This window comes from Alkalibacterium iburiense, assembly GCF_039521845.1.
Lineage (GTDB): Bacteria > Bacillota > Bacilli > Lactobacillales > Carnobacteriaceae_A > Alkalibacterium > Alkalibacterium iburiense.
Genome location: NZ_BAAACW010000020.1, coordinates 1 through 57,671, shown reverse-complemented (window position 1 = coordinate 57,671; position 57,671 = coordinate 1). Strand labels below are relative to the sequence as shown.

The window sequence follows — 57,671 nt, the reverse complement described above, 5'->3', positions numbered from 1 at the left end:
ATTCCATCAGTCAGCTCACCCAGTTTAGCTAATGCCTTCACCTGGCTTAAAGCTCGGCTGGCGGCTAAAGCATGCGCTCTGTAATTAATTTTATTTTCAAAATTAGAAATTAAACGCTGCGTAATTTTCAGTAACTCACTGGTATCGTCAAACTGAGTATGAGCCATGATTTCCTTCATTAAATCCATTAAGTCATCAAATGAAGACTCGAGAGCTTTCCCGCGTAAGACAAAGTAAGGCTTAATTTGCTTGTCTTTATCTTCGTATAGAGCAAGACTTCCGTAAATTCCACCTGTGTGTGAGTCTATTTGAGTCTGTAATTTAGCTGCATCATACTTATCTGTTGCCAACTCACCTAATAAGCTGCTTAAGTAGCTGAGTAAAGGATAATCTTCTGCAGGAATATCTTTAATATCAAAATACAGATTGACGTAATCAATACCGGCTGTAAACTGATCCGTATGATAGAAGTGAGTCTGTTCCCCTAAATTTAACGTCTCAATAGGGTATTCTTCTGCTTCTGTATTCAAATCTTCTCGTTTAAGAGTAGGAATTTTCGCCAAGTCTTCCGGCTTATCAGGTGTTTCCTGACGCTTGATTAATTCTTTTGTTTTAGAGACCATCTGATTTAACTCTTCTTCTGAAAGTGTGGCTTTGTACTCTTGTAATTTTTCATGCGTTTCTGCTTCTAATCGATCGCTTTTTCCTGGCTCAGCCGTTAGGGTTACAGCCACGCGTTTCGCATTCGATAAAAATTTTTCCTTAATCAGATTCTCAAAGTAGCCTTCTTTAGCTTTCTGTGCTAATTCTTCTAAATACCCTGAGAACTTCAAGTTCACAAACGGGTCTCTATCGTATAGCCACGTGCTGAGAGAAGTAATAGCATACAAGACGCCTCTTGGGTTATCTTCTGAGATAGCTGCTTCTTTTGTTTCAAAAGTAATTTTATTTAAAGCCGCATCAATCAGTTCCTGGTCTATTCCGTCAGCGACTAGCTTTTCTAATGTGTCCTGAACCACTTGTTTGAAGGCATCCATCTTATCAGCGCTTGAATACTTTGCCATTATCGTAAAGGCAGTCGGGAAGCCTATCTCATCGGCATCACCATCAATGTCGCCTCCTATTTCTGCATCCAGAAGGGCTTTTTTCAAAGGAGACTGGTTGTTTCCGAATAAAATTTCTTCGAGTACTTTCAGTCCAAAGCTGTCGAGTGCGTTATCGGGTTCATTGACATGCCAGCTTAGTGCTAAATAATCTTTTCCTTCCGGATTATCACCGTCTGTAATCGAATACGTACCGGTGAAGTCTGTTTCAGCAGGTTCTGTTATTTCAAAATCCAAACGCGTTTCTTTCTCGTTTCTGCCCATTCCACCGAAGTATTCTTCTAAGGCGTTAAAGGCTTCGTCCAAATCTAAGTCTCCATATAAAATAGTCAGAGAGTGACTAGGGTGATAGTAGTTTTGGTGGAAATCGATAAATTCTTCTTGTGTTAAACTTGGAATGGCTTTGGGATCGCCACCTGATTCATGAGCGTAGACACTATTTGGGTACAGTTGTCTGGTTAACTGGTTATAGACTTGACGTTCAGGAGAAGCTGTCGCTCCTTTCATTTCATTGTAGACGACGCCTTTGTAAATCAGGTCATCTTCTACATTTTCTAAATGGTAATGCCAGCCTTCTTGTTCTAGAATTTGAGGGTCATTGTATAATAAAGGCTGGAAAACAGCATCTAAGTAAACGCCCATCAAATGCATGAAATCTTTCTGGTTAGTGGATGCTACGGGATAAATGGTTTTATCTGAAAAAGTCATCGCATTGACGAATGTGTTCAATGACCCTTTAATTAATTCTACAAACGGTTCTTTTGAAGGGTATTTCTTTGACCCGTTTAAAACAGAGTGCTCTAGGATATGAGCAATCCCGTTATCGTTATAAGGCGGTGTTTTAAAGCCGATAGTAAAGGCTTTATTCGAGTCATCATTTTTCAGGTGCAGCACGCGTGCCCCTGTTTCTTCGTGCTCATAAATGGTTCCAACAGATTGAATATCTGGTAATTCCTGTGTTTCTAATGTCTTAAACACCATATAGTATTCCCATCCTTTGCTTCTATTTATAATTTAATGCTATTTTAAACTAATACTCATGATAACATGAAAACGACTTCTTGAGTGATAAAAATGTAAAAATATTCCTATTTATACAACCAGGACTAAGAACAAGACATAACAGCCTAGTGTGAGGAGAACGCTAAGCATGGTCCCAATCACAAAGTATTCAGAAAAATAAGGATCTTCTGCAATGAGTTTATATCGGGCGAATGCCTTGATGGATAAAATAGCGACGACAGATACCAAGCTTCCAAAGAAAAAGGAGATTATTATAAGGAGCCGTTCTAGATTCCCAATCATAGCCCCGGCGCCCTTGAAGCCCGCCTCTTGAGTAGTATCCTGAGTTTGCTCTCCTGTGCCCTGAATAGTGGCTTTGTGTCTCACTTTAGGGTCATACTTGGAACTGAGTGTTCGAATGACCTGATTAGCGGGCCGCATCAGTAAGGTTAACACAAGTGCTCCCCTCACCCATATAAAGTAAGCGGATTGAGCCGCAAAGACATGAGGAGGCAAAGAGTACGGTCTGTACACTTCTAAGGCATGTATGATTAAATCAAAGACAATAATGGTCAGTGAAGCCAGTATCAATAAAGATGCGCCTTCTTGTAAAACCCTTCTCCAGCGGTAGTCTCTAAAGTTTCTGGATATTTTATATAAAAGAACTAATACAAAGAGCACAAATAGGAGGATAGGCGCTATAGTGTCGAACCCACGCGTCAGGTTTTGCAATAGGAGGAGCCATAACAAGGTCAGCGCATGGTCGATTAAGAATAGAACACTTTGTTTATTCGATATGTACAGGCTAAACAACGGATGCTGCTCATTGAGACGGATAGTATCTAAGAAACGATGGATTGATGGTTTGAGAGTGCCTTCATATACGCCATGCCATACGATTAATCCTAGAGAATAGATTAGCCATTCCAAGTAATGATTTGAATCAATGACGACCTGTATGACGAAATAAGTAAAGATAACCCCCCACGTATAATGCGATTTTTGAGACCGAAAATAAAAAGAACCGATGACATGAGCCAGTAATGCTTCAATTATCATGTGCCATTCTCCATTCTTCAATGTGCTTCGCTAGCCATTGTCTAGATGATGTATATTGTTTAATGTTGGTTGAGATAATGCGTTTACTGATGGTTTGATCCGAAAAGTGCTGATTTAAATCTGTATTCAAGACATCCTTGACTTCCTGGTTTGTCCAGTCACTATAGTGAAACGCCTTTAAAATAGAATAAGCGGTTTCTTTTTGAGTGGTTGTCCACTCGTTTCGAATGACATTCTGTATCCTTATGATACTATTGTAAAAGTGTTCGTCTTCTGTTCCCGTTAGTATTTTTTCATTTAACCGACCATAATCATTGTGTCTGCGAACCGATTCGACGGCTTCCCTTGCGTGCCAGAAGGCTGGACCATCCATCCCGATGCTGTAGCCATTTTCTTGTACTGGTGTCGCTAATTTGCCTATTCCAATCCCCCATCTTAAATGTATTTCTTCCCCTATGTCTCTTTTGGTCATCAGCTGCAATTGAAGAGTAATGAGATCTACAAAAAGGAAGGCTTTTTCCACGGATGTAACCATGCCTTGAAATTCATCTCCTAATGTAATCGTGAAATCTGTTTCTATATCGTCTTTATACTTAGCGTTAATAGAATCTAGAATAGATTGCAAGAGGACTTGAGTTTGCCCCCTTTCTTTCATTTTTCTCGATGCGATCATATCTGCAATAAGTGTGATTTTTAACTGGTCGGACATACTCTCACCCCTTTTTCGTTGTAAAACCAGTATAAACCATATTCGGTTGAAAAGCAAACATCAACTAAATATGGTTTATAAAAGTTAAGAGTCTTTAAATCGCACGTTATTTTCTTTTAATTTTTTAATTGTAACGGGTCCGATTCCTCGGATGCTTTTCACTTGAGCTTCTGTTTTCTTTAAAAAATCATCGTAAGTTTGTAAATGATTTTGAATGAGTAAACGGATTTGCCCTACTCCTATGTTTCTGAGAGGGTTAGATTCGTCTTGACTGTGCATACTAAAGAGATTCATCCTCACTTTTTCCGTTAAAAAAGGCGGGGCTATTTCTTCTTCTACGCGCATAAGCTTCAAAAAGATACTCTGACTATTGGTCTGTTCATTTGACTGGGTATCCGATTGGTCGTAGGCCTTTATTAATGTCTCATACAGATAAAGATTATCATACAGCAAGGGTAAAAGGTCATATAGCGACAACAGCAGACTGTCATATGAGAAAGGGGCAAACCGCTCGCTTAAGACATCATTAGACTCAAGAATATCTGGATAAGGCCACTCATTTTCTTCTTCAAATAAATAAGACACATCCGGATTCACTTCCATTAATTGCTTGAAAAGTTTTAAACCGACTTCTAACCGTCCAGTTAAAATAGCCAATATGATAATTGGAAGAAGGATCTGGTCGTCTGATTCCGCCTCATCCACTTTCAAATAAAATTTCCATGCATTTTTCCAGTCGTATTTACGAGCGTAAATAGCCAGCAGCTTATAGCGCGCTCTGGCTGTATCTGTTTTATCCATGCGAAGAAGTTCTTCGTAATGCTTCTGGGCTTTATCCAGTAGACCACATTCAAATAAAATATCTGAAAAATGCTTCTTAATATTCAAGTAAGCATCCACTTCAATATCTTCTCTTTTAGAGCTTGTTTTCCAGGTCTCGTTATAAGCTTTTCTTTCTAACTTTTCATACTTATCTATGAGGTCAGTCAAGTCAATCGATTCACTCGTCATTAACTGATAAGCGTGGATGTGCCAGTTATTTGGCCATAATTCCAGTGCTTGATCTATTAATAGATTTCTCTTTGATTGAGAAGTGGCATTCATAGCTTCCTGGAATGTTTCCAGGGATTGTAAGAAGGGGTCTGACTGTTCAAAATTAAGGGCTCCAGGATGATGCTCACTCATATTAAATTCTCTCATGAAGTAATGAAAGGCGTCTTCCGGAGATGGAAACATATCCCCGTGCTCTTGTATAAACTGCTGTAGAGCGTTCCTGACTATATCTCGATCATGGGTCATGGGTGTTATACTCCTTTACCGATTCTTATTTCTTGCAATTTCTTTCAGTATAACCTTTTTTCTCTGGTATCATCAATACTTTTTGAGAGAAAGTTCTCAAGGCGTTTGAGTAGTCTCACCTAATCGGTCTTGCTATACTTTAAACAGATCGTACTAAAATTTATGAGGAGAGATAAATGATGACAGATTCACATTTAAATGATCCACGTAAGAAGTATTATACGGAGAAGTTTCCCGATCAAGAACAGAACACTCCGGCTCTTCAGAAAGATATGAACCCCGTACCGGATTGCGGTGAAGAGTCTTATAAAGGATATAACCGTTTAGAAGGACGCAATGCCTTAATCACAGGTGGCGATTCCGGAATTGGACGAGCAGCGGCTATTGCTTACGCACGAGAAGGTGCGAATGTGGCGATTCAATTCTTACCTGGAGAAGAAGCAGATGCTGAAGAAGTGAAAGATATCATTGAAAAAGAAGGAAGAAAAGCCCTTCTCCTTCCCTATGATCTGCGTGATGAATACGCAGCAACGGAAATTGTTGAAAAAACAGTTGAAGCATTCGGCGCATTGGATGCTTTGATTTTAAATGCGGCTCAGCAAATTGCTCAACCATCACTAGAAGATCTAACGATGAAACAGGTTGAAGATACATTTAAGATTAATATAATCAGTATGTATGAAACGGTTAAAGCGGCAGAGAAGTATTTGAAACCAGGAAGCACCATTACGACTACGACTTCCGTTCAGTCCTTCTCCCCTAGTACGAGTCTACTGGATTACGCCGCTACAAACGGTGCTGTTAGTAACTTTACAGTCGCCTTATCTGAATACTTTGGAGAGAAAGGCGTTCGTGTGAATGCGGTAGCACCTGGTCCTATTTGGACTCCATTGCAGCTGGACAACGGTAAGTTAGACGGAGATATTCCAGAATTTGGACAAAACAGTACGCTGAAACGAGCTGGACAACCGGTTGAATTGGCTCCAGTCTATGTCTTCTTAGCCTCTGATGAAGCCAGCTATGTCACAGGTGAAATTTACGGGGTAACCGGTGGAAAACCGATTAGTTTGTAGGAGATTAAATGGAGTTAGTTACCATTTAAAGAAAAAATATTGGCTAAAGTAGTAACTAAACTGAGTTGGTTACCAGTTAAAGAAAGAATTTCTGCCTTAAGTAGTACCAAACTTTAATTTAATTTAAAAAATGAAGCTTTCGGGCAAAATGATAAAGCTCTCTGTCTCTGTGTTTACACAACAACACAAAGGCAGAGAGCTTATTTTATTTATAAGGAACGGTCTCCAAATGAATCGTTTGGGATCCATGGGTAAGCTTAGCTACTGGGCAGCGTTTTTCAGCTGACTCTATCATTTTTTTCGCTTCGTCCAACTCCATGTTCTCAATTGAAGCAGAAAGGGAGACATCGAAAAAGAAGCCGACGCCGCTGTCTTCTCTTTTCAATTGAATCTTGGCACTGACATGACTTTTGTTCGTTAAGCCACGTCCTTTTAGTAAAGACTGAATTGTCGCATTTAAGCACGTCGTCATGGCCAATCCAAAAAGTTGTTCAGGATTGGTACCTGGTAAGTCGTTCATTGGGCTAGAAGTCACAACACTCAGCTCTTTTTCGCCTTCAACGTACGCGACACCGTCTACCCCATCACTGTTATGAATCACAGTTTCATACAAATAATCAGACATATACGCCCTCTTTTCTTAAGATTTTGCTTGAGAAACGTCTATTCCTTCAATTTTAGCTAATTCTGGTAGTAAAGTTCCTAAAATACGACCACCATATACGAAAACATCCATCATAGGACCCACGTCTTCACCAGTAATCCCTAGATGACGCATGATGATCTCACCATCTCCAGAAATAACAAAGCGGTAGTAACCTGAACGCATAGCATTTAAGTCATTTAACTGTGTTGTAATTTCAGGCATTTTGTTGCGGTCAGTCACGTAACCAATTTTGTTGTAAGTGATTTGATAGTTTACTCGTGGTGATTCAGCGTCGTGAATGATTACACCACATGCGACTGCTTTTTCGTTATTCACTCTTAAAGCGGTTTGGAAAACGAGTTGTTTTTGTTCCACTTCAGATCCGTCTTTTTTACGAAGAGGGGCTTTGACCTCTCTTTCTTTAAATTGAATCTTTCTATCTTGTGCTAAATATCTAAAATTGTCTGTAATTTTGCTCATTAAAAATCCTCCAATAATATAAAGTATAGTCTTTTCTCTCACACAAGGTTCATTATAACATAAAACGCTTACTGATTTAAGTATCCGACTAATATTGACAATAAATTGTTACCGGGCTTCATTTATTAAATAATTCACTATACCCTCTATTCAAATGAAGCGCATTCATATATACTACTCTTGTACATATAGAACAAATAGCAAAGAGGAGGAAAACAATGACTAAACTAGCCATCATCAATCTATCTTTCATTCTTTTGTTGCTGTCAGGCTGTACTGCCACAAACACTCAAGAAGGCAGTTCCAACGAAGAGATTGCAGCCTTAACAAGAGAAATAGCCACCCTGAACCAGGAGTTAGCCAAATTTGAAACACTCTCGAAAGAATCTGAGGCATTCTCATATTTAAACGACTTGACTGACCAAGAGCTTCATCAATACCAATTGTTTTTAAAAGAAAGAGATATCGATTATTTAAAAGATTTCTCACCAGAAAAAGTGGTTCTCCTCTACTTTGAATCGATTGTTACAGATGATATGGAAACCATTTATGCTATAACTTATGACGGCGGAAGATTGTCCGGTTATTCTGACTTTACAGAACAGTTTTATACGAGTGATTTAAGTCATAATGAAAAAGAATCAGTTTTAGACTTTCGCTACTATGATACCCTCACCCTATTAGAAGAAAATGAAACAGGTGATCAAGCTGTCGTGGAAATCAGTGTATCCATTGGATCTTTTCAATCCGTTAGATGGGTAGAACTGCAAAAAGAAAACAATCAATGGAAGCTGGTCCTTCAGCATTTATTGTAAAAAGAAAAAAGCTTGTATTCTCTAAAAAGAGAGCACAAGCTTTTAAAGTGTTCAAATTAATTGTAACGTACGCGTTCAGGAATACGAGCTGCTTTTCCTTGTAAGTTGCGTAGGTAGTACAATTTAGCACGACGTACACGACCTTGACGAGTTACTTCAAGTTTTGCAACACGTGGTGAATGTACTGGGAACGTACGCTCAACGCCAACACCGTTAGAAATTTTACGAACAGTGTACATTTCGCTAATTCCTTTTCCACGACGTTTAATTACGACGCCTTCAAATAACTGAATACGTTCACGTTCACCCTCAACGATACGAGCGTGTACACGAACCGTATCTCCAGGACGAAAATCTGGAAGATCAGTACGTAACTGTTCTTTTGTGATTTCTTCGATTAATGGATTCATTTCTTCTTCTCCTCTCGCACAACATTCATAGGTGCTTGTCCCAGCGGAATATTGCTAATACGAGTAGTTTCCCACTCGACTATTAACTTTATCATATTCGAAAAAGCATGTAAAGGACTTTTGCTTTATTTCTTATTTTTTTCTTGTAATTCGTAATCAACTAACTTCAATTGTTTGTCTTCTATACGCCATACCTGGTCAGCCACATGTTCAACAAAATAGTGGTCGTGTGAGGTAAATAGAATAGTTCCTTTATAGCTCTTCATCAACCGCTCTAATGCTTCAATCGTCTGCACATCTATAAAGTTCGTCGGCTCATCCAAAACCAGAACATTACTTGGATCAGTAAAAAGTTTGGCAATAACCAGTCGTGTGGCTTCTCCTCCACTTAAGTCTTTTGCCTGTTTCTTCATCACTTCGTTTTGCTTAAAACCTAAGTTATTTAACACACTTCTGATAACGGGTTCTTCAAAAAGAGAATCCTGTTTTAAATACTCTAATACGGTTTTATTTACGTTTAACTGATAATCCAATTGCTTATATACAGAAAAGACGATTTTATTGGAAAGGGTTATCCCTTCTGACTCATTCACTATAGCCTTTAACAAGGTGGACTTTCCAGAACCATTAGGACCCGTAATCGCTATGCGTTTTCCAAGTGGAAACTGAAAACTAGTCTCTTTGAACAGTTCTTTCCCATCAAAAGATAGAGATAGGTCTTCTGCCATAATCGGAAAGGGATTATGAATGTCCAGACTTTTTGGCTGAGGGAACTGTATGCCCCTCTCTTCTTCTACCCTATCAACGGACTCCAGTTGCTCAGCTCGTTTCTCGATAGCTTTGGCTGCTTTATGCGCTGCTTTTTGGACAGTGTCTTTTTGTTTGGATGAAGACAAGCGATCGGGCTTAATCGCTCTGTTCTTCTGTTTCAAACTGACTTGACTCAATTTATTCGCTTGTTGCTGCTTGTCTTTTGCCGCTTGTTCTAAACGGGTTTTTTCTTTTACAAATTGATTGTACGCTTTCTCTTGTTCCAGACGCTCGGCTTCTTTTTGCTCTTTATAAGCAGTATAGTTTCCACTGTAAACACATACTTTCCCAGCATCCACTTCCCATATGGTATCCACCACTTCGTCTAAAAAGTAACGGTTGTGACTGACAACAATGAGTGTCCCATAATAGTATTTCAATTGATCTATCAAAAATTGAATACCTTCCGTATCCAAATGAGTCGTCGGCTCGTCCATTAACAGACCAAAGGAATAGGTAGAGAAGTACTCCGCTAAGCGCAAGCGTGTCTGCTCCCCGCCGCTAAAGTGTTCTGCCGCATGTGCTGGAACACCGAGTCGAGATAAATACTCGGGATCCACTTGAGTGTAATCGTAAGAAAGGACGTCTTCCATTTGTTTGTAATACTTAAAGTCAATCAGTCGATTCACTTGACCCGTATCGGCTTGCTCCACTCCAGCAATAATATTGAGCAGCGTGCTTTTTCCTTCGCCGTTCGCCCCTACAACACCAATCTTTTCATTTTCATAGACTTTTAAATCCTCTATAGTTAAGACTTCTTTACTCAAATAATTTTTTTCAACCTGTTTTAATTCTAATACTAAATTTTGCATATCATTCACTCCTGCATTTTTTTATTCCCATTGCACTCTAGTTATTTTTGGCAATAAAAAATGCAGGTCAAAGTCTCATCGGCTTCAATCTGCAGTCATTCATCTATTTAAGGCGTCGCAAAACAAACCTCTCTTAATAAAGGGAGGTGCCGTTAACATGACGGTGCCCAATGAAGATAAATAAGCATGACAAATAAGCCCATTCAAAAACGAGAATTGAACTGCTTTTTATTGCCATTCTTACCGTAATCTCATTGATCCAACCACCACTACACGACCTTTCATCTGTTTTCATCTCTAAATTTATCATACATCACATATCAATTCAATACAAAGAAGCCCTCACTCTTTATAAAAGAATGAGGGATGCCTTATTTGTTTTCTTCAGCTTTGAATTCTTCAAGCCACTGTTCTTCTTTTTTGGAAAAAGACCGGCCTTCAAGCATGTCCGGTCTACGCAAGAACGTCCGCTTTAAAGACTCCTTGTGGCGCCATTCGTCTATTAAGGCGTGGTTGCCGTTTGTTAAAACATCTGGCACACGCATGCCTTTATATTCAGCAGGCCGAGTATAATGCGGGTGTTCCAAGAGCCCGCTTGAATGGGAATCAGTGACAGCAGAGTCCGCATTCCCTAGTACACCCGGAAGCAGACGAACGGTCGCATCAATCATCACCATAGAAGCCAGTTCTCCGCCCGTTAAGACGTAATCGCCTAGAGAGACCTCATCCGTCACTAAGCTTCTAATGCGCTCGTCATAGCCTTCATAGTGCCCGCATAGAAAGACTAAGTGCTCTTCTTCAGAGAACTCTTCTGCCATTTTCTGATTAAATGGTTTTCCAGCCGGATCCATAAGAATGACTCGTTTTTTAGAATCTGGATGGCGCTCTTCAATTGATTCAACCGCTTCAAATAAAGGCTCCGGTTTAAGCAGCATCCCTGCTCCACCCCCGTAGGGTGTATCATCCACTTGCTGATGCTTTCCTTTTCCAAAAGCTCTTAAGTTGACTCGATTAATCTCGACAGCTTCCTTGTCGATTGCTCGCTTGACCATGGAGTGTCCCAGCGGTCCATCAAACATTTCAGGAAACAGTGTGACAACATCTATTTTCATTCATCTAATCCTTCCATAATGTGAATGGTTACGACTTTGTTTTCAAGGTCAACATCCAATACGACTGATTCAATATAAGGAATGAGCAAGTCTTTTTTGTTTTGACGTTGAATCACCCAGACATCGTTGGCTCCAGGAGATAAAATTTCTTTGACTTTCCCCACTTCTTCACCGGTATCATCAATGACTCGAGAGCCAATGACTTCGTGAATGTAAAAGGTGTTGTCAGGGAGTTCCAGTAAGTAGTCTTCGCTTATACGGAGCATGCCTCCTACAAACTTCTCGACTTGATTAATATTGTAGTAATTTTCAAAAGTGAGTAAGTCAAAGTTCTTGTGCACTCTGTGAGAGCGCACTGTTAATTCTTCTTTGCTTCCGTCGGTACCGAACCATGTTAAAGGCGCTCCTTCATAGTAGCGGTCTTCTGGTGTATTGGTAATGGAAATGACGCGTACTTCACCTTTTATGCCGTGAGTATTCACCACTTTCCCAACATCAAAATATTCCATTTCAGACTTCCTTCCTCGATTTTTTCATAAAAAAATAGGATGCACTCAAAGAGACATCCCACTTTTAACTAATCAACAATTGTCAGACGCACACGTTTTGGACCGTCAAATTGGATACTATAGACGATCGCACGGATAGCTTTAGCAATACGTCCTTTTTTTCCAATGACACGTCCCACATCATCGGGATGAACAGATAACAGATATTCGTGAAACTCATCAGTATCCTTCAAATCTAATGACACATCATCGGGATGACTGACTAAAGGTTCAACAATAGTCTTAATTAACTCTCTCATTTCTTGATCAGTCATAATACCATCCTTCTTTACATTGCTCATTATTAAAAATGAAGAAAAGAAACGGCACAGCACTGTATGCGATTCTTTTCTTCATTCAAAACTTACACTTATTTGCTATATTTTTCGTTGTGGTATTTTTCCATTAAACCTTTAGATGATAACAATTTTTTAACTGTATCAGATGGTTTAGCGCCATCTCTTAACCATTTCATTACTAACTCTTCGTCGATGTTGACTTGAGCTGGTTCAGATACAGGGTTGTATGTTCCAACTTGTTCAATGATACGTCCATCACGTGGAGAACGTGAATCAGCAACAACTAAACGGTAAAAAGGATTTCTTTTAGAACCCATACGTTTCATGCGAATTTTTACTGCCATTTACTTGCACCTCCTGAATTATTTTTATGTGGAATTTCTTAATTGATAAAGAAATATTCTTGAGTTTTAGTCTCTTTCAAACTCACGATATGTATCATACCATGCTATTAAAAGTTTGTAAAGTGTTTTTTCTTTACAGGCGAAAATAAATTCGGTTTTTATGGTAAACTAGACAAAACGAGGAGGCTGCATCATGTCTATAGAAGACCAGGATTTTATCATGCGACAAATTAAGCTTTTAGCTAAAGGAATCGGTGCATTAATGGATATCAATTCCTTAAAAGAACTCTTATTCATGGAATTTTCAGTTGAAGACGAATTATCTGACCACGAAGTCGAAAGTTTAATTTATATGGCAAGAGTGGAAGACTTGATTGATCGAGACGTTTTAACCAATGAAGAATTAGAAACATATTTAGGAGTGTCTTCAAATCGCATCAATCAGTTTACGACTAACTCAGACATCCCTACTGAAATCGAACTGGAGAAATTGAAACAGTTAGTTGACGAAAAAATGTATTGGGATTAACGGCGGCACTCCGCCCGCTTCCGGTAAAAGATAAGCGTCAATAGTAAATAAAATTTGTAGCATAGCTATAAATAGAAAAAAATACGTTGGATAAAAGCGCTTGTCTTTTCGGGCGGCTAGAATGAGTGAGATCAGTGAACCAACAGATAAAAGTAATACCAGTAAAAATCCTAGCCACATATTATATTCGGATACGACATGCATCCCACTTGAAATAAAGTAAATAAAATAAGCACTCAGCAAAAAGAGTCCTAATTTGAAATAGAATGGAACTTTACGTTTCAAGTAACTCCCTCCTTTTATTTAGTTACTAAAGAACTACCAGCAAGTCTTAGATCATTAGCGTCAAAGAAAAAAAAGCACCTAAATACGCTGCAAAAATAAGAATATACGCTAGTAGTTCATTGGTGAAGCTCCATGGAAAACTGATTAGAGAAATCAATAAAACCGATAGAAGTAATAAGATAATCGCATATTTGACCCAAGGTCTCATTTTAAGAATAAGGTGCTCTCCACCACTTACTTCAATTTCATTACTCTTAATACCGAGTTGAGTGACTCGTATAGTTGCTTTGTCACGATTTAACTCTACCTCACGTGTGTGATTTTCTAAAATGCTTTCGACTTTTTCATCATCTACCTTTATTGTCATACTCAATCCTACACCTATGAATCCAGTCTGTCGATTGAGTGTGATCATCGTTTCTCCTCCTTCATGAAACTGTTTAATTGAAGTTTATCAGAGTTAGGTAAACGACACAATAGACTAATGACTTAAATAAAATCACTATATTAACTCGATTAATGACAGTTACTCTCTAATTTTATTGATTAAGTGTCATTCAAACGTCGATTAATGACAGTTACTCCTTCAATTTTTTGACTAAGTCTCACTCAAACGTCAAGTAATGATACTTACTCTAGAATTATGACCTTCAAGTGTCATTATTCATACTATTTTACTCAAAAAAATAGACGAAGCATTTAACTTCGCCTACTTTCCGACTTATTATTTTTTGCGTCTGATTTTCTTCTTTTTCTTTCTCTTATTGCGTTTAGCCATGCCGCTCATAGCCATCTTGCCTAACTTCCCTTTGACTCCGCCGCCAAGCATTTGTTCCATACCGCCCATATTTCCTTTGGACATTTTACTCATCATGTCTCTAGACTGTTTGAACTGTTTAATTAAACGGTTGACTTCGGCAATATCTCTCGCTGACCCTTTTGCAATACGGCGTCTGCGTTTTTGAGATAAAATTTCTGGATTTTCACGTTCTTCTGGAGTCATGGATAAGACGATAGCTTTCATATGAGCAATGTCTTTCGGATCCATTTCAAAGTCCGCAATACCAGGTACTTGGTTCATCCCAGGAATCATTTTAATTAAATCTTCCATCGGTCCCATGTTTTGCATTTGATCCATCTGTTCAATGAAGTCATTGAAGTCGTATCTGTTTTCGCGCATCTTTTCTGCCATCTCGGCTGCACGGTCTTCATCGACTTCCTGCTGGGCACGTTCGATTAAAGTAAGAATATCTCCCATACCCAAAATACGGTTAGCCATACGGTCAGGATAGAATGGCTCTATCGCATCCAGTTTTTCACCGGTACCGGTAAATTTAATCGGCTTATTCGTAACCGAACGAATAGAGAGTGCGGCACCCCCACGTGTGTCTCCATCTAATTTAGTTAAGATGACACTGCTGATTTCCAGTCTTTCGTTAAAGGAATCGGCTACGTTAACCGCGTCTTGACCTGTCATCGCATCCACGACTAAGAAAATCTCGTGCGGATTAACTGCCGCTTTAACATCTTCCAACTCATTCATTAAGTCTTCATCGATGTGCAAACGACCGGCTGTATCAATGATAACAACGTCTCTGTTATCATCAATGGCTTGTTGAATTCCTTTTTCAGCAATCTCAACCGGGCTCACTTGGTCTCCCATACTGAATACAGGAATATCCAACTGTTCTCCGAGGTTTTGAAGCTGATCAATCGCAGCCGGACGGTAAATATCCGCCGCTACCATCAAAGGTTTTTTCTTCTCTTGCTTACGTAAGTAATTGGCTAACTTACCGGCAGTGGTAGTTTTACCTGCCCCTTGAAGCCCTGTCATCATATAGACTGTCGGACCTTGACCCGGTTCAGCAAAGACAATTTTTTCCTGCTCGCCACCCATTAATTCCGTTAATTCATCATTAACGATTTTAACGACTTGCTGGCCACCGTTCAAGCTGCCAAGCACTTCTTCTCCCAGTGCTTTTTCGCGAACCGTTTTAACAAAATTACGCACCACTTTATAGTTTACGTCTGCTTCTAATAATGCCAGACGAACCTCACGCATCACTTCTTGTACGTCAGATTCGGACACCTTCCCTTTTTTGCGCAGACCCGAAAAGGCATCTTGTAATCGACCTGTTAATCCTTCAAAGGCCATACCCTACTCATTCCTCTCTTAATGAATCCAGATTGACCGCTTCAATCAACTCGAGTAAACGGCTATCCTCTTTATAGTGTTTTGAAGCATATTGGCTCAAGGCCTTCACAGCTTCTTGTTTTTTCTTAAAATCTTCTACGAGATGTAACTTTTCTTCATAATCAAGTAAAATCACTTCAGATCGCTTGATATTATCATAAACCGCTTGACGGCTCACTGAAAAAGCGTCCGCAATTTCACCGAGAGAATAGTCATCTCCATAATATAATTGCATATACTCTTGCTGCTTATCCGTTAAGAGTGGACGATAAAAAGAAAATAAGCTGTTCATACGTAATGTTTTTTCAAGAACCATTCACTTCATCCACCTTTATTATACTGTTTGTTCAATTAACTCTTTAAATAAACCATAAGCAAATTTCTCTGTATCAAACGGATGCAAGTCATCCATCGTTTCACCTAAACCAACGAATTTAACCGGAATACCCAGTTCTTTTCCGATGGCCAGGACAATCCCACCTTTAGCGGTACCGTCCATTTTCGTTAACACAATGCCTGTTACGTCCGTTGTTTCTTTAAAAATCTTGGCCTGACTCAACGCATTCTGTCCTGTAGTCGCATCTAAAACCAATAGCGTTTCATGCGGCGCATCCGGAATCTCTCGCGTAATCACACGTCTCATCTTCTGCAACTCGTTCATCAAGTTTTTCTTATTCTGTAAACGACCGGCTGTATCAATAAGCAAAACATCCGCGTGAGACTCTTGAGCCGTTTTAATACTGTCATAAACGACTGCAGCAGGGTCTCCGCCTTGCTTAGTTGAAATCACTTCTGCGCCGACTCGCTCTCCCCATACATGAAGCTGTTCAATAGCTCCGGCACGGAATGTGTCTCCGGCAGCCATAACGACTTTCTTACCTTGGTCAATATACTGATGGGCCATTTTAGCAATAGTCGTTGTCTTTCCAACCCCATTTACGCCAACGAACAAAACGACCGTTAAGCCATCTGGGTTTTCATTGAAATAATGGTGATCCGGATTCGTCTCCCCGTACATATCGACCATCGTTTCAACGATGACGCGTTCGGCATCAGCCATACTGCGGACATTTTCAACTTTTGATTCGTACCTCAGTTTATCCGCAATTTCCATAGTCGCTTCAAAACCGACGTCTGACTCAATAAGCAAGTCTTCTAATTCTTCAAAGAACTCTTCGTCTTCATAACGAAAGTTAGCTAATAACTCATTTAAACGTCTGGTAAAAGACACACGTGATTTTTTCAGACCTTTTTCATATTGCTCGGTCTCTTTTTTCGTGTCTTCAGGTTCCAGTGACGTGTTTTTAGCCGTTGATGTTTCATCTACCTGAGATTCAGGTTCATTAACTCCGCCTGTAAAAGCGGATTTTATTTTATCAAACAATCCCATATCGGCTTCACTCTTTCTCTATTATTTAATGTAGTAGAACAGTCCTACCTTCTCACTAGTTTAACACATATTGTTCTATAGCATAAGCAACGCCATGTTCATCATTAGTTTTCGTGATCACTTGAGCGGCATCTTTCACTAGTTGAGTGGCATTTCCCATCGCCACACCCATGCCCGCTTCTTGGACCATGGCTAAATCATTTTCCTGATCGCCAATGGCCATCATGTCAGAAACAGGAATACCTAAGACTTCACTTAATAAATGAAGGCCTTTCCCTTTATCCACTGATTTAGGCAGTACTTCAAGCAAATTACGACGCGATTTAAAAATCGTGTAGCGCTCATGATAAATGTCAGGGATAAGAGGAATTTTCTGGTCTAATTCTTCAGCGTGCCAGCTCATGACGATTTTGTTAATCGGGAATTCTTCAGGTAAGTCATCCAAGTCAATCGGTTTGGCAGGTAAAGCCTTCATAACACTTGGGTACAAAGACTTCTTCCCAGATGGGTAACGCGGTTCATAGACCGTATCCAAATCGATGAAGTTACACGGGAGTTCTAATTTTTCACTCAAAGCATAGACATCCAGAACATCCTCTTTCGGTAAGGCAATCTGCCTTAAGGTTTCACCCGAGTGAGTCCACTGAACCAATCCGCCGTTATAGGTCAAACCGATATCACCTTCTTCCAGCAAGTTACACTCCTCTAAAATGTGGAGCATCCCTTTTAAAGGGCGTCCGGTAACTAAGACCACTTTGACGCCCTGATCTTTTGCTTTTTGAATCGCTTCTTTATTTTCAGTGGATACTTGATTGTGACTGTTGAGTAATGTGCCATCTAAATCAATGGCGACCAGCTTAATTGACATAATTTCCTCCATCTGAGTTCTCTTCTAGTTGTTCTTCAATCTCTTTTAAATGAACAGAGACTAATTTCGATACCCCTTTTTCTTTCATCGTGACACCGTATAAGGAATCCGCTTCTTCCATGGTTCCTTTTCGGTGGGTGATGACAATAAACTGAGTATCTGTGGCAAATTCATGCAGGTACCGTCCGAAGCGCGTGACGTTGGCTTCATCTAGTGCCGCTTCTGCTTCGTCTAAAATACAAAACGGAATCGGACGGACTTCTATAATGGCAAACAGTAAAGATAAAGCCGTTAATGCCCGTTCTCCTCCTGAAAGCAGACTCAGTGACTGCAATCTCTTTCCAGGGGGCTGAGCAATGATTTCTATACCTGAATGCAGCAAGTCATTCGGATCGGTTAAGCGCAGTTCCGCTTTTCCTCCACCAAACATACGTGGAAAGACAATCGCAAATTGCTCTTTGACTTGACTGAAGGTTTCAAAGAAGCGTTTCTTCACTTCCTGATCCATCTGATCCATTGTATCGTAGAGTTGCTCTTTCGCTTCAAGCAAATCATGTTGCTGAGTGGATAAGAACTCATAGCGTTCAGACACGCGTTCGTACTCTTCAATAGAAGAAAGGTTCACAGGTCCTAATTCTTCTATGCCTTTTTTCAATAGTTTGACGCGTTTTTGTGTCTCTTCTCTATTGATTTCAGCGGGTTGATTGAGTTTCGCTTCCTCATAACTGATGGCATACTCTTCTGATAGATACTCCAGTAAGTGGTCAATCGACACATCATGACGAGAATACTGAATATCCAAGGCGTTCTTCTCATCCAGTAGATAAGTCCGTTTGCCAGCAGCTGTTTCATTTTTCTCTTCCAGCTGGGCCACGGTTTCTTCTAGCTGACCTTGCTCGTCTCTCAGTTCTCTTTCTTCTTCTTTTAAAGACGCTAACGTGTCTTTAAGTGTGTGAAGAGTCGCTTCCAATTCTTCTTTCGACTCTAAAGCTTCCCCTTTTTCAAATTCTTCCCGGTCCGTCTGTAGCGCACGAATCGTTTCTTGTGTCTGGTGAATCTGATTTTCCAAACTCTCTTTTCTTGTCCGGATGGAAGCAAGAGCTTCTCTTTCATCGTTCCACTTATCGAGAATCGCTTGTCTCTCAGATTCTATGCGTTCTTTTTGTGTTTCTCTGTCTTCTTTTTCGCTAGACAAATGGGTCATTTCTGTATGAATACGTTCAACGGTGTCTTCGGCTTCTTTCAGGTTCAATCGGATTGTTTTTAACTGGTCAATTAAAGCACTGACGTCGGCAGTCGACTCATCTTGTTCATAAAGCAAGCCTTTTTTCTCACGCTCTAAACGCGTTGCCGTTTCTTTTAGCTGACTGACCTCATTTTCAAGCTGCTTCTCTTCTAAGCGTTTGTCTTCACCCAACTGTCTTTTCTTTTCTAAGTCTTTTGTCAATCGAGAAACCGACTCACGGTCTTCTTCTATATCCTTTTCGCGCAACTGAATCGTTTTTTCCAATTCATCAATTTCAATGCGTAAGGCTTTTTCTTCTTTTTTCTGAGAGAAGAGATGAGCATTGGAAGAGCGTTTGCCTCCACCACCTGTCATCGATCCTCCAGCATTCATGACGTCTCCATCTAAACTGACGACACGGACATTAAATTGAACTGATCGGGCGATTGTGTTTGCGGACTGTAAATCTTTAGCCACAATGGTATTCCCTAGAAGGTTTTCAATAACCGGAGCCACTTTCTCGTCAAATTGAATCAGTTCGCTGGCTACTCCGATATAGCCGTCCACTGTCTGGGCACTGCTTTTATATGTGGCAGACAAATAGCGTTTTTTAATCGTTGTTAAAGGTAAGAAAGTCGCACGTCCGGCTTTTTTCTGTTTCAAGTGCTGGATGGCTTCTCTACCTGCTTTTTCATCCTCAACGATAACAAACTGACTGGCTGAACCTAACACAATATCTATTGCTTCGGTATAGTCAGTAGGCACATCAATCTGATCAGCGACTGTCCCGACAATCCCACTCAAATGGTGTTTCGCTTTCATCACAGCTTTCACACCCGCAAAGTAACCGGCATAGTTTTCCTGCATCTCAATCAAGCTGGCTTGTTTCGCTTGGGCACGGTGCAGCTGATTCGTTAACTGCTGAAGACGCTGCGTTTTCTGACTGAAAGACTCCTGAATCTGGTCTAAAATTTCTTTCGTTTCAGCATACGAGCGAAGCAAGTCGTCGATTTCTTTCGAGCGTTCAGCTAACTGTGCCTCTTTGTCTGTTAGTAAAGCTTGAGTAGTAGCCATTTTTTCAGTAATAGCATCCATTGATTGCTTGTGTTTGTCAGAAGACACGGTGGCTTGTTGCAATTGTCTTTCTAAATACGTTTCTTCATTACGGAAAGACGTTTTGCTTTGCATCGCCTCAATATAGTCGGAACGCAAAGCTTCCATCGCTTCTTCTTTATTCCCCATCAACCGATGTAACTGGTCTTCTAACCGTTTGTGATCCAGCTTGTAGGCTTTAATGGCTTCTAAATGCGACGCATGTTCGGCACTGGTTTCTTTTAACTCCGTTTGAAGGGATTCTAGCAAGCTCATTTCTTTTTGAATGCTGGCTTGTTTTTCAGATAAGAATGCATCTTTATGGCGCTCTTTTTCTTCAACTAAACGCAGACGGGCTTCGGTACGTTCAATGAGTTGAACCGATTCGATCGTTTTTTCCTGAAGCAAATCGCGTCTGGCTTTCAAGTCCTGCAATAAGCCCTTTTTCTCTTTGATTAACGCTGCTTGTTCTTCCATTTGTTCAGTCAAATGAGTTGCTTGCTGGGTTAAGTGCTCAATTTTATCTTTGCTTTCTTTTTGTTCAGCTACATACTCATCAATTTTCATCACAGACAAAGCAATATCTAAATCAGTGAGTTCTTCTTTCTGATTCACATATGACTCGGCTTTGTCTTTCTGTTCTTTAAGGGGTTCGACCTGGCCTTTCAATTCAAATAAAATATCCTGAACCCGGTCTAAGTTATCTTGTGTTTCAAATAACTTTCTTTCCGCTTTTTCTTTTTGTTTTTTATATTTTAAAACACCGGCGGCTTCTTCAAATATAGCACGTCTGTCCTCTGCTTTACTATTGAAAATCGCTTCGACTTGACCTTGAGAGATAATGGAGAAGGATTCTTTTCCTAATCCCGAGTCCATGAATAAATCCACAATGTCTTTTAGACGACAGCTTTCTCGATTAATGAAATAATCACTGTCTCCATTGCGGTTAATCCGACGAGTCACGCTCACTTCTTCAAAGTCAATAGGAAGAAAGTCATCCTCGTTGTCTAAAACGAGAGTGACTTCTGCAATGTTTATAGGTTTGCGAGAATCTGAACCGGCAAAAATCACATCATGCATCCGCCCTCCGCGTAAAGTTCGGGCAGACTGTTCACCCATAACCCAGCGAATGGCTTCAATGATGTTGGATTTTCCACTTCCGTTCGGTCCGACAACTGCTGTTATGCCTCCTGTAAAGTCCAGGACCGTTTTATCTGCAAAGGACTTAAAGCCCTTGATTTCTAATCGTTTTAATTGCACTCTATTGTTCTCTCCTTCATAGTATCCTTCCCATTTGTATGAATACTACGATTCATTCGCTTCTTCAAGCATATCTAGTGCTTGCTTAGCGGCTGCTTGTTCGGCTCTTTTTTTAGATCGACCCACTCCGCGTCCAAAAGAATCCCCTTCAACATACACTTCCACTACAAATTCTCTTTCGTGGTCAGGGCCTCGTTTATCTACGATTTTATACTGAATCGTTACAACTCCATTTTTCTGAAGCAGTTCTTGTAAAGCGGTCTTATAATCCATCCCATGCGAGAAAGCACCAGAATCAATTTTAGGAAACAATACCTTTTGAAGAATGTCTACGACCGTGTCCATTCCTTGGTCTACAAAGACAGCACCGACGAAGGCTTCAAACAAATCACATAGAAGCGATGTTCGGCTTCTCCCGTTCATCTGCTCCTCCCCTTTGCCTAAGCGCACAAATTCATGTAGACGGTGCTCTTTTGCCAAGGAAGCCAGACTCTCCTGTCTTACGATAGACGCACGCATACGAGTCAGCTGGCCTTCAGGATGGTTCGGAAATTTCTTGTATAAGTATTCTGACACAGTTAACTCAATAACCGCGTCTCCTAAAAATTCTAAACGCTCTAAATTCTTAATCGCTTTATCCCGATGATCATTCGCATAGGATGAATGAGTAAAGGCTTCAGTCAACGTTTCAACATGTCGAAATGTCACACCGAATTCTTTCTCAATATGATTGATAATCTTCTTTGTCATTCAACTTCCCTCCTTTAAAGACTATACCTTTCTAAGTATACTTGATTTCACAGTAAAAATAAACAATCTATCAGCTCTGCAGCCAGCAATTTCAAGAAAGCACACATAAAAAAGAGCTATCTCTAAAATCTGAGATAGCTTCTTTATACGGACTAACTATTTTTTAAAATGGTTGATAGAAAAGATTGATAATCCTGAGCCTGGATAAGCTGTTGAATGAGGTCAGGGTCATTGACGATACGGCCTAGCATATCATACATATCCTGCAGGTTGTCTTGGCTATTCTTCTCAACATTCAACAAGCACACAAACTGTACTTTCCTGTCTTCCCAGTTTATTGGTTTTTTCAACGTACATATGGTCAAATACGTGCGACTGGCTAAAGGTCTAATCGGGTGAGGAATGGCCACTAAATTCCCATATGACGTGGGAGCAATAGCCTCTCTTTCATACACCAAGTCAACATAATTTTCAGGTAAGTCATCTTTTTTCTGAGCCTGATCAGATAAAAACTCAATGACTTCTTCTTTAGTCGTAAAGGCTTGATTTAAATAAGTGTTCTCTTGAGGAATATAGTCTCTAATTTTATTTTGAGAGGACTGGACATGTTTTTCTATTTTCATTAGATCGCTGTCTCCTAAAATAGCCCCTACTTCAATAACAGGTACGGGTAGAGTTTCTGATACCGGAACAGAACTTATTATAAAATCAATGGAGTCGAAAGGAATGGATTGAATTTTATAGTATTCACTCATCCCAACGACCTGAATTTGAGTGCGAAACTCAGACTCAATACGGTAACGAATAAGTTGAGCACTCCCGACTCCAGAGGCACAGACAATATAGCACCGTTTAGGGGTATTGTCGGCTTTTTTACGAACAATCGCTGCCCCAATATGCAGAGCGAGATACGCCACCTCGTTTTCATCAATTGAGATATTTAATTCGCTATCTAAAACAAGAGAAGCAATTAAAGCCGCCTCAAAAGCAAGAGGATAATTACTTTTAATGTCTTCCAGCATCGGGTTTCTAATGTTCATTCCATATTTAAAGCGATTCATGGCGGGTTTTAAATGGAGACACAGACCTATTAGAAGCTCTTTATCTTCCTTTATACCTAAGTTCAGTTCCTCATCAATGGAATCAAGCATTTTCAATGCCATTTTTCGCACTTGTTTATCCATAATGTCATCTACATCATCTTCGGAAAGATTGGCTTTATTCACCATTCTAGTCCCCATTAAATGAATAGTGATATAAGCTATTTCATTAGCCGGAAAATGAACATCCCAAGCTTTTTCAATTTCTTTAATAATAGATAAGGCGACCGTGTATTCACTCTGCCTTTCAATCTCTTTTAGATCCTGTGGAATCAAATCAATATGATGCCCTTTATTAATACGTTTATAAGCTATAGCAATATGAACAAACAGATTGTTCATGGCTATGTCAGAGAGTGTGACCGTGTTTTCACCTAACTGACGGATGAGTAACTGCCAGATAGTCATAAGGGTTTCTCTATCTGAATGGACAATTTTAGCCAGTTGATCCAGCCATACTAAGTCCGGTCCCTTATCTGAACGATTAAAGCTATATTCGGATATAGCAAAACGCCGGTTCAATTCTTCGCCTTCAATTTTCAGCCCATAATTAGGTAGACTATTTAATGTAAGAGAATAATTGTTCAAAATAGCCCGAATGGCTTTTAAATCCATTTGGAGAGTCGATTTACTGACATGAATCTCATCAGCTAAATCATCTAATTTAATATAATCATCAGCCAAAAGAAGAGTATTCAGGATGTATTGAATCCGCTCGTCTGAAGAATTAGGCAATTGGCTTTTGCTTTGACTGTTAAGGAATTGTCTGAAGGCTTCATCATCTTCCACGACCAAATGATAGCCTATCCCTCGAGTAGACTTTATATGAGTCCCGTAGTCACTTAGTGCCTGATTCAGTTCTTTTATATCGTCTCGGATTGTTCGTGAAGACACTTCTAATACTTGACTTAAATACTGACTCGTCACTGAACTAGTCGAACGCATAAATTCTTTCAATATTATTTCAAGACGTCTTTCCATACACAAAACCTCCTTTTCTTTGGCCTGTTTTACAGCAAAAAAGAAATAAAGCGCAGCAACTTCACTGCGCTTTTTTACTCCTATTAATGATCAAAACCGTTTTGCTTAGAAACGTCGGCAAACCAGTAAGCACTCTTTTTAGCTGTTCTTTCTTGTGTATCTAGGTTTACTGAGAAGAAACCATAACGGTTCTTATAAGCATTCATCCATGACCAGTTATCCATGAATGTCCATAAGTGATACCCTTTGACATTAGCCCCTTCTTCAATAGCACGGTGTAGCCATTTCAGGTGCTCTTTGATGAAGTCAATACGGTAGTCATCTTCGATGCGACCTTCTTTAATGAAGCGCTGTTCATCTTGAACACCCATCCCATTTTCTGAGATAAAGGATTCGATATTACCATAATTATCTTTTAAATTAATCATGATATCGTAAATTCCTTTTTCATATATCTCCCATCCGCGGTAGACATTCATTTTTCTTCCTGGCATTTCATAATTATCAAAGAACCAGTCAGGCATAAATGGTCCTTCCGTGTTTGGGGCATGATCTTTTGCTTTTACACGTCTTGGCTGGTAATAGTTAACACCTAGTATATCAACAGTGTTCTCTTTAAGCAATACAGAATCTTCTTCCGCTGTTTCAGGAAGGTGATCGTATTCTTTTAGTAAAGCAATCAAGTCTTCAGGAAACTCCCCTTTAACAACAGGGTCTAAGAAGCTTCTGTTAAAGAACAAGTCACAAATATGAGCGGCTTTTAAATCTGCAGGGTTCTCGCTACGCGGGTAAGACGGAGTTAAGTTTAAAATAATACCGATCTTGCCGTCGTAGTTTTGGTGATACAACTCAACGACTTTAGCGTGGGCAATAATAGTATGATAAGCCACTTGAAAAGCCTTTTTAGCATCAACGATATTTGGGTAATGGAAATCATAGAGATACCCGCCTTCGACCGGTACGATAGGCTCGTTAAACGTAAACCACTTGGATACTCTATCTGCAAACAATTCAAATGCTTTCTGAGCATAGGTTACGTAAGCATCGATCACTTCTCTGTTTTCCCATCCGCCTTTTTCCTGCATTTCAATAGGCATATCAAAGTGGAAAAGATTGACAAACGGTTCAATTCCTTGAGCAAGCAGTTCATCAATGACAGCATTGTAAAAAGTAACGGCTTCTTCGTTAACTTCTCCTTCTCCTCCAGGAATTAATCGGGCCCATGAAATAGACATACGAAACGTGTTATGTCCAATTTCTTTCATGTTTTTAATATCTTCTTTATAACGATTGTAAAAATCAGATGTTTCTTTTGGACCTACACCTTCAAAAAATCGATTCTCTTCTTTTTCAAACCATTCGTCCCAAATTGTTCGTCCAGTTGTTCCATTGTGGCTTCCTTCCGTTTGAGCGGCAGATGCGGCACTTCCCCACCAAAAATCACTCGGGAATTGATACTGTAAAGACATGAATGCTTCCTCCTACTGTTGTAATTTATATAAATCGACAAATTCAGCTGCTAAATCTTTCAACATCATAGATGTCATTAAATGATCTTGAGCATGAATTAAAATGATATTAATCGCTTCTCCTTCACCACGCGCTTCTTTATGAAGAAGTTCCGTTTGAAAGCCGTGAGCTTTACTTAATTCTTCTCCGGCCTCTTTAATTTTAGCCTCAGCTTCTTCAAAGTTCCCCTCTTTTGCTTCCTGGATAGCTTCCATAGCACTTGATTTCCCATTTCCAGCATAAAGGATAATTTGAAAAGCAATTTCGTTTATTTTATCGTCCATAATAATCTCCTAATCTATGACTGATAAAAAGTTGAACACCACCTGATAGATGGACATCCAACTTTATCATCATTTTTTAAATAGTTTGTTCTTCTCCGTAATATTGTCTGTCTAGTAATTTGATGAACGGGAACCAAACAAGTCCTACTATCCCCATATTAATTAATTGCATAACGGCACCCATAATGTTGTTACCTGTTGCCAAGTAACCACTTAGTAAAACAGGTGTTGTCCAAGGAACAATTACGCCTGCAGGTCTTGGAGCAAAGCCAACGGACATCGCAAAGTAAGTAACCGCGGCAACGATAACTGGTGCAAGTATCCATGGAATAAGCACTAATGGATTCATAACAATCGGTAGACCGAAAATGACTGGTTCATTAACGTTAAATATTCCAGATGGTCCACCTAACTTAGCTAACTCACGCATTTGACGGCTTTTTGCGACAAAGAAAATCATAATTAAGACCATCAATGTCATACCTGTTCCACCCATACCGACTAAGAACGTATCGATGAATTGTTTTGTGACGATGTTTGGTAACTCTTCTCCCGCTTGAAAAGCTGAAAAGTTTTGATCGTTTAAAGCATACCAGATAGGGTCAAAAATAGAGTTAACAATAATCTGTCCATGTAAACCGAAGAACCAGAACACTTGGATCAGTAATACCGCAATTAATGTAGCCGGTAGACCGCTACCTAAAGCTGTTAATGGTTGTTGAATAATAGTGTAAACAAAGTTTTGAACCGTTTCAAAACCTGTGAAACTGAATAGAACACGCAGGACTAAAAAGGCTGTTAAAGTAAAAGATACTGGAATCAATGAACTGAATGATCGTGAAACCGCACTGGGTACTCCTTCAGGCATTTTAATTGTAAAGTCTTTTCTTACAAACCATTGATATAATTCAGCTGCAATAAAAGCTGTAATAATCCCTACGAACATCCCTTCAGCACCTAAAGCTGCAGTTGGAATAACTCCAGCAACGCCTTCAACGACTTGAGGTGTTAAAATAAGGAAAGAGCCTAAAGCCACAACTCCACCGTAAATAGCTTCGCCGCCTCTTTGTTCAACCATCTTATAACCAATACCGATAATAACAAATAATCCCATAATACTTAATGTAGCTGCTGAAGCAGGTCCTAAAGCATTTTGATAAGCAGTATAAGCTTCTTCACTTAAAATTCTATCTAAAAATGGCAAGTTTGCAATAACCACGAAAATGGATCCAAATATAATGAGTGGTAAGGCTACCATAAATCCATTTCTTAAAGCTGTTAAATACCGATTATTGTTTAATTTATCCGCAATCGGCATTAAAACATCTTCTAAAATCTCCATAAAACGATTCACTGTGTTTCCTCCTAAAGTCCGCTTTTAACTATTTTTTTCTATTAATTCTAAAGCGGTCTCTAAAACAGCCGCTCCATTTACTCTTCCGTAATCAACCGGATTAATGACATCCACTGGCACACCTTGCTCATTGCCAAATTTTTCTAATTTTTTCTTCATGAAACGCATTTGAGGACCGATTAAAAGCACATCTGCTTTCTTCAAATCTGTCTCAGCTTTATCTTGAGCAACTGCCCAGATAGTTGCTTCGATCCCTTTCTCTTTTGCTGCCGCTTCCATTTTTGAAACGAGTAAACTAGTTGACATACCTGATGAACAGGCCAGTAAAATATTTACCATTATACATTCTCCTTTTTGATAGTTTGTTTTGACAAGTCTTATACTACTGTAACAACGGTTTCATAACCACATGTATAATTTCCGTATCGAAACGGAAATAGTTTATATTCACTAGTTATAAAATGTTTTTTTAAAAGACTCTCAAATTATGGATGTAATTAAAAATACTGACTAGCATTTAATTAATGATAAAAAAATGATTGTGAAAACAATAACTATTATATTTTTCTTTCGTCAACTAAAACATGAAAGCCTGTGATTGCAAGGTTTTATCTATCTTTTGTGACGGAAGTGTGTCTTTAACTTAGATTTTTTCTGGTCTTATATTAACAAAATGTGATTACTTACTGAAAATAAGGTAATATAGTAGAATACAAAAGTGCTAAAAAAGCAGAAGGATTGTGAAAGCCTATATGTTAGCTACGGCTAAGAACTATCGCGAAAATGTGCTTGCTGTTTCTAAATCTCGCATGCCTATTGAGCGAAAACAAATGATTATTTCAGATTTACTTGAGCAGATAGCTCTCATCAGTAACGATGACAAAATGGATTTTACCAAAAAATGTTAAGGCACTTACAGAAGATGAAAAAATAATTCTCCAAGAGATTTATGAAGAAGTCAGAGAAATACTAGAAAGTTTGACTCAAAAAACTACTTAGTAAATACCTCGCTATTTCTTAATAGGAATAGTGAGGTTTTTTTATTCTAAAATAACAAATAATGTCCAACGAATGACAAGACATTGCCTATGCATCCGCTCTCATCTGTTCTATAATTTAATTAATACTATAGAGGAGGAATGTCAATTGGTACGTGTCTATCATGTTTCAAAAAAAGGATTAGATAGTTCTGATGGAACGAAAGAGAATCCATTTTTAACAATAAATAAAGCAGCTTCTGTGGCAACTGCTGGTGATACAGTCATTGTTCATGAAGGAGTTTACCGTGAATGGGTTAACCCTAAGCATCCCGGATTAAGCGAATGGAGACGCATTACGTATAAAGCAGCTGATGGAGAAAAAGTGGTCATCAAAGGATCCGAGCAGATTGATACGTGGGAAAAACTGGATAAATCTGTATGGAAAGTGGTTATTCCGAATGAATTTTTCGGAGATTACAACCCGTATAAAGAAAAAATCTATGGAGATTGGGTCGTCTATAACCCGGGTCGTCATCTAGGTGAAGTTTATTTAAATGGAAAATCATTTTATGAAGTGGAAACACTTGAAGAAGTCCACAAAGGTGAAGAAGTGTCTGAAATGGTGGATCACTGGACAGGTAAACAGATCCCTTCTCATGATCCAAAGCAAACTAAATATGTGTGGTATACCGAAGTCGATGAAGAAAACACTACTATCTACGCTAATTTCCATGAATACAATCCGAATGAAGAACTAACAGAAATTAACGTCAGAAAATCTGTTTTCTATCCAAAACAGACGGGTATGGATTATATCACTGTTAAAGGCTTTGAATTGGCCCAAGCCGCAACTCCTTGGACTCCCCCTACTGCTGATCAGCCGGGCTTAATTGGTCCTCACTGGAGTAAGGGTTGGATTATTGAAGACAATAGTGTCCATGACTCCAAATGTAGTGGAATCAGTATGGGTAAAGCTTATTCAACTGGAGACAACCATTATTCAAAACGTCAAGATAAGCCCGGTTACCATTATCAAATAGAAACAGTCTTCCAAGCAAAAAAACAAGGCTGGAGCAGAGAAACAGTTGGTTCTCATATCATTAGAAATAACACCATTTTTGATTGTGGTCAAAATGGGATAGTTGGACACTTGGGCTGTGTCTTCAGTGAAGTATACAACAACCATATTTATAACATCGCAATTAAACGTCAGTTTTACGGACATGAGATAGCTGGGATTAAACTGCATGCCGCCATTGATACCCAAATCCATGACAACCGTATTCATGATTGTTCATTAGGTATTTGGTTAGACTGGCAGTTACAAGGCACACGTGTAAGCCGTAATATTTTCTACAATAACAATCGCGACTTATTCGTTGAAGTCAGCAGTGGACCATTTATTATAGATCATAATATCTTAACGGCTGATTATGCCTTGGATAATCACGCTCAAGGTGGCGCTTTTGTTAATAATATTGTTCGCGGGCATATGGAACACCGAAAAATGCTGGATCGTTCCACTCCTTACCATGAACCGCACAGCACGGATATTAAAGGCTTCGCCCCTGTTTATGGTGGAGACGATCGCTGGTATAACAATATCTTTATTGGAGAAGAAGGCATTGAAGAAGTCGGGACGGATCACTACAATGGCTACACCACTTCCCTTGAAGAATATATTGACAGTGTGCATGATACAACTGGTAGTGATCATGGGGCTTTTAATAAAGTCGAACAACCTGTTTATATTAATCAGAATGCCTACTTTAACGGTGCACAGGCTTTTGATAGAGAAGAAACCAATATAGTCTCTGACCATAACCCTGAGTTTAAACTAGTAGATGAAGGTAAAGAAGTTTATATCGAAATCAATCTCCCAGATAATTTCGAAGACTTCCTTGGAGATGTTCATTCTACGCACACATTAGAACGCGTGCGCTTAACGGATGTTGAATTTGAAAATCCGGATGGCAGCGCAGTCGTTCTGGATACAGATTTGCTCAACAATAAAAAAGAAGGACAAACGGTTCTCGGTCCTCTATCCAACTTGAAAGCCGGTAAAAATCGGATTAAAGTTTGGGGCTAATAATAGAAAGAAGCTTGCTTAAGTCATATTGACCTAGGCAAGCTTCTCTTTTTTCTTTATGTGGATTCAATTGTGTCTTTTTTAATAATGGTCAAATCTTTTGCTTTTCTGAAAAGTCCATGACTATAACTGCCCACATGTCTTAAAGTGACTGTTTTACCTAATGCATCATACTTTTCAATAACGGCATTGAAGGATTCTACTCCAGAATAGTCCATGACTTTAGCATTTTTAAAGTCAAAAATGACATGGTCCGGATCTTCATTCGGTGTAAACAAATCTTGGAAGTTTAGAACTGAGCCAAAGAAAACAGAACCGTTTAAGTGATAAGTTTTAGAACCGTCACTATCGTGAGTAGTTACTGCTTCCGCTTCTGTTCCCTTTTTCCATGCAAAGGCCAAAGCTGACAGCACAACTCCAGAGATAACCGCTGTGGCTAAGTCAGCAAAGATAGTGATTAGTGTAACAGCTATCATGACGACAATGTCTTGTTTAGGAATCTTGCCGGCGTATTTAAAGCTTTCCCATTTAAATGTCCCGATAACGACCATAAACATAACCCCTGCCAAGGCAGCCAGAGGAATCAAGTTTATAACGCTTGATCCGAACATAATGAAAATGAGCAAGAATAATGGAGCCACCAATGCAGATATGCGTGTGCGTCCTCCCGATTTAATGTTAATAATCGATTGCCCAATCATAGCGTCTCCGCCCATACCACCAAAGAAACCATTGACGACGTTAGCTAAACCTTGAGCAACGATTTCTTTATTCGTATTCCCCTTCGTCTTAGTCATTTCATCAATGACTCTAAGAGTTAGCACGGCCTCAGTTAAGCCGACTAAACCTGCAATTAAAGCATAAGGAAGAATAATCTGGAATGTCTCTAAGGTCAGAGGGACTTGAGGAACATAAAACTCAGGCAGTCCACCTTGTAAAGTCATTCCTGCAAAATCCTGCACCGTTTGTAAGTGATAGCCGGTCGATAGCTCTACGATGACAGCTAGAACAGTAATGACAATAATAGCCATCAAGCTGGAAGGAATAGCTTTTGTAAGCTTAGGGAAAAAGTGAATAATAGCCATCGTTATGGCTACAAATAAAAGCATAATACCTAAGTCAAAGCCAGCCATCCAGTCTCTTCCAGTCGTTGTATTGACTTTAAAAAGATCAAACTGTGATATTAAAATAACAAGAGACAAACCATTTAAGAACCCTAACATAACCGGATACGGAATCATACGAGCATATTTACCGAGTTTGAGAATACCTATGGATAATTGAATAATACCCATCAGGACAACAGCGGCAAACAAGTACTCTAACCCGTGGGTAGCGATTAAACCAGCCATAACAACTGAAATAGCAGCCGTGGATGAGTTAATCATACCTGGTCTCCCTGTAAATAATGAGGCAACGAATCCAACAACTACTGCTGTTTGTAGACTCAATATTGGACTCACACCTGCTACAAAGGCAAAGGCCACTGATTCTGGAATAAGAGCTAATGCTACAGTTAATCCTGCTAAAATTTCATTTTTAAAATTGACTGAGTGATATTTTTCAGCAAGCCTTTCTCTATTAAATTTATTTTTTATTCTATCTAACATAAAATCCTCCTTGAATAGTTATACCTTCAATATATTAACATATAGGTTTATTTTATCAAATTTTAATTAAGTCTAAGATTAATTATTATAGTAAAAATTGAAATGGCAGTATAAGTTTAATCGGTTACAATGGTATAGGATGAGGATTAATAGAATTGTGAATAAATTAAGACTAATATGTGAACCCTTAATCGATTCATTTAATCCAATCCATGTAAGAGTATTTTATGGTAGACTATGAAAATAAGAGTGTGAAAGGACGTTACGTATGGATATCGGAAATCGAATTCAAGAAGTCAGAAAAGCTTCTAATATGACTGCCAAAGAACTTGCACAAAGAGTAGAAGTCTCTCCTTCTTTCATTTCAGCAGTTGAAAATAATGACAGCAAACTATCACTAAAGACACTAACAAGAATTTGTGCTGCCTTAGGTGTCACCCTAGCAGAATTTTTTAATGAAGAGGCAACGGTGATTGACAGCAAACTGCAATCGGTCATCTCTCGTTTACCAGAAGAGAAAAAATGGCAGCTGTTGAACTTTTTAGAAGGCTTAGTACCAGAAGAACAGTAAACTATCCATTTGATTAATAGAGAAAACTAAAAAGCATTCTATGTCAGAAGATAATTTTCTGATATAGAATGCCTTTTGTTTTAACTCTTTTATATAGCTTCTTCTAGAATTCTTCTGTTCATCAATTTGGATAAACCAAGGTGGATGATAAGCCCTAACATGTTCACAATTGTAATAATTAAAAATATTTCAGGACTTTGGGGGATATTGTTTGCGGCTATAAGCATACTGGCAGCTGTGTTTCTTTGTCCCGTACCTAAAGCAGCAACCTCTTGTAAGTGATCGTCATCTCTACTTGCTGATAGGAAATATCCTAAAAATGTTTCCTATTTTGGCTACCCATGGTTGAATTTTCTCTGAAAAGTCTGAGAAAAAGTAATTATGTAGAACTCCAATGATAATAGGAATAACGAGTTGCCTGAATAAGTTAGTAAACAGTTCCCAGGCACTGACTTCAATATCTCCAGATACTAAAGGCAAGGCAATTGGTACATATATAACACTGACTAATACTAGTACAAGCATCAGACTCGCCCCTAAGGCTACATCCCTATCCGCAAAGTTTACCAGTTTAATCATAAAGGGCGCCCCGGCACACATACTAAATATGAGTAGGCCGATAGCCATTTGCGAATCTAATGAAAAGAGCTGAATCAGCACATAAGCAATAAGCGGCCCTCCAATAAAGTTTACCAAGACAACTTTCAGGTGAAAGGACCATTCTTTTAAATAATCCGTAATATCACTTAAGTCTTGTGCCAAACCTACATTAAACATCGTAAAAAACACAAAGATAGGTAAAGCCATATTACCTATTTCTGCAAAAACGTTCAAAATTGAATCCCAGTTCATATGATCCCCTTTCTTAATTTATTAGTAATAACCCAAAACCAGCAGCAAACACAACAAACAGGACAACCGAAATGACGGTTACCGTTGTCAGGTTTAAAGTCGTTGGGTAACTCTTATCGTCATCATCTTTAAATTGTTCTTTTAAATAATCGTATATAGCTTTAAATCCAATCCAAGCAAAAATAAAAGAGAACATACCTAGTATAATCAATGCCCCGCCAAGAATTAATCCAGCAGTGGCTCCTTCTGAGTCTCTCAAGGCGGTTCCTAAAGTCCACCCTGCCCCAGCAATGGTAAAACCTGTCCGAATCCAAGCCGCATAGGTTCTCTCCGCAGCCAACAGGGTCCGGCTTTCGGCCATCGAACTTCTCATTTCAGCTAATTCCGTTCGAAATTCGGCTAATTCATTTTTATCTTGTGGTTGATCGTTCGATTCACTCATATACCTATCTCCTTAATCCTTTTTATCTTTCACACAGCGAAAGCCTAAGTTGCTGCTTGAAGAATGAGCTGTGTTTGTATTTCTTCCGGCTACCCGGTATCTTCTGCAGTACGAACAGTGGCATAAAAATGAGCCACCCCTTACAGCGTAGCCTTCTTTACTGTAATGGTTATGGTCTTCGAGCATCTCTTTAGAGTTCTGTTCATTAAATGTTTTAAGTGGTATCCTTCCAGGATTCAAACACCACTCCCATACATTCCCGGACATTTGAAAAAGTTCATAGTCATTTGGAGGAAAAGCTTTGACAGGTGCCGTACCTATATAACCATTATCTTCCGAGTTAAAATCAGGTAACTCCCCTTGCCAAATATTGGCAAAGTGTTTTCCGCCTGGATTCAACTCATTTCCCCAAGGATAGGTCTGCTGTTTTCTTCCGCCTCGAGCCGCGTATTCCCATTCAGCTTCCGTAGGCAGTCGTTTTCCAGCCCATTTGCAGTAGGCTAAGGCATCATTTCTAGAAATATGCACGACAGGGTGATCCATACGTTCTTTAATGGAAGAGCCCTCTCCTTCTGGCATTCTCCAACTAGCTCCTTCAACTTCCAACCACCACTCAGCTTGTGGAAGTTTGGGGTAAGTCTCTCTGACTTCTTCATCCACTAATAGATGAAAGACATGGGAGGACCCGTGTCTTTCAGCATCCGTAATATAGCCTGTATCTAAGAAAAACTCTAAAAAGTCTTTATTCGTGACTGTCGTCTGATCCATATAGAAGTCAGTTACTTCTACTTCAGTAATGGGTCCTTCAAGATCTTCAGGTAAACCAGCTTGAGAATCGGTCCCCATTAAAAAGGAACGCCCTTTAATGAGAACCATATTGTCAAGCTTTTGAGTCTGACTGAATGTCATTCATTCATGCCCCCTTACTCTTCGCTGTCTTCTTGCTTCTTCTTAAATTTCTGAATATAACTGTCATAGTCCTTCATCCAATTAATTTGAGGCCACTCTCCTGTAGGGTTGTTTCTTTCATTTTCCTGTTCTTTCCCTTCAGTCGAACGTCCTTTTTTAACATGCTCTGCTAGTCGCTCCATGAGTTCTTCTACGACATCTGGATAGTCATCAATGACGTTATTCGTTTCACTGATATCTTCACGCAAATCATAAAGTTCAGTAGGTTTGAAATTTGTTTGATCGATTTCACTAAATCCTCCGCCATTATCTACCAGATTTAACTTCCAGAAGCCTCTGCGAATGGATAACCCACCATTACCTGAAGAATGCACCACGTCTTCACGTACAGGTTCATCGCTTCCTTTGAGTAAATCGACTAAAGAAACTGAGTCTTCAGCGGCTTCATCTGGTACGGAAACTCCTAATATGTCGGCCACTGTCCGGTAAATGTCTGAGTGACTGACCATATGATTCGAGACACTTCCCGGTTTAATCATTTCTGGAGAAGAGACAATTGTAGGCTCTCTATGACCGCCTTCCCAAATATCTGCTTTTTCACCTTTGTAGATATGATTAGGGTGGTGCCCTTGTTTAGCTAGATGTTCAAAGTCTGCAACAGGAGAAGCTCCATTATCACTTGTTAAAATGAAGATCGTTTCATCAAATTTGTCTTTTTCTTTTAACTTATCAATGATCTGACCAACGTAAGCATCTAACTGTAAGACGAAATCTCCGTACTTCCCAATACCAGAACGCCCTTTAAATTCATCTGTTGGAAGAAGAGGTCCGTGAACAAGATGCGTCGGATAGTATAGGAAAAACGGTTCTTCTCTCTCGCCCATATCATCGAGTAAATCAATGACTTTCTTCTGCATATCTTCTGGTACTTTTTGTACATCGAACTCAGGCGATGCCGGTCCCATCTGCCAAGCTTCTTGCTGGGATGGGTTATGACGCGCTACATTCGGAAGACCCATCAGAATAGTCGGATCATCTACAAAATGGTTATTCTCAACGTAAACATAAGGCGGCTGGTCTAATGAAGCTGTTGTTCCAAAGAAATAGTCAAAACCGAAATCATTCGGACCATATTTAATTGGTTTTGAATAATCAATGTCCAAGCCTTCAATTTTAGCCGCTTCAACTGCGGTCATATCGAACTGCTTATTTCTTCCCAGTTGCGGACCTTTCACTTCAAAGCTTTCTTTATCTAGAGAAAACTTATCAAAGTCCTTCTCATCTAACATTTCAAAATCCATACCTAAATGCCATTTACCTACTGCAGCTGTTCTATACCCATTTTCTTTTAACATATGCGGCAACGTTTTTCGATTCTTCTCAACCAGTGCTTCGGAATCACCCGTCACAACGAAGCTCTTCAGACGTGACCGCCAGTTATATCGACCCGTTAATAATCCATAACGAGAAGGTGTACATAAAGAGGACGTCGCATGAGAATCTCTAAACTGCATCCCTTCATCGGCGAGTCGATCGATATGCTTAGTCTGTATTTTTGAATTGGGATTAAAACTTGACACATCCCCGTATCCTAAGTCGTCTGCGAATATCAATACTATATTTGGTTTCTTTTTACTCACTTAAATTCCTCCTTAGAATTTCTCTGTCATATTCTTTACACTGATTACGTTAACAGATAGATATTTTTATGTCAGAAAAAGCGCTCAGAAGATGGAGTTTTTACCTTATTTTACAATCTTCTTCAAAATAAGTTCAAATGTTAAGTTTGTTTAATCGTAACAAACTCACCTTTTTCATAAACCGAATGATTAGTTTCGAATGTAGATATGCAACAAAATCTTAACTAATGCAGATTTAAATTATAAAAAGAAAATGAACCTTTGATTTTTGCGTTATTCTCAACGATTAGTCTAAAAAGAATTTATAAAAGTAAGCACTTTCATGGTATAATATGAGTAACTTTATTAATTGGAGGGATGTCAATGTCAAATTTAGTACTTGGTTTAGATATAGGTATATCCAGTGTTGGCTGGGGTGTTATTGACCAGTCAACGGGAGACATCATTGACGCGGGTGTCAGACTATTTGAAGAAGCAACCAGAAACGCTAATGAGGAACGCCGTGGGTTTAGAGGATCAAGACGTTTAAAAAGAAGAAGAAAGCACCGTCTACAAAGAACAAGAGAATTTTTAGAAGCTAATGGCTTATCCTGTGAGTTCATACATAAAATTGATCCTTATAAGGCACGCTTGAAAGGTCTATCCTCCCCTCTATCGCCGGATGAATTAGCCGCAGCTCTTTATCATCTTGCGAAGAGAAGAGGAACCACAATAGATACACCTGAAGAAGATGAAAAAACATCTGGCAGTGAATTGTCTACTAAAGAACAATTAAAGCGTAATGCAAAGAAATTAGAAGACAAACATGTGGTTGAGATACAATATGAAAAACTAAAGAAAAAACAAGTAGTCAGAAATCATGAAAATCGATTTAAAACAGAAGATTATATTAAAGAAGCCAAAGCAATGCTTGAGGTTCAAAAAGAGCATCATGAATTGGATGATAATTTTATAGATACTTACATTGAATTAATGTCTAAACGAAGAGAGTATTATGAAGGACCGGGATCAAAAAAATCCCCTACTCCCTACGGAGAATGGTTCTTTGATGAAGAAGGAATTCTTCAACATGAAACGATGATTAATAAAATGCGTGGCAAAGGCACCTATTTCACAGACGAATTACGTATTCCTAAAAAAGCTTATACCGCTGAGTTGTTCAACTTATTAAATGATTTAAACAACCTTCGCTTTCCTAGTGAAGAAACGGGTGAGATGGCTTCACTTACTCAGGATCAAAAAGAAGAATTGATAAACAGCTATGCCAAGCAAGGTAAGAAAATAACTCTTAAAAATATAGCAAAATTAATAGGCATATCAAATGAAATAGACATTAAAGGAGCACGTTTAGATTTAAAAACAGATAAACCTATCTTTACTGAGTTTTTAGGTCTGAAAAAGTTGAAAAGTCTTTTGAAAAATATCACCCTCCCATCTGAGTTTTTTGAAAACAGAGATTGTTTAGATGAAATCGCTGAAATATTGACCGCCGAAAAAAGTATCAGTCGTCGGGAAGAACAATTAAAAGAGTTATTCGAGGAATATTATGGAAAAGATTTAACTGAAGTGATAGATGCCTTAAAAAGCGATACTTCTTTTAAAGAGTATCACGCTCTTTCGAAAAAAGCGATGGATTTAATATTGCGTGAACTTTGGGAAACGAGTAAAAATCAAATGCAGCTTTTTACAGAAAGAGGTTTAGGTAAAAACAGATTGGAACGCCTGCAATCAGGTAATAAGATTAAGTTTGATGGTGAAGCTATACTAAGTACGGTTGCTAAACGAGCACACAGAGAAGCAATTAAAATTACTAATAAGGTAAGAGAGACCTATGGGGAGTTAGCTTATGTAGTTGTAGAAATGGCTCGAGAGAAAAACAGTGATGAAAAAAGAAAACAAATCAGTGATATACAAAAACGTGTAGGTAAATTTGAGAAAAAGATGGCTGATTTACTAGAAGTCGATCATATTAAAGAGCTATACCTAAATGGTAAGCAGCATCTAGCCCTAAAATTATGGGATGAACAGGATGGAAAATGCATATACACGGGTAGAAGTATTTCTCTACATGACATTGTAAAAGATTTTACCCAATTTGAAATTGACCATATTATACCACTCTCCTACTCTTTTGATGATAGCCAGCAAAATAAAGTGCTGTGTTATAGAGGAGAAAATCAGGATAAGGGACAACTCACGCCTTTCCAGTATTTTCAAAGTGGTAAAGCCAAACGGACCTTTGAAGAGTTTAAAGTAGAGGCGACTAATTTATTTAAATCAAGAATGATTTCAAAGAAAAAATTAAACTACCTTTTAGAAATCAGAGACATTAAAAATGATGAAGAAGTGCAAAAAGACTTTATCAATCGAAATCTAGTCGATACACAGTATGCGATGAGGAGTTTTTCAGCTAACCTTCGCACGTTCTATCAAAATAATGATATTGATACAAAAGTACTCTCAATTAGAGGAAGCTTCACTTCTGCCTTACGCCGCCGGGCACGCTTAAATAAAGATCGAGATGAGAGTCATGCGCACCATGCTATTGACGCTCTAATCGTTGCAGCTATCGGGCGTATGCCGTTACTTGAACAATTTAAAGCCATTGATATGAATGATGAAGGAATCGTAGTAGACAAAGATACGGGTGAAATATTAGAAGACGGATAACTATTCAACTCCCCTACTATCAAGTTTTTAAGAAGTTTGCGTAATTACGAAAATAAAGTGAAGTACTCTCATAAAGTCGATCGTAAGCCGAACCGGACCATGACTAATCAAACCCTCTACTCTACCAGAGTAAAAGATGGAGATAAATACATTGTTGGGAAAGTGAAAAATATCTATGAGCTCGATAAACCTGGATTTAATACTTTAAAGAAAAAAATTGACAAAAATCCGGATCACTTTTTAATGGCTCAACATGATCCTAAAACATGGGAATTATTGATGAAAGTCATTGAGGAACATAAACATGCTGATAATCCGTTCCAAGACTTCTATAGAGAACATGGCTATATTTTAAAAGATGGAAAAGTTCCAGTGAAAAGTTTGAAATATCTCGATGAAAAACTACACATTCATGTTGATATCACCAATAAATATCCTGAATCTAAAAGAAATGTTATTTTAAAAAAGAGAAAAAGTATCCGAATCGATGTTTATAAAAATGAGGAAGGGAAATATAAGTATCTCGGTGTACCATATAACTGGTTTACCAAGTCGGGAAATGAATATGTGCTCGACATGGAAAAATATAATGGACCTGAAGGGAAAGTTGCGTATTATAAGAAAATTGATGACTCTTATACTTTTCAATTTAGTTTATATAAGAATGATCGTATTTCTTATGAAAAAGAAGAAAAGCTAACAGATCCAGAGACAGGTGAGAAATTGAAAAAAACCGTGCATTATGAAAAGGTTTTTAGAGGAGACAATGATCCTAGAAAAAGTACTATTGAAGTTAAGGATATTTCATATAATGATGGAAAACAACAAAAAGTTACTATAGGTCCATTAAAAAACATAAAGAAATATGTAGTGGATACTTTAGGAAATGAATACTTAATCGATTCAGAAGTATTCAAAGATAAGATTCCAGCAATTTAATCAAATAAAGGGTTTACAATTTGATGGGACTTTGGTATAATGAGATTGTCCTCGACGGAGGACTCCGTAATACCAAAGGTTGAGAGAACCTACCAAAAAAAGGCTTTATGCCGAGATCAGCCCCCATTCTATGGGGCTTTTTCTTTACCCAAAAATAAGAAGAGGTGAAAAAGATGAGTTGGCGAATTGTTTATATAGAAAAATCGGATCGTCTGAACTTATATTTAGATAATTTAAAGGTTGTCAGAGAAGAAACAGAACTGCTAATCCCTCTTTCTGATATACATACTATTATAGTAGACAATCAGCAAACAGTTGTAACCGCTCGTTTAATCAATAAGTTAGCAAATTATCATATTCTATTAGTTTTTTGTGATGAAAAACATTTACCTAATACCTATGTCCTCTCCCCTCACAGTCACCATCAGTCTTCAAGAATTCTCAAAAAGCAAATGTCTTGGAATAAAAATACCCAACAAAAAATGTGGCAACAGTTTATACAAATAAAAATTCATAATCAAGCCTCTGTTCTAGCTCATTTAAAAAAGGATAATGAAATAGTATTAAAACTATACGAATTAGCTGAGTCAGTAGAAATATCGGATAAAACTAACCGTGAAGGGCATGCTGCAAAGCTTTATTTTCAAACATTATTTGGTTCAGATTTTATTAGAGAACGCAGTAGTTTAGATGGAATCAACTCAGCCCTTAATTATGGCTATATTGTATTTCGTTCTGCAGTCGTAAGAAGCATAATAGCCCATGGCCTGCATCCAGCTCTTGGTATTGGCCACAATAATCAATACAATGCTTTCAATTTAGCAGATGATTTTATTGAACCTTTTAGACCAATTATCGATCTATGGGTAACAATACTAATGAATAAAGATGATTATCTCGATAGAAAAACAAATCAAAAATTGATTTTTTTAATTAGTAACAACAAAATTTTGATTGGCAATCAAAAACAAACTATATTAAATGCAATAAATATTCTCATCCAAAGCTTTATAAAAAGTATGGATGAAGAAAATACCGATCTGTTGGTATACCCTGCCAATGGCATCGCCTTATAGATTCATGCGTTTAATGTTGTTTTTTGATTTGCCAATGAATACTCGTTCAGAAAGACGAATTTATTCTCGATTTAGAAAGTATTTAATAAAAAATGGTTTCACTATGGTGCAGTTTTCAGTTTATTCAAAAATATTTCCAAATAGAAGTAGTTTAGATACGTATATGTTTACCCTCAAACAAAACATGCCTCCACATGGATCAGTAAGAGCTATGGCAGTAACTGAAAAACAATACAGTAATATGTTTTTGTTAGTGGGTAATCAGACTTTCACAGAAGAATCCTTGTCAGACAATACTATGGTGATATTATGAAAGAATGGATTATAAAAAATGAGCACTCTTCTTTCTCGATCCTCATTGACCAAGTAACTATACTGAAAGGCAATATAAAAGATTGGGAAGATGAAATTAAACTATTAAAAGATAGTTTTTCGGCTGGCAATACTCTTATTCAAGAGAACAATCAACGAGTAGTTTCACAGGACTATAATTTATCAGTATTATCCTATACTCCATTGTATGAATCTAATAGCTATAATGTTTCTAAAGGAAAGTTAGATGATTTGTTTTTTTCTTTCCTTGAGTTATCTCCTATTTATAAACAATTTGTTGAAATATGGGAAGAATTACAGGAAGAAGTTCTTTTCTTAAATGAAGAAATCAATATACCCATGGAATTTGAATTAAAAAATTATTCAAAAGAAGTTGTAAAAAAGAAGTTAGTGACTATTAGTCAGTTTGCTTCCTCTTTGGATGTGATAAAAAATGAAATCAAACTGATTAACTTCTCCAATAGATCTAAATTGAATCTGTTTTTAATCATTAATCCAGAAAACTATCTCACACAATTTGAATTTGTAAAGTTGCTTACGTTCTTGTATTCACTACCTAGTCAGTTTATTATCGTAACAAATCAAATGACTGAAAAAGTAGTTAATATTAAGTATCATAATCAAATTATTAATGACCTTGTTTTAGATGCCCAAAAAAGTAAAATGCTTAACCTACTTCCCTTTTTATTTACTGAATCATTATATGAAGATGCAAGGAACTTGTATAAAAACATTGTGGATAACTCAAAAGGAAAAACGGTGTTTTTATCATACTCAGATGTGGATAACTTAGAAGTTTTTATTTATATTTTTCTCTTACTTTATCTCACTGACATACCTTTTCGCCTTGAAACTAAAGGGATTTCAGATCAATATCAGTCTTATATTGAATCAATAATAAGAAGTAAGGTATAATGAAAATGACATTTTGGTACTCTCTCAATTTTTGGTATTACGGAACGATATCAATTAACATTGACTTTTAACCCAAATTTTGGTACTCTCTCAATTTTTGGTATTACGGAACACATGCAGATAATTGCTGACGACACGACCGATTTTGGTACTCTCTCAATTTTTGGTATTACGGAACTAGCCTGCGGTCTGATTGATTCATCAGAAATTTTGGTACTCTCTCAATTTTTGGTATTACGGAACTTCAATTACAACAGTTTAACCCAACGGCATATTTTGGTACTCTCTCAATTTTTGGTATTACGGAACTGTCGGGGGTCTTGCACTACATAAACAAAAATTTTGGTACTCTCTCAATTTTTGGTATTACGGAACCGAGGAGCATAAAGCAGAATTGAAACGTAAATTTTGGTACTCTCTCAATTTTTGGTATTACGGAACTACTTTTCAGGGTTCTTTGCGTGAATCAGAATTTTGGTACTCTCTCAATTTTTGGTATTACGGAACGCCAGGGATAGTTGTTTCCTCTGCAATGTCATTTTGGTACTCTCTCAATTTTTGGTATTACGGAACACAAAGATCCAACTAAATTATTAAAATCTTATTTTGGTACTCTCTCAATTTTTGGTATTACGGAACTAAATTACAAACATATCTAACGGATCGTTAATTTTGGTACTCTCTCAATTTTTGGTATTACGGAACGCAACAGTATGACACCGACTATTCCAGAAGATTTTGGTACTCTCTCAATTTTTGGTATTACGGAACGAACGGTATTCCATATGTAAAAAGCACCCGATTTTGGTACTCTCTCAATTTTTGGTATTACGGAACTCTACTAAATATGGAGACAAGAGCGTTGAAATTTTGGTACTCTCTCAATTTTTGGTATTACGGAACTAAATTACAAACATATCTAACGGATCGTTAATTTTGGTACTCTCTCAATTTTTGGTATTACGGAACAATCACACGCTAGAGAAAGTCATGAAGTGGATTTTGGTACTCTCTCAATTTTTGGTATTACGGAACGTTAGATATGTTGAGTGCGGTATCGGACAGATTTTGGTACTCTCTCAATTTTTGGTATTACGGAACCTCGTGTTTCTCGTGGGATTATGATGATGTTATTTTGGTACTCTCTCAATTTTTGGTATTACGGAACATTCGCTTAAACACAACTGAAATGCACCAGATTTTGGTACTCTCTCAATTTTTGGTATTACGGAACACATGCAGATAATTGCTGACGACACGACCGATTTTGGTACTCTCTCAATTTTTGGTATTACGGAACAATGTTTATTAATATTAATTGATTCTTTAGATTTTGGTACTCTCTCAATTTTTGGTATTACGGAACGAACAAGCTAAACGTGAAGCTGATATAGCTATTTTGGTACTCTCTCAATTTTTGGTATTACGGAACATCAAAGGAATTTCAGATGTGGTTATGGAGATTTTGGTACTCTCTCAATTTTTGGTATTACGGAACACAGACTAGCTGCATCCGATGCACCATTAGATTTTGGTACTCTCTCAATTTTTGGTATTACGGAACATGTTCGGTATCGAAGCTGCAGATGCCTCAATTTTGGTACTCTCTCAATTTTTGGTATTACGGAACTAATAGTCGCTGTCGATTACTCCCACGCTGATTTTGGTACTCTCTCAATTTTTGGTATTACGGAACCGTTAATACAAGACGAGATATGCTGTTCTCATTTTGGTACTCTCTCAATTTTTGGTATTACGGAACAATGATTATTGATATTAATTGATTCTTTAGATTTTGGTACTCTCTCAATTTTTGGTATTACGGAACAGAATGAGGAATCAAAGACGGAAGTGGCTTATTTTGGTACTCTCTCAATTTTTGGTATTACGGAACGACTAAAAGAAGCATTCGCTGATCACGAATATTTTGGTACTCTCTCAATTTTTGGTATTACGGAACATTATTATATTAGACACTGGCGAACTAGTTATTTTGGTACTCTCTCAATTTTTGGTATTACGGAACTCTTTTCCAATTACTTGTATCGGCTCGTCGATTTTGGTACTCTCTCAATTTTTGGTATTACGGAACAGTCCACCTTGTGAGTCTTGGTCGCTTGCTATTTTGGTACTCTCTCAATTTTTGGTATTACGGAACGCCGAAACTAGTTTAGTAACTCCAATGGCTATTTTGGTACTCTCTCAATTTTTGGTATTACGGAACACATGCAGATAATTGCTGACGACACGACCGATTTTGGTACTCTCTCAATTTTTGGTATTACGGAACGAAACAGGCGGGTTTGCTGAAACAGCACTTATTTTGGTACTCTCTCAATTTTTGGTATTACGGAACGCTTAACCTCATCAAGAGATTCTTGCATATATTTTGGTACTCTCTCAATTTTTGGTATTACGGAACACGCTATGTTGAAGAAAAGAACTTCAGCGAATTTTGGTACTCTCTCAATTTTTGGTATTACGGAACTCAATACAGGAAAGTCTATTTTAGTCATTAATTTTGGTACTCTCTCAATTTTTGGTATTACGGAACAAGATATCTGAGAGATTGTTGCACCGCATTATTTTGGTACTCTCTCAATTTTTGGTATTACGGAACAAAAAGATGTCTCCCTTTGGCATCCTATCTATTTTGGTACTCTCTCAATTTTTGGTATTACGGAACTAACCGGATCTATGGCGCAACGCTCCTATTATTTTGGTACTCTCTCAATTTTTGGTATTACGGAACAATCACTATTGGAGGCAGACCGGGAACTGGATTTTGGTACTCTCTCAATTTTTGGTATTACGGAACCCAATGGGCGTTGGATATATACAGCGACCTATTTTGGTACTCTCTCAATTTTTGGTATTACGGAACTAAAAGGAGTGGTGATAGTTGAGTATCGATATTTTGGTACTCTCTCAATTTTTGGTATTACGGAACATTTCAGACTAGACTACAAGGCTCTTGCAAATTTTGGTACTCTCTCAATTTTTGGTATTACGGAACACTTAAACTACCTCCTCGAATGCCGTGCCGATTTTGGTACTCTCTCAATTTTTGGTATTACGGAACAAAGACCCCCACCGATTAAGGTGAGGGTGTATTTTGGTACTCTCTCAATTTTTGGTATTACGGAACGTCTGCTCAATCTTAGCCCCATCCTTAAGTATTTTGGTACTCTCTCAATTTTTGGTATTACGGAACCTAAAGCAATCGAACGCAATGACTTTTACAATTTTGGTACTCTCTCAATTTTTGGTATTACGGAACAATGGAGAATCGTACTTAAAGAAAGTTTATATTTTGGTACTCTCTCAATTTTTGGTATTACGGAACCTAAAGAGGAAATCATGAGATATACAGTAGATTTTGGTACTCTCTCAATTTTTGGTATTACGGAACCAAAAGCAATCGAACGCAATGACTTTTACAATTTTGGTACTCTCTCAATTTTTGGTATTACGGAACTGGGAGAAGCTACTCAATCGAGTAAATGGGATTTTGGTACTCTCTCAATTTTTGGTATTACGGAACTTCCATTTCCTCTGTTATGTCTTCTGAATATTTTGGTACTCTCTCAATTTTTGGTATTACGGAACTCGACGATGTAAAAATTAATAGGCACTCTTATTTTGGTACTCTCTCAATTTTTGGTATTACGGAACAAAGACCCCCACCAATTAAGATGAGGGTGTATTTTGGTACTCTCTCAATTTTTGGTATTACGGAACTAAACAAAGAAGTGGAGGTAGATGAATCATATTTTGGTACTCTCTCAATTTTTGGTATTACGGAACTAAAGGATTGGCAACCTCGTGGCAGAACATATTTTGGTACTCTCTCAATTTTTGGTATTACGGAACTTCACATTCGCTGCGTTCAACGTTCCCGCTATTTTGGTACTCTCTCAATTTTTGGTATTACGGAACAATACGCTTGTCGCTGCGATAGTCCAGCAAATTTTGGTACTCTCTCAATTTTTGGTATTACGGAACCCAGACAACTTACAGATTGCGTACATCCCAATTTTGGTACTCTCTCAATTTTTGGTATTACGGAACAGTATCCGCCTGTATGAATCTCCATACTCTATTTTGGTACTCTCTCAATTTTTGGTATTACGGAACATTGAAAGTAGAAAACTACGCAGACATTCCATTTTGGTACTCTCTCAATTTTTGGTATTACGGAACAACTATTAAAGGAGAATGATTAAACATGGCATTTTGGTACTCTCTCAATTTTTGGTATTACGGAACTCACGAACAAAACAAAGTTTATCAAGCGTAATTTTGGTACTCTCTCAATTTTTGGTATTACGGAACGGAATTTGGGTGTATCTATTAGTTCAGGGATTTTGGTACTCTCTCAATTTTTGGTATTACGGAACAGCACCCCATATATCTTCCGTTACCCAATCATTTTGGTACTCTCTCAATTTTTGGTATTACGGAACAAATAGCGGTAACTTTTAACGGTTGCCGCTATTTTGGTACTCTCTCAATTTTTGGTATTACGGAACGTAAGTGTATTTGCCTAAATCTACTTTTAAATTTTGGTACTCTCTCAATTTTTGGTATTACGGAACATGTTTTTAATGTTTAATTGTTGCACTTTGATTTTGGTACTCTCTCAATTTTTGGTATTACGGAACACAAAAAGAACAGTCGGTCAATGTGTACGGATTTTGGTACTCTCTCAATTTTTGGTATTACGGAACGGAACTTTCACTGTGTCTACCGGTTCAATCATTTTGGTACTCTCTCAATTTTTGGTATTACGGAACTAGATGAAGGAAACAGGGACAATTGGCTAAATTTTGGTACTCTCTCAATTTTTGGTATTACGGAACTTCATGAATGAAACAATCTCACTTTTTGCTATTTTGGTACTCTCTCAATTTTTGGTATTACGGAACACTTAATAAATGCGATTGCTTTGAAATCTATTTTGGTACTCTCTCAATTTTTGGTATTACGGAACCTTGTTCCAACCCACGTTCTTTCCACACAAATTTTGATACTCTCTCAATTTTTGGTATTACGGAACTTAACAATCATAATGCACAGGTTGAACCTTATTTTGGTACTCTCTCAATTTTTGGTATTACGGAACAAGTTTCGATAATCATTACTTTTTTCATTTATTTTGGTACTCTCTCAATTTTTGGTATTACGGAACAAGCGTGTATACAAACGTAGACGGTTACGGATTTTGGTACTCTCTCAATTTTTGGTATTACGGAACAGAGAATACTAAACCATGCTTCTCCTACTAATTTTGGTACTCTCTCAATTTTTGGTATTACGGAACCTTTCCATCTCTAAGTCGGATGTGCCCGCATTTTGGTACTCTCTCAATTTTTGGTATTACGGAACGACAGAAAGGTGGGGTAGATGATGGACATTATTTTGGTACTCTCTCAATTTTTGGTATTACGGAACCATCTTTGAACGTAGACGAATCAGTTATAGATTTTGGTACTCTCTCAATTTTTGGTATTACGGAACTAGATGATTATGAACGTGGATTGGACTTGTATTTTGGTACTCTCTCAATTTTTGGTATTACGGAACAGTTAAAACATTTAGTAGTCTAGATGAATTATTTTGGTACTCTACCAACCTTTGGATTACAGAAAGTAAATTTATGAAGAATTACTTCTACGGTTATTTTGTACTCTCTCAATTTTAGGTAGTATTTTACATTCATTACGAATAGACCTCTCTATTATAAAGTTATAGAAAGGTCTATTTGTGTTTTTTTCTTTTAAGATAAGCTCCAGTAGCAAGTTTAAAGTTGAATGAAATACTATAGCACTATGATGCTATTATGATAATTCATGTATAACTGGTATCTTGATACTTGTATCATCATGTTTGTTTCTTACATTTTATTTTTCAAATCCTCTATCATCTCATCTAAAAGAGCTTCTTGGTAACCAGGCAGTTTCCTTTCCAACATCACGTTACTAACCTCTGTCAACAAAGGGTGATTAAAATTACTTAATTGATTTAAGCGAGCTTCAGATATTGTATCATTATCAGAAATTGAATTATGATAGGAAGATTTATCCATTTTCCAAAGTTTTACGTTCTCAGGATACCGATTTAATAAACGATAAGCCATACCTATCCCCTCTGGATCCAAATCACTCGCGTAATGCAATATGTGATCTGATTCAACGAGCAAATCGAAGACTTTCCAAGCTGCTAACTTAAATTGTCCGTGTGTGCATATTAAAGGAGCATTAGGGACTTCTTCCAGTAAGCTTGAAAAGACACCAGAATTTTCAACTACCCACACTTCTTTTCTCGAATTATTTGAATGTAAAGACTGCACATGAAATAATTCTCTGATTGGAATATTCAGCACACTGTTGGAATCACTTGCTGCTTGCCACAGTTTGTCTTTATCAGATTCTGTTTCAGCAAGCAGATTAACTACTGTCACATAATTTGTTATATCATCTCTTAAGATATTAAAGGAAAATAGCAATTCACTTATTTCCTCGCTTGAGCTTGGAACAAGCATTTTTTCTCCTAACTTGAAGGTTAACAAATGTATCAATAGTCTACCTAAGACTTCATTTCGATCAAAAGCGTGTGGGTTTGATGTTATATGCTGGGCAAATACTGGTAAGCGCACTGGTTTATCAGGTAACGAATCAATGGATTTATTCAAATGAATGGTATAGGTTTCAAATTGTTCAAAAGAACCATCAATCAGGCGATGAATCCAGTGTGCATCAGCTGGATTACTTTCAATGTAAGCTAACCAATCTCTAATTAAATGAAACTTGTTTTTCAAATCATTAAAGTACTTGTTTTTCTGATGTAATTTATTTTCTCGCTGTTCACTATTAGATATAAGTGGCTGATTGAAATAAACTTCCAGTAAATCCTTTAAGTCAATTTCACCAAAACGATACAAGGTTAACTGCTTTTCGAATTGTAATAGGGTCAATTTGTTTTTTTCAACTAACTGATCTAAACGCATCCCCATAAATTCTGCAAGAACTGCCATCTCTTCATGGGTAAAGGCTTTAAGCGAAACAGATCCGGCTACTCGTCCTAAGGATTCATACTTTTTTTTGAATTCTAAAAATAGTTTCTGATAAACAGAGTCGGATTTGAAATACTTTACTGCTTCCTTCAACTGCTTTTTATCCTTCTTCATTCGTCAACAACGTCCTTTTCTTTCCATCCCAATTGTAGCGAATAACAGCAACATGATCTGCATTTTGTGGTCTAAAGAGTTCACTAATTGCTAGTTCAGAAACTGTTTCATAATCTCCCCATAGAGCTTGCGAGTTCATAATGTAATTGAATCCCAGTTCTTCTACGACTTCAAACAAGTCAGCTATATTTTGGTCATCCACCCCTGCAAATGCCTCATCTAGAGAAATAATATAAGGAGCGTGCTCCCCTGCCTCTAAATAACGAGAATAAGTAGCTATAAAGAGCGGAATATACATTGCTCTTGCTTTTTCTCCCCCACTAAATTTATTGAACTGATTGTCAGTCAGTGGGCGTTTTCTCTCATCCCCTGTACGCTGGAAACTTAGTTCAAATGAAAACCAGTGTCTATAATCTAAGACTTGTTTTAACACTTGAAGCAAGGTCTGCATTTCAGTCGAGTCATCCATCATAGCTTTCGCACGGTCAATTTTTTTACGGAAGTGTGTGGTCACACTGTCAATATCTTCATCTTTCAGTAAACGAGGATTTTGACGTAGCAAGGCAACTAAATCTTTTGTATCCAATTCTTCTTCAGTATCTGCCGTTCGTGGTTTCCATTTTATAGAGAAATGCAGACCACTAGAATCATTTCTAGAGTCCATTAAGTTTTTCATTTCTTCAACCCAATGTTCGGCTCGCCCAATTCTAGCTCTTAGTTTGTTTCCAACAGAGTGGAAAAGTATTTCTTCATATAACTGCTTGTCCTGATCATCTAAGAACACTTTTTGGCGGTCACGTTCCTGATTTAAATCAGCTTCTACTTTAAAAGGACTTACTTTTTTCTCTGTGTGAGTCATTTCAATCAAGTCTCTTGAACGGACACTTTTCCATTTATCAATGTATGACTGATAGAAACTCGTAGAATTATCAGTCATCCAATCCGGGATGTCAGTATGAATCGTACGCTGCAAAGGACTGTACCGCATTAAATAATCTTGCTGATCGTTTCTAACGCGAGATAATCGTGCAATTAATTGAGAAGTGTCTTGATTCAATGAATGGCCAAATTCATTGATAACTGCTTTGGCTTTTTCCTCATTATTAGAATAGTCTAAATCAAACGTGTAAAAACCTCTTTTGTACTCCACTTCAAAGGAATCATTCCATGCTGTCTTCAACTGTTCCCAAAAAACCAAGCGCTCCTCTATAGAGCTGAGTTCTTGTTTAGCATGATGCAGGTCTCTCTTGCTTGCGGAACGTTCTTCTCTTTTCGATCCTATCATTTCGTTTAAACGCTGTATCTTGTTACGGACCTCTTCAATCTCTTTTTGAATGTCCAGTAAGCCTTCTTGTTCCATTTGTTCTTTAATGTGTTCAATATCTTTAGTTAAATGGCTAATGCTGGCCTCGCTGACATTGCTGTCTCCTTTTAGCTAGAGGATATCTTCTTCTAACTCTTCCAATCGTTCGATTGTAACGTCTTTTTGTTGGCATGCATTTAAATAAAGCCCATGTTCTCGACGTAACTCACTCAATTCTTTTTCATAGGCCCGCATATCTCTCATTGCTTGAAGATAAGTAGATAAGTCTAACTTTAGAGAGAGGTCTCTCGTTTCCTTATCTAGAGTGACTTTCAATTGACGCGCCCGACTGTCAATCTGTTTCAATTCTTCAGATAAAATAGTGACTCGGTCATTTAATTGAGCTACGTTAAATCGAATTCTTTCTAAGTTTTTAAAAGCTTCAGACAAGTCAGTATCTTTTGGGAAGTGCTCAAATTGGTCTTTAGCCGTCTTCATAGCTTGTTTAACATTTTCAATGAACTGGTCAATTTCATTTAATTTCTCTTCTTCTGCTAGAATGAGACTTTCTATACGGATGATATTTTCTTCTCGATACCGTTTACGTGCCGCTTTACCAATAAATCTTACAGACTCAATAGGAACAGCATGACCTTTCATTAAACCAACAGAATACGTTCCTTCTTCTGAAATAGAGAGAACTTGATTGTCAGACTCATCTATCACTATACTTCTTAAGACTTCATCCACTACTTCATTTGAAATAGCCGCCTCATTATCTAGATCAGGTTTTAATATATCCGCAAGTGTGTAAGCCATCAATTGAGGATTTGGTTTCAGGATGCGGTCATGTTGAACGGATACATCTTTCTCCGTAATCAACGCGTCTAGTAAGCCCGTTTCCAGTAAAGCCGATTCGATCCGTAATTTCGTTTCCTCACTAATCCAATCATGAAATTCAACCACACTGTATAATGGATGAGCATTCATACCACTGCTTTTTAATATTTGTCGTGATTCTTTTGTCAAAGGATGAGTATCTGGGTCAGGATCTTTTTTGTTTTTCCATTCTGCCAACTCTTTTTCTAATTGTTTGATAGCTTCTATTGTGTGTTTCTTTTCTGTCTCCAGTTCAGCCCGTTCACGGTTTTTAGCTGACTCTATATGAGAAAGAACCTCTCGAATCGGTTCGCGTATCTGATCGTAACCAGTGTCTTCGTAAAGAGTATCAATAGATTGAGAGATTTTTTGAATCGTCTGGTCAGGAATAACAAACTGATCGGCTTCTCTCATCCAATTATGAATAGCATTCAACTGATTCTTCTTTTCTTCATTAAACCATGTCGACCAGTCTTGTTCCTGATGTCTTAAGCCATCTAGTTCTTGTTTGACCTTCCCTAAATCTCTTTCTTTTTCTCCATATTTTTCTCTTAAAGCATTCAGGTCTCGCAACTCTTCTGAAATGTCTTCTAAAAGAGTAAGATAACGAGTCACTTGTGATTCCCAAGCAGAAAATGAGAAAGCCGTCCCTTTATTAGCACGAAAATCTTCTTCATGAATCGCATGCGTCCCCTCAAAAGAAGCTTCTGTCGCATCCATTTCTAGCTCTTCTAATAAGTCTTTCATTTTTTCTTCTTTTTTAGAAATGGCTATTTCCGTTTGTTCCAGAGCCTCTCGATGAGAGTATTCATTTTTACGTGTAGAAGCTAAACGATTTTGTATTTTATTTAACTGGTCTGTTTCTTTTCTTAACGCTTCCCTTTTTTCTTTGTATTCATTTTCTAAGTTCCAGACATTATGTTGTCTTAACCGATCCAATTGCTTTTGAAATACGCTGACATCTATGGTATCTTCATTAATTTCTTTTTCTAAGCGAGCCATCAACTCTTCTAGAGACTGAACCTCTTTATTTTTTGAATCAAAGTGATTTTTTTCCTTATTTAACTCATCAACTGTCTGACTATAGCCTTTCGCCTGATCGAGCAACACTTTTTTATTATAGGTGGTATAGACGCGATTCAGTTCAGATAGGGCCTGACTTTCAAGATCTAGTTGTTCCAGCTGCTGTTTGGTCTGATCCATTTGTTCGATTGTATCTGAGAGATGTCTTAAATCTTCATCTGTTAAAGGAGGCAGCGCTTCTTCTAAAATTTCATAAATTACGGTTGGTTTAAAATCCTTGGATAACTTAGGACTGCGCAGTTGAATCAACAGTTTAATTAAATCCTCGTACTCTCCCATAGTGTCGTAATCGAAAATATATTGGTTTACTAAGTTAGCATAATCCTGCCTTGAGTCAACCACATGTCCACCATTTTTTAATCGATTACGTAACTGTATTTTTGACAAGGGGATTTTGACTTGTTTTCCGTCGTGGATGTCATCCGTATATAAAGAAAAATCATGGCCGATTCTTCTATTATCCGTTATCAAAAAGCCCCAGAATTTTAATGGCTTTGTTCTTCTGGCATGGAGACCTATCCCAATCGTTATGTACTGATTTGTTTCTTTTCGTTTAAATTCCATATAAAGATAACCCGTGCGTTCGTCAATACCAGAGACCTCTTTTTCACCAAGCAAATAATCTTCCATTCGTCTCGCTCTCGAGTTGAAGGGATCTAGTCTCTCCGGACGAGTAGAGCCATCCAGTAGAACCGGTAAAAAACTTTGCATCGTGACTGATTTACCTGAGCCGTTATTTCCTCTTAACAGCAGTTTTCCTCCTGAAAAATCAAAGGTTTCATCCTCATAGTACCAATAGTTAAATAAGCCAGCACGGTTGATTTGCCATTTATTTCCAATTGTTTTCATTTAATCATCCTCCTTTTCAAAATCTTTCGGGTATGTTCCAATCATACGCGCCACTGAAGGCAATAAAACAATTAACCCTGTCTCTTCTTCTACTTTTACAAAAGACCAGTCTATCATATGGTCAAGAGCATCATCAGCTATTTTTTTCAGTCCGCTTTTTTCTCGGTATTCTATACTCCATCCCGCTTGATACTCTCTTCTAACTTGTTCAACCAGCTGTTCAAATTGGGCACGTGTCAAACGGGCTTCTCCAAATGGGTTGCGTTCGAAGTTTTCTAAATGACGATTGATATAAGCGTGTATATGAAGCGTGATATTAGAGAGGGCTTTTCTGTCGGGAAAGGATTCATACTGTTGCTTTTGCTCTGGTAAGGTCAACATGGCTGTGTTTTTTGTTACTTCCATTTCAAAAGGGGTATGCTCTTCAATGTCTTCTCTCACTCGGTTTCGATACCGTCTAATATAATCAAAGTCCTGATCCTCTTCATTTTCTCGATACATAACAGGTTCCAGTAATAACTTTCTGTAGGCTCTTTTTCGTCTGGAATCCTCTTGGTTTCTTTCCCAGTCCATGTTTAAAATATCTTCTACGGTCTGGCATTCTTTCAGTGACCGAATATGGTTACGCATGAAGTAACGTGAATAGATGGTTGCTTGATACAAAACTTCTTGTTCTTGAGAATGAGAAAATTCCTCTACACCACCAGCATAGCTATCAATTTCTTTAATACAGTCCAACTCCACGAGCTTTTTCAACACACGAACCAGTGATTGTCGGTGCTGGTAATTCGTCCAATCTAAGGGGTATAAACCAGGATAGAGTTCTTCTATTTCAGTCGCTATTTCAGAAAGTAAGAACTGATCATCGACAGCATGTGTTTCTAAAAAAGCTAGTCCACACGTGAAAAGCACATAATCTCGTGATGTTTGAAAATCTAAGATACCCATCCACCTTTTTGGATTAACAGGAACTTTTTCCATTTTGATAAAATCTTTTTGAACTATCAAGGCATACCCAAGTTTTTCACTAATGTATTGTTTTAAAGCTCTCTCATTTTCACGAATTAACTGATAATCCTTTGGGTCTTTTTCTCGCAGAATCCAAAAGTTTTCAAATAAAAGAGTCAACGCTTCTTGTTGATTGCTGTTAAAGCCTGTTTCAAGCATTAATTTTTCCTCCTTCGTCTTTCACAATTTCAAACGACACATTAGGCATATCTAAATCACCGTCGTCTGAGTGTAAAACAATACGGTCGGGATGCCGTATCACTTTTATTCGCATGCCGAAGTCTGTTTGAATCGTCTGTTCTTCTTGCCCCATTGCCTTTCCAATCCACGATAAAAAAATTTGCCGCACACTGGGTTCAATCTTTTCAATGGTTTCTAAATCAATGCGCTGATTTTTAATATAATGGTCAATCCACTCACGTTCTTGTTTCTTTACTTTCAAAAATTGTTGCCTTGCTTCCTGACGTTTTTCAGATCGGTCGATAACTGCACCTGGACTAGTTTTCTCACGATAGGCACGTATCATCGGTTTGGTTTGATGAATGACGGGACTTAAATCCCATGTATCCGTATAAATGTCATCTGATGGGTATTGAGTCATATAGTAATGGCGCGTATGGCTCACTCCAAAAGCTGCCGCAAACAATTCGTGAGCCTGGTCAACATCCTCACATTCATTAAACCAGTTTGACAGATAAATGTAATCTTCCCGGCGGCTTCTGAAGTTCTGATGGCGTTCACCCATGCGTTGGACAACCTGAGTAATTTTTCGAATGGCTTCAGTTGTCCGTTCCAGAAGCATCTCTGACTCACTGACTCCAAAGGATTGATTCCCTATAAACCAGGACTGAATCGCTTCCCATTTACCTGAATATTCTTCAAAAGGTTTAGATACTTCTGTTACGTCTACCTCTTCAAAGCGTGCTTGAGATTTGTGTCGCCATACCTGTTCAAAGAAATGAACCATTTTAGCAGCGGAGAGATCCTTTAGCAATTCTGTTATTTGTTCAGACGTGGACTGCATCGCCCGTATAAATTCCCTTAAGTATTTAGTGAACTGATCTTTGTAATTTAAAAACGCTTCTGTCTTCATGCGTTCTTCTACTTCTTTACTGTTTATGTAAGCAATATAATCTGATGTGTTTTTGGCGATTTGGCGGAAGTAAGTCTGAATATCTTCCCAAAGTTGACTTGTTTCTTCGTCAGTCACTATTTTATTTTGAAAAACAATGTCTTCCACTTCTTGAAGCAGGTGATACAAGCGGGTAAACTGAGTTCTCTCCAATGCTCCTCCAAAGGATTCTTCTTTGTTTTCTATTTCAATCAGCATACGTTCGAACTCAATCGTATAAGGAGATGGCTGATAACGGAATCGTTTCTTCTTATACTCTTCAATTGTTTTCGAATGACCAATTTCTTGAGTCGGTTTCAGATTCCCCCACTTAACGAGCTGGTCTAAATCTTGATGGAGTGTATCTTCTTCGTAGTCAGCAAACCCTTCTTGTTCTTTTAAATAGGTATACACTTCTTCAGGAAACATAAACTCACGCATGCGTTCGTGTTGGATATAAAAATAGCGCAAAATCATTCGGTACCGTACATGATTTTCCGCTGTTAGATAAGATGCTTCTTTTATTTTTCTGAGAGACATTCAAAACCGTCCTTTAACGCGTTATTTCCTTTAGTTTAGCATATTTAATAGGATGGAGAAAGCGTGTCCTTAGACATTTTAGTAATCGTACATTTAGTGATTAAAATCCTCTAGTAGAAAAATTAAATGAACGTTAACATAATTTTGTTTCATTATAATCACTAGAAGAGTATAATAGGAGTATAAAGAGAAAGGAGTATGAATTATGACTACTAAGAAGAAAAAAATTCAAGTTAATATTGAAAGAGACTTAGCTAAAGAAGTGGATGAAGTTTTAGACTCGTTGGGTATGAATCCTACGGTATTAATAACAGCCTTATACAAAAGAGTAGCTGCAAAAGGGGAGATTCCATTTGACCTTAGTCTGACTGAAAAAGAGAAAAGTATAATAGAATTACAAAAAGCAGTTGAACTTATTCCCACTGAAGAATTTAACACCTCTGAAGAATTTTTAAAATGGTTAGACGAAGCATGAAGCCAGCAGATCTTGTAGTTGTATTTATAGAGTTTACTGATTCGTCCAATGGCAAAGTGAGACCAGCTATTGTAATAAAAAAATTAGATGATACACTAGTCTGTTTTAGAGTAACAAGTCAATTTCAGAATAAATCACTATTAATAAAAGAACATTACTATGAAATTAAAGACTGGAAATTTGCGGGATTAAAAAAGAAGTCATGGATCGATATAGGTTCTGTAGCCAAAATCATTTTAGCCGATACTTCATATAAAAAAATAGGAACTCTATCATTATCAGATATCGAAGGGTTAAAAAATTTTATAGAAAATTATTATGGTTATATTTTGGGCTGAATTATTTGAATAACCAAAAAAGAAGCAATGCTATTTACTAGCAACGCTTCATTTTATAGTATAGGACCATGATATTAGTCTTCTAAATAATTTGGGTTCTACGTCAAATAACGTTGGTGGAGAATAATAATCTTTTTTATTGAAATATTTTAGATAAGTTCTATGGCTCGCTTTAAGCGGCCATAGAACTTGTTTTTATTTGTATTCTATCCTTATGGTTTGGTCTTGGTTTTAAATTAAAATGCAGGATGATGCGATTTTTATAGTTGTTAAAGTTCCTGTAGCCATAGGCTACGCGGTTTAAGACCTTTATTTTATTATTCATTCCCTCTATTCTTCCGTTCGTGTACGGGAAGGTAAAGGTATTTTTGATATGAGGTAAGTGCTTTTTCAATGTCTTGATACTTGTTTTCATATAAGAAGAGAGGCCATTAGAGTAAGCTTGAGTGACTAGCTTATCAAGACCTTCGTAATCATTCTCGCCTACGGTTTTTATAATCGCTTGATAGACGTCGTAAGTTTCTTTTA

At 37.9% G+C, this 57,671-nt stretch carries 49 protein-coding genes and 1 CRISPR repeat array (1 of these 50 running past the window's edge); of the genes, 13 read left to right on the top strand and 36 right to left on the bottom strand.

What is annotated here, in order from left to right; all coding sequences use genetic code 11:
• The 4 genes from ABDZ53_RS01690 to ABDZ53_RS01675 form a co-directional block, all read right to left on the bottom strand.
• Positions 1 to 2,084: the 5' portion of an insulinase family protein gene (locus ABDZ53_RS01690; RefSeq protein WP_343753334.1), read on the bottom strand. Its footprint begins 811 nt before the window's first position; only the first 2,084 of its 2,895 coding nucleotides appear in the window; it begins with the start codon at positions 2,082 to 2,084; its stop codon lies beyond the left edge, outside the window.
• Positions 2,085 to 2,195: 111 nt separating this feature from the next.
• Positions 2,196 to 3,164 carry a hypothetical protein gene (locus tag ABDZ53_RS01685; RefSeq protein WP_343753332.1) on the bottom strand — a complete coding sequence of 323 codons (969 nt, stop codon included), beginning with the start codon at positions 3,162 to 3,164 and terminating at the stop codon, positions 2,196 to 2,198.
• Positions 3,154 to 3,873, bottom strand: coding sequence for a SatD family protein (locus ABDZ53_RS01680; protein ID WP_343753331.1), 720 nt, complete (start codon positions 3,871 to 3,873; stop codon positions 3,154 to 3,156). Before ABDZ53_RS01680 ends, ABDZ53_RS01685 begins: the two co-directional genes overlap by 11 nt.
• Before the next feature lie 84 nt (positions 3,874 to 3,957).
• The gene (locus ABDZ53_RS01675) at positions 3,958 to 5,172 is read right to left on the bottom strand and encodes a tetratricopeptide repeat protein (protein ID WP_343753329.1); all 1,215 of its coding nucleotides are present in this window, start codon (positions 5,170 to 5,172) and stop codon (positions 3,958 to 3,960) included.
• Positions 5,173 to 5,351: 179 nt separating this feature from the next.
• On the opposite strand from ABDZ53_RS01675, the gene ABDZ53_RS01670 reads away from it, so the two are divergent.
• Positions 5,352 to 6,245 (top strand): SDR family oxidoreductase, encoded by an 894-nt coding sequence (locus tag ABDZ53_RS01670; protein WP_343753358.1) that lies wholly within the window; start codon positions 5,352 to 5,354, stop codon positions 6,243 to 6,245.
• A gap of 205 nt (positions 6,246 to 6,450) precedes the next feature.
• Here the strand turns inward: ABDZ53_RS01670 and ABDZ53_RS01665 are convergent, their stop codons facing one another.
• Positions 6,451 to 6,870, bottom strand: coding sequence for an OsmC family protein (locus ABDZ53_RS01665; RefSeq protein ID WP_343753327.1), 420 nt, complete (start codon positions 6,868 to 6,870; stop codon positions 6,451 to 6,453).
• A gap of 15 nt (positions 6,871 to 6,885) precedes the next feature.
• Positions 6,886 to 7,371, bottom strand: a complete 486-nt coding sequence (locus ABDZ53_RS01660) for a hypothetical protein (RefSeq protein WP_343753325.1) — start codon at positions 7,369 to 7,371, stop codon at positions 6,886 to 6,888.
• Positions 7,372 to 7,589: 218 nt separating this feature from the next.
• Between ABDZ53_RS01660 and ABDZ53_RS01655 the strand changes: the two genes are divergently transcribed.
• Positions 7,590 to 8,186, top strand: coding sequence for a hypothetical protein (locus ABDZ53_RS01655; protein WP_343753323.1), 597 nt, complete (start codon positions 7,590 to 7,592; stop codon positions 8,184 to 8,186).
• A 56-nt stretch (positions 8,187 to 8,242) separates the two neighbouring features.
• Here the strand turns inward: ABDZ53_RS01655 and rplS are convergent, their stop codons facing one another.
• The 6 genes from rplS to rpsP form a co-directional block, all read right to left on the bottom strand.
• Positions 8,243 to 8,596: a 50S ribosomal protein L19 gene (rplS, locus tag ABDZ53_RS01650; RefSeq protein ID WP_343753321.1), complete on the bottom strand. Its 354-nt coding sequence runs from the start codon at positions 8,594 to 8,596 to the stop codon at positions 8,243 to 8,245.
• A 125-nt stretch (positions 8,597 to 8,721) separates the two neighbouring features.
• Positions 8,722 to 10,218, bottom strand: coding sequence for an Msr family ABC-F type ribosomal protection protein (locus ABDZ53_RS01645; protein ID WP_343753319.1), 1,497 nt, complete (start codon positions 10,216 to 10,218; stop codon positions 8,722 to 8,724).
• A 371-nt stretch (positions 10,219 to 10,589) separates the two neighbouring features.
• Entirely contained in the window at positions 10,590 to 11,330 is a 741-nt protein-coding gene (trmD, locus tag ABDZ53_RS01640) for a tRNA (guanosine(37)-N1)-methyltransferase TrmD (protein ID WP_343753317.1), read from the bottom strand.
• The gene (gene rimM / locus ABDZ53_RS01635; RefSeq protein WP_343753315.1) at positions 11,327 to 11,839 is read right to left on the bottom strand and encodes a ribosome maturation factor RimM; all 513 of its coding nucleotides are present in this window, start codon (positions 11,837 to 11,839) and stop codon (positions 11,327 to 11,329) included. Before rimM ends, trmD begins: the two co-directional genes overlap by 4 nt.
• Before the next feature lie 68 nt (positions 11,840 to 11,907).
• Positions 11,908 to 12,153 (bottom strand): KH domain-containing protein, encoded by a 246-nt coding sequence (locus ABDZ53_RS01630; RefSeq protein WP_343753313.1) that lies wholly within the window; start codon positions 12,151 to 12,153, stop codon positions 11,908 to 11,910.
• Between the two features lie 95 nt (positions 12,154 to 12,248).
• Complete coding sequence (rpsP, locus tag ABDZ53_RS01625) at positions 12,249 to 12,521, bottom strand: 30S ribosomal protein S16 (protein WP_343753311.1); 273 nt, start codon at positions 12,519 to 12,521, stop codon at positions 12,249 to 12,251.
• A 193-nt stretch (positions 12,522 to 12,714) separates the two neighbouring features.
• Between rpsP and ABDZ53_RS01620 the strand changes: the two genes are divergently transcribed.
• Positions 12,715 to 13,050, top strand: a complete 336-nt coding sequence (locus ABDZ53_RS01620; protein ID WP_343753309.1) for a hypothetical protein — start codon at positions 12,715 to 12,717, stop codon at positions 13,048 to 13,050.
• Here the strand turns inward: ABDZ53_RS01620 and ABDZ53_RS01615 are convergent.
• From ABDZ53_RS01615 to ABDZ53_RS01555, 13 genes are all read right to left on the bottom strand, one after another.
• Positions 13,021 to 13,335 carry a hypothetical protein gene (locus ABDZ53_RS01615; protein WP_343753307.1) on the bottom strand — a complete coding sequence of 105 codons (315 nt, stop codon included), beginning with the start codon at positions 13,333 to 13,335 and terminating at the stop codon, positions 13,021 to 13,023. The two genes, ABDZ53_RS01620 and ABDZ53_RS01615, sit on opposite strands and share 30 nt — an antisense overlap.
• Before the next feature lie 46 nt (positions 13,336 to 13,381).
• Entirely contained in the window at positions 13,382 to 13,750 is a 369-nt protein-coding gene (locus tag ABDZ53_RS01610; protein ID WP_343753305.1) for a hypothetical protein, read from the bottom strand.
• Positions 13,751 to 14,059: 309 nt separating this feature from the next.
• On the bottom strand, positions 14,060 to 15,490 hold the full coding sequence (gene ffh, locus ABDZ53_RS01605) for a signal recognition particle protein (RefSeq protein WP_343753302.1): 1,431 nt from the start codon (positions 15,488 to 15,490) through the stop codon (positions 14,060 to 14,062).
• A gap of 7 nt (positions 15,491 to 15,497) precedes the next feature.
• A complete protein-coding gene (locus ABDZ53_RS01600) occupies positions 15,498 to 15,845 on the bottom strand; it encodes a putative DNA-binding protein (RefSeq protein WP_343753300.1) in 348 nt (115 codons plus the stop codon).
• Positions 15,846 to 15,863: 18 nt separating this feature from the next.
• Positions 15,864 to 16,919 carry a signal recognition particle-docking protein FtsY gene (gene ftsY, locus ABDZ53_RS01595; protein ID WP_343753298.1) on the bottom strand — a complete coding sequence of 352 codons (1,056 nt, stop codon included), beginning with the start codon at positions 16,917 to 16,919 and terminating at the stop codon, positions 15,864 to 15,866.
• A 55-nt stretch (positions 16,920 to 16,974) separates the two neighbouring features.
• Positions 16,975 to 17,787, bottom strand: a complete 813-nt coding sequence (locus ABDZ53_RS01590; RefSeq protein ID WP_343753296.1) for a Cof-type HAD-IIB family hydrolase — start codon at positions 17,785 to 17,787, stop codon at positions 16,975 to 16,977.
• On the bottom strand, positions 17,777 to 21,364 hold the full coding sequence (gene smc, locus ABDZ53_RS01585) for a chromosome segregation protein SMC (protein WP_343753294.1): 3,588 nt from the start codon (positions 21,362 to 21,364) through the stop codon (positions 17,777 to 17,779). The genes ABDZ53_RS01590 and smc overlap by 11 nt, the downstream gene beginning before the upstream one ends.
• 45 nt (positions 21,365 to 21,409) lie before the next feature.
• Positions 21,410 to 22,114 carry a ribonuclease III gene (gene rnc / locus ABDZ53_RS01580; RefSeq protein WP_343753292.1) on the bottom strand — a complete coding sequence of 235 codons (705 nt, stop codon included), beginning with the start codon at positions 22,112 to 22,114 and terminating at the stop codon, positions 21,410 to 21,412.
• Positions 22,115 to 22,266: 152 nt separating this feature from the next.
• On the bottom strand, positions 22,267 to 24,195 hold the full coding sequence (locus tag ABDZ53_RS01575) for a BglG family transcription antiterminator (RefSeq protein ID WP_343753290.1): 1,929 nt from the start codon (positions 24,193 to 24,195) through the stop codon (positions 22,267 to 22,269).
• 83 nt (positions 24,196 to 24,278) lie between these two features.
• Positions 24,279 to 25,664 (bottom strand): glycoside hydrolase family 1 protein, encoded by a 1,386-nt coding sequence (locus tag ABDZ53_RS01570; protein WP_343753288.1) that lies wholly within the window; start codon positions 25,662 to 25,664, stop codon positions 24,279 to 24,281.
• 12 nt (positions 25,665 to 25,676) lie between these two features.
• Positions 25,677 to 25,988 carry a PTS sugar transporter subunit IIA gene (locus ABDZ53_RS01565; protein WP_343753286.1) on the bottom strand — a complete coding sequence of 104 codons (312 nt, stop codon included), beginning with the start codon at positions 25,986 to 25,988 and terminating at the stop codon, positions 25,677 to 25,679.
• A 76-nt stretch (positions 25,989 to 26,064) separates the two neighbouring features.
• Complete coding sequence (gene celB, locus ABDZ53_RS01560) at positions 26,065 to 27,342, bottom strand: PTS cellobiose transporter subunit IIC (protein WP_343753284.1); 1,278 nt, start codon at positions 27,340 to 27,342, stop codon at positions 26,065 to 26,067.
• Positions 27,343 to 27,366: 24 nt separating this feature from the next.
• The gene (locus ABDZ53_RS01555) at positions 27,367 to 27,681 is read right to left on the bottom strand and encodes a PTS sugar transporter subunit IIB (protein WP_343753282.1); all 315 of its coding nucleotides are present in this window, start codon (positions 27,679 to 27,681) and stop codon (positions 27,367 to 27,369) included.
• Positions 27,682 to 28,082: 401 nt separating this feature from the next.
• On the opposite strand from ABDZ53_RS01555, the gene ABDZ53_RS01550 reads away from it, so the two are divergent.
• Together ABDZ53_RS01550 and ABDZ53_RS01545 are read left to right on the top strand one after the other, a co-directional pair.
• Complete coding sequence (locus ABDZ53_RS01550) at positions 28,083 to 28,250, top strand: hypothetical protein (protein ID WP_343753281.1); 168 nt, start codon at positions 28,083 to 28,085, stop codon at positions 28,248 to 28,250.
• A gap of 238 nt (positions 28,251 to 28,488) precedes the next feature.
• The gene (locus ABDZ53_RS01545; RefSeq protein WP_343753280.1) at positions 28,489 to 30,411 is read left to right on the top strand and encodes a right-handed parallel beta-helix repeat-containing protein; all 1,923 of its coding nucleotides are present in this window, start codon (positions 28,489 to 28,491) and stop codon (positions 30,409 to 30,411) included.
• 56 nt (positions 30,412 to 30,467) lie between these two features.
• Here the strand turns inward: ABDZ53_RS01545 and ABDZ53_RS01540 are convergent, their stop codons facing one another.
• Complete coding sequence (locus tag ABDZ53_RS01540; RefSeq protein WP_343753279.1) at positions 30,468 to 32,021, bottom strand: SulP family inorganic anion transporter; 1,554 nt, start codon at positions 32,019 to 32,021, stop codon at positions 30,468 to 30,470.
• A gap of 268 nt (positions 32,022 to 32,289) precedes the next feature.
• Between ABDZ53_RS01540 and ABDZ53_RS01535 the strand changes: the two genes are divergently transcribed.
• Positions 32,290 to 32,592 carry a helix-turn-helix domain-containing protein gene (locus ABDZ53_RS01535; RefSeq protein ID WP_343753278.1) on the top strand — a complete coding sequence of 101 codons (303 nt, stop codon included), beginning with the start codon at positions 32,290 to 32,292 and terminating at the stop codon, positions 32,590 to 32,592.
• A 291-nt stretch (positions 32,593 to 32,883) separates the two neighbouring features.
• Here the strand turns inward: ABDZ53_RS01535 and ABDZ53_RS01530 are convergent, their stop codons facing one another.
• The 4 genes from ABDZ53_RS01530 to ABDZ53_RS01515 are packed head-to-tail and all read right to left on the bottom strand — an operon-like array spanning position 32,884 to position 36,435.
• A complete protein-coding gene (locus ABDZ53_RS01530; protein ID WP_343753276.1) occupies positions 32,884 to 33,444 on the bottom strand; it encodes a bile acid:sodium symporter family protein in 561 nt (186 codons plus the stop codon).
• 13 nt (positions 33,445 to 33,457) lie between these two features.
• A complete protein-coding gene (locus ABDZ53_RS01525; protein WP_343753274.1) occupies positions 33,458 to 33,886 on the bottom strand; it encodes a YidH family protein in 429 nt (142 codons plus the stop codon).
• Positions 33,887 to 33,898: 12 nt separating this feature from the next.
• The gene (locus ABDZ53_RS01520; protein ID WP_425541665.1) at positions 33,899 to 34,762 is read right to left on the bottom strand and encodes a formylglycine-generating enzyme family protein; all 864 of its coding nucleotides are present in this window, start codon (positions 34,760 to 34,762) and stop codon (positions 33,899 to 33,901) included.
• A 47-nt stretch (positions 34,763 to 34,809) separates the two neighbouring features.
• Positions 34,810 to 36,435, bottom strand: coding sequence for a sulfatase family protein (locus ABDZ53_RS01515; protein WP_343753270.1), 1,626 nt, complete (start codon positions 36,433 to 36,435; stop codon positions 34,810 to 34,812).
• Positions 36,436 to 36,798: 363 nt separating this feature from the next.
• Between ABDZ53_RS01515 and cas9 the strand changes: the two genes are divergently transcribed.
• The 5 genes from cas9 to ABDZ53_RS01490 all read left to right on the top strand — a co-directional run bounded on the left by cas9 (position 36,799) and on the right by ABDZ53_RS01490 (position 42,368).
• Complete coding sequence (gene cas9 / locus ABDZ53_RS01510) at positions 36,799 to 39,105, top strand: type II CRISPR RNA-guided endonuclease Cas9 (protein WP_343753268.1); 2,307 nt, start codon at positions 36,799 to 36,801, stop codon at positions 39,103 to 39,105.
• A gap of 99 nt (positions 39,106 to 39,204) precedes the next feature.
• Positions 39,205 to 40,044, top strand: a complete 840-nt coding sequence (locus ABDZ53_RS01505) for a hypothetical protein (protein ID WP_343753266.1) — start codon at positions 39,205 to 39,207, stop codon at positions 40,042 to 40,044.
• Between the two features lie 173 nt (positions 40,045 to 40,217).
• A complete protein-coding gene (gene cas1, locus ABDZ53_RS01500) occupies positions 40,218 to 41,120 on the top strand; it encodes a type II CRISPR-associated endonuclease Cas1 (RefSeq protein ID WP_343753264.1) in 903 nt (300 codons plus the stop codon).
• A 4-nt stretch (positions 41,121 to 41,124) separates the two neighbouring features.
• The gene (gene cas2, locus ABDZ53_RS01495) at positions 41,125 to 41,433 is read left to right on the top strand and encodes a CRISPR-associated endonuclease Cas2 (RefSeq protein ID WP_343753356.1); all 309 of its coding nucleotides are present in this window, start codon (positions 41,125 to 41,127) and stop codon (positions 41,431 to 41,433) included.
• On the top strand, positions 41,430 to 42,368 hold the full coding sequence (locus ABDZ53_RS01490; RefSeq protein WP_343753262.1) for a hypothetical protein: 939 nt from the start codon (positions 41,430 to 41,432) through the stop codon (positions 42,366 to 42,368). The genes cas2 and ABDZ53_RS01490 overlap by 4 nt, the downstream gene beginning before the upstream one ends.
• 10 nt (positions 42,369 to 42,378) lie before the next feature.
• Positions 42,379 to 47,954: direct repeats of the CRISPR family, unit length 36 nt; unit sequence ATTTTGGTACTCTCTCAATTTTTGGTATTACGGAAC.
• Positions 47,955 to 48,264: 310 nt separating this feature from the next.
• Here ABDZ53_RS01490 and ABDZ53_RS01485 read toward each other — a convergent pair.
• The 5 genes from ABDZ53_RS01485 to ABDZ53_RS01465 all read right to left on the bottom strand — a co-directional run bounded on the left by ABDZ53_RS01485 (position 48,265) and on the right by ABDZ53_RS01465 (position 56,330).
• Positions 48,265 to 49,557: a TIGR02679 family protein gene (locus tag ABDZ53_RS01485; protein WP_343753260.1), complete on the bottom strand. Its 1,293-nt coding sequence runs from the start codon at positions 49,555 to 49,557 to the stop codon at positions 48,265 to 48,267.
• Positions 49,544 to 50,917, bottom strand: a complete 1,374-nt coding sequence (locus tag ABDZ53_RS01480) for an SbcC/MukB-like Walker B domain-containing protein (RefSeq protein WP_343753258.1) — start codon at positions 50,915 to 50,917, stop codon at positions 49,544 to 49,546. The genes ABDZ53_RS01485 and ABDZ53_RS01480 overlap by 14 nt, the downstream gene beginning before the upstream one ends.
• A 75-nt stretch (positions 50,918 to 50,992) precedes the next feature.
• Positions 50,993 to 53,671: a TIGR02680 family protein gene (locus ABDZ53_RS01475; protein ID WP_343753256.1), complete on the bottom strand. Its 2,679-nt coding sequence runs from the start codon at positions 53,669 to 53,671 to the stop codon at positions 50,993 to 50,995.
• Positions 53,672 to 54,838, bottom strand: a complete 1,167-nt coding sequence (locus ABDZ53_RS01470; protein ID WP_343753254.1) for a TIGR02678 family protein — start codon at positions 54,836 to 54,838, stop codon at positions 53,672 to 53,674.
• Complete coding sequence (locus ABDZ53_RS01465) at positions 54,831 to 56,330, bottom strand: TIGR02677 family protein (protein WP_343753252.1); 1,500 nt, start codon at positions 56,328 to 56,330, stop codon at positions 54,831 to 54,833. The genes ABDZ53_RS01470 and ABDZ53_RS01465 overlap by 8 nt, the downstream gene beginning before the upstream one ends.
• 205 nt (positions 56,331 to 56,535) lie before the next feature.
• On the opposite strand from ABDZ53_RS01465, the gene ABDZ53_RS01460 reads away from it, so the two are divergent.
• A complete protein-coding gene (locus tag ABDZ53_RS01460) occupies positions 56,536 to 56,805 on the top strand; it encodes a type II toxin-antitoxin system RelB/DinJ family antitoxin (protein WP_343753250.1) in 270 nt (89 codons plus the stop codon).
• Positions 56,802 to 57,143: a toxin-antitoxin system, toxin component, MazF family protein gene (locus ABDZ53_RS01455; protein ID WP_343753248.1), complete on the top strand. Its 342-nt coding sequence runs from the start codon at positions 56,802 to 56,804 to the stop codon at positions 57,141 to 57,143. Before ABDZ53_RS01460 ends, ABDZ53_RS01455 begins: the two co-directional genes overlap by 4 nt.
• A gap of 172 nt (positions 57,144 to 57,315) precedes the next feature.
• Here the strand turns inward: ABDZ53_RS01455 and ABDZ53_RS01450 are convergent.
• Positions 57,316 to 57,671, bottom strand: a 356-nt coding sequence (locus ABDZ53_RS01450) for a transposase (RefSeq protein WP_343753246.1), incomplete at its 5' end; no start/stop codon positions are given.

Excerpts from the sequence above, each read along its gene's own strand:
- ABDZ53_RS01685 (WP_343753332.1), bottom strand. The coding sequence starts at position 3,164 with ATGATAATTGAAGCATTACTGGCTCATGTCATCGGTTCTTTTTATTTT.
- ABDZ53_RS01680 (WP_343753331.1), bottom strand. The coding sequence starts at position 3,873 with ATGTCCGACCAGTTAAAAATCACACTTATTGCAGATATGATCGCATCG.
- ABDZ53_RS01675 (WP_343753329.1), bottom strand. The coding sequence starts at position 5,172 with ATGACCCATGATCGAGATATAGTCAGGAACGCTCTACAGCAGTTTATA.
- ABDZ53_RS01670 (WP_343753358.1), top strand. The coding sequence starts at position 5,352 with ATGACAGATTCACATTTAAATGATCCACGTAAGAAGTATTATACGGAG.
- ABDZ53_RS01665 (WP_343753327.1), bottom strand. The coding sequence starts at position 6,870 with ATGTCTGATTATTTGTATGAAACTGTGATTCATAACAGTGATGGGGTA.
- ABDZ53_RS01660 (WP_343753325.1), bottom strand. The coding sequence starts at position 7,371 with ATGAGCAAAATTACAGACAATTTTAGATATTTAGCACAAGATAGAAAG.
- ABDZ53_RS01655 (WP_343753323.1), top strand. The coding sequence starts at position 7,590 with ATGACTAAACTAGCCATCATCAATCTATCTTTCATTCTTTTGTTGCTG.
- rplS (WP_343753321.1), bottom strand. The coding sequence starts at position 8,596 with ATGAATCCATTAATCGAAGAAATCACAAAAGAACAGTTACGTACTGAT.
- ABDZ53_RS01645 (WP_343753319.1), bottom strand. The coding sequence starts at position 10,218 with ATGCAAAATTTAGTATTAGAATTAAAACAGGTTGAAAAAAATTATTTG.
- trmD (WP_343753317.1), bottom strand. The coding sequence starts at position 11,330 with ATGAAAATAGATGTTGTCACACTGTTTCCTGAAATGTTTGATGGACCG.
- rimM (WP_343753315.1), bottom strand. The coding sequence starts at position 11,839 with ATGGAATATTTTGATGTTGGGAAAGTGGTGAATACTCACGGCATAAAA.
- ABDZ53_RS01630 (WP_343753313.1), bottom strand. The coding sequence starts at position 12,153 with ATGACTGATCAAGAAATGAGAGAGTTAATTAAGACTATTGTTGAACCT.
- rpsP (WP_343753311.1), bottom strand. The coding sequence starts at position 12,521 with ATGGCAGTAAAAATTCGCATGAAACGTATGGGTTCTAAAAGAAATCCT.
- ABDZ53_RS01620 (WP_343753309.1), top strand. The coding sequence starts at position 12,715 with ATGTCTATAGAAGACCAGGATTTTATCATGCGACAAATTAAGCTTTTA.
- ABDZ53_RS01610 (WP_343753305.1), bottom strand. The coding sequence starts at position 13,750 with ATGATCACACTCAATCGACAGACTGGATTCATAGGTGTAGGATTGAGT.
- ffh (WP_343753302.1), bottom strand. The coding sequence starts at position 15,490 with ATGGCCTTTGAAGGATTAACAGGTCGATTACAAGATGCCTTTTCGGGT.
- ABDZ53_RS01600 (WP_343753300.1), bottom strand. The coding sequence starts at position 15,845 with ATGGTTCTTGAAAAAACATTACGTATGAACAGCTTATTTTCTTTTTAT.
- ftsY (WP_343753298.1), bottom strand. The coding sequence starts at position 16,919 with ATGGGATTGTTTGATAAAATAAAATCCGCTTTTACAGGCGGAGTTAAT.
- ABDZ53_RS01590 (WP_343753296.1), bottom strand. The coding sequence starts at position 17,787 with ATGTCAATTAAGCTGGTCGCCATTGATTTAGATGGCACATTACTCAAC.
- rnc (WP_343753292.1), bottom strand. The coding sequence starts at position 22,114 with ATGACAAAGAAGATTATCAATCATATTGAGAAAGAATTCGGTGTGACA.
- ABDZ53_RS01575 (WP_343753290.1), bottom strand. The coding sequence starts at position 24,195 with ATGGAAAGACGTCTTGAAATAATATTGAAAGAATTTATGCGTTCGACT.
- ABDZ53_RS01570 (WP_343753288.1), bottom strand. The coding sequence starts at position 25,664 with ATGTCTTTACAGTATCAATTCCCGAGTGATTTTTGGTGGGGAAGTGCC.
- ABDZ53_RS01565 (WP_343753286.1), bottom strand. The coding sequence starts at position 25,988 with ATGGACGATAAAATAAACGAAATTGCTTTTCAAATTATCCTTTATGCT.
- ABDZ53_RS01555 (WP_343753282.1), bottom strand. The coding sequence starts at position 27,681 with ATGGTAAATATTTTACTGGCCTGTTCATCAGGTATGTCAACTAGTTTA.
- ABDZ53_RS01540 (WP_343753279.1), bottom strand. The coding sequence starts at position 32,021 with ATGTTAGATAGAATAAAAAATAAATTTAATAGAGAAAGGCTTGCTGAA.
- ABDZ53_RS01535 (WP_343753278.1), top strand. The coding sequence starts at position 32,290 with ATGGATATCGGAAATCGAATTCAAGAAGTCAGAAAAGCTTCTAATATG.
- ABDZ53_RS01530 (WP_343753276.1), bottom strand. The coding sequence starts at position 33,444 with ATGAACTGGGATTCAATTTTGAACGTTTTTGCAGAAATAGGTAATATG.
- ABDZ53_RS01525 (WP_343753274.1), bottom strand. The coding sequence starts at position 33,886 with ATGAGTGAATCGAACGATCAACCACAAGATAAAAATGAATTAGCCGAA.
- ABDZ53_RS01520 (WP_425541665.1), bottom strand. The coding sequence starts at position 34,762 with ATGGTTCTCATTAAAGGGCGTTCCTTTTTAATGGGGACCGATTCTCAA.
- cas9 (WP_343753268.1), top strand. The coding sequence starts at position 36,799 with ATGTCAAATTTAGTACTTGGTTTAGATATAGGTATATCCAGTGTTGGC.
- ABDZ53_RS01505 (WP_343753266.1), top strand. The coding sequence starts at position 39,205 with ATGACTAATCAAACCCTCTACTCTACCAGAGTAAAAGATGGAGATAAA.
- cas1 (WP_343753264.1), top strand. The coding sequence starts at position 40,218 with ATGAGTTGGCGAATTGTTTATATAGAAAAATCGGATCGTCTGAACTTA.
- cas2 (WP_343753356.1), top strand. The coding sequence starts at position 41,125 with ATGCGTTTAATGTTGTTTTTTGATTTGCCAATGAATACTCGTTCAGAA.
- ABDZ53_RS01490 (WP_343753262.1), top strand. The coding sequence starts at position 41,430 with ATGAAAGAATGGATTATAAAAAATGAGCACTCTTCTTTCTCGATCCTC.
- ABDZ53_RS01485 (WP_343753260.1), bottom strand. The coding sequence starts at position 49,557 with ATGAAGAAGGATAAAAAGCAGTTGAAGGAAGCAGTAAAGTATTTCAAA.
- ABDZ53_RS01480 (WP_343753258.1), bottom strand. The coding sequence starts at position 50,917 with ATGGAACAAGAAGGCTTACTGGACATTCAAAAAGAGATTGAAGAGGTC.
- ABDZ53_RS01475 (WP_343753256.1), bottom strand. The coding sequence starts at position 53,671 with ATGAAAACAATTGGAAATAAATGGCAAATCAACCGTGCTGGCTTATTT.
- ABDZ53_RS01470 (WP_343753254.1), bottom strand. The coding sequence starts at position 54,838 with ATGCTTGAAACAGGCTTTAACAGCAATCAACAAGAAGCGTTGACTCTT.
- ABDZ53_RS01465 (WP_343753252.1), bottom strand. The coding sequence starts at position 56,330 with ATGTCTCTCAGAAAAATAAAAGAAGCATCTTATCTAACAGCGGAAAAT.
- ABDZ53_RS01460 (WP_343753250.1), top strand. The coding sequence starts at position 56,536 with ATGACTACTAAGAAGAAAAAAATTCAAGTTAATATTGAAAGAGACTTA.
- ABDZ53_RS01455 (WP_343753248.1), top strand. The coding sequence starts at position 56,802 with ATGAAGCCAGCAGATCTTGTAGTTGTATTTATAGAGTTTACTGATTCG.